This is a genomic window from Priestia sp. FSL P4-0332, from assembly GCF_038005845.1.
Classification (GTDB): Bacteria; Bacillota; Bacilli; order Bacillales; family Bacillaceae_H; genus Priestia.
The window spans coordinates 4,729,809-4,787,479 of the sequence record NZ_JBBOUA010000001.1; the positions used below are offsets into that span (position 1 = coordinate 4,729,809).

Genomic DNA, 57,671 nt, shown 5'->3' on the forward strand with positions numbered 1-57,671 from the left:
TAATTAAATAAATGTGTTATACTAATTATAAATTTCAAACATTAATGAATAAATAATAGCTAAAAAAGGAAGGTAGTGCACATGAGTACTGTTGATATGTCTATCGAATTAAATGGTTTGCTTCAATTAAAAACAACAAAACACCAATTATCTGTTCCACAACTTGTTGAAAAAATTCTAGCTCGACGCGAAGGAACGCTGACTTCTACAGGTGCTGTGTCAGTCGAAACCGGAAAATATACAGGTCGCTCTCCTTTAGATAAATTTATTGTAAGCGATGCTGTGTCTTCAAAAACGGTTGAATGGGGACCTGTCAATCAGCCAATTTCTGCTCAGCGATTCGATGCGCTATACAAAAAAGTCTTAACCCACTTAAAGAAGCAGGATGAACTTTTTGTTTTTAATGGATATGCTGGAGCTGATAAAAAGTATCAGTTACCAATTCAAGTAGTTAATGAATTTGCATGGCATAACCTATTCGCTCAGCAGTTATTCATTCGCCCTTCAGCCGAACAAAAAACAAATGATGATGTGAAGCCGTTTACAATTGTAGCAGCTCCAACGTTCAAAGCTGATCCTGAAACAGACGGGACGAATTCTGAAACCTTCATTATTCTTTCGTTAGAGCGACGCATCGTGCTAATTGGAGGAACTGAATACGCTGGTGAAATGAAAAAATCTATTTTCTCAGTGATGAACTTCTTGCTTCCTCAAAACAATATTCTATCCATGCACTGTTCTGCTAACGTAGGAGAAGAAGGTGACGTTGCATTATTCTTTGGTTTATCTGGAACGGGTAAAACAACGCTTTCTGCTGATGCAAACCGTCGTTTAATCGGAGATGACGAGCACGGTTGGTCAAGCTCTGGTGTATTTAATATTGAAGGAGGATGCTACGCGAAGTGCATTCAGCTTTCCGAAGAAAAAGAACCGCAAATTTTCAATGCAATTCGCTTCGGCGCCGTACTGGAAAATGTAGTGTTAAATCAAAATACGAAAGTAGCAGATTACAATGATAATAGTTTAACAGAGAATACTCGTGCCGCTTATTCAATTGACTCTATTGATAATACGGTATTGCCAAGCGTTGCTGGGCACCCTACAGCTATTGTCTTTTTAACTGCTGATGCCTTCGGCGTCTTGCCTCCAATCAGCAAGCTTACAAAAGAACAAGCGATGTACCATTTTCTGAGCGGATACACTAGTAAGTTAGCTGGAACAGAGCGCGGCGTAACATCGCCACAGGCTACTTTCTCTACATGCTTTGGTGAGCCTTTCTTACCCCTTGCTCCAACAACTTATGCAGAAATGCTAGGAAAGAAAATCGATGAACATAATGTAAATGTATACCTTGTAAATACTGGATGGACCGGCGGTGAATACGGCGTGGGCGAACGAATGAAGTTAAGTTACACTCGAGCTATGGTTCAAGCAGCCCTTGAAGGAGAACTAGCTAATACCGAAACAGTAACAGATGCTATTTTTGGTTTATCGATTCCAACTCATGTTCCGGGAGTTCCTGATGAAGTGCTTCAGCCTTCTAAAGCATGGAACGATGCGACAGCTTATAACCAAAAGGCAACTGAGCTTGCTGCTAAATTCAAAGCTAATTTCAAGCGTTTTAATGATGTAGCATCTGACATTTCAACATTAGGCGGACCTAGAGTCTAATAAAAAACCGATCGTCTATAAGACGATCGGTTTTTTAGTTAGTCGAATGTAATTTTGTCAGTTCATATGTGACAATGGTTTTTTCCTGCTCCATTTCTACCTTACGCACAACAGCAGTTCCAATACATTCTCCATTTTTCGTTTTGTGAATGTTTAATGGAATATCTAACGGATACAAGCGATATCCTTTTTTCTCAATTTGAAAAATGTTATCCGTTACACGCTTTTCGTTGCCTTTTGTCACAATCATTGTATTTAATTCTAGCGGCATCCCCATTTTTTCTCACTCCTCACTGTTATTCTACTTGTTTTCTCTATCGTAGCATATCTTTTATTGCGCTTTCATCCACTTCGTTAACTTCTTCACCGTTTCTCGGTTTTCTTTTGGTGGAAAAGCATGTGGAAAGTTTTCGAAGTACCAGCTGGTAACTTTTTTATTGGACTTCTTTAGTTTAGATTCGAGCTGATAGGAATGATCAATCGACACGTTTTTATCTTCTAAACCATGAATAAGCAAGACCGGCGGCTCGACGAGATGAGCACGATGCAAAGGTGTCCTCCATTCGTATCTTTCAGGATATTTAGAAGGCGTTCCTCCAATCACCCGCTTCATCATTCTTCTTAAATCTTCTCTTTCTTCATATGTCAGCACCATATCCGTGACGCCTCCCCATAACACAAGAGAACGGCTGTCGTTTTTTTCAATGGCTGTGAGTAAAGCCATCACTCCCCCTCTTGAAAACCCAAAAATATGAATGCGGTCATGGTAGACGTTAGGGAGCTGTTTCAGTAAATCGTAAGCAGCAAAAGCATCGTAACGATCATCTCCCGCAAAATCTTCGTTTCCTTCGCCTCCTTGATTTCCCCTATAGAACGGAGCCATCACAATAAAACCTTGAGAAGCAAATTGAATGAGTCGAGCAGGACGAACCGTTCCTACGTTCTTAATACCTCCCCTTAAGTATAAAAAGCCGTCATACATTCCTTTTTCTTTTGGCTCTGCGAGCATTCCTTTAATCTTAAGCCCTTGACATGCATATGTAATCACCCACAGCGCCACGCGAGGGTTTGATGATGGGAAACGCTGTTTATGAAGAATTGTTCCATCTTTCATTTTTTTCCTCCATTCTTTATATAACTAGCCTGCTTTCTCCCGCTAAGGTGTACTTTCAATTGTTGACTACTACTTCGTTGATTTTACACATAGTTATATAGGCACTCACCTTCTTCCACTTCTTTACATACATTATCATAAAATATTTTATTATTTTAAGGAGGTTTGCTTTATGAAACCAATCAAATGGCTTTTTTCTTTGCTTGCTATTATGATTTTACTCATTCCACTAATTAGCTGCAGCAAAACAACATCTGTACAAACGGTTCGTGTTGGCGAAGTAACTCGCTCTATCTTTTATGCTCCCCAGTACGTCGCTATTTCAAAAGGCTTTTTTGAAGAAGAAGGACTAAAGGTAGATTTAAAAACAACGTGGGGCGGAGATAAGACAATGACTTCACTTTTATCTGACGGCATCGACGTCGCTCTAGTCGGCTCGGAAACTTCAATCTACGTATATGCACAGGGGTCTAGTGATCCCGTCATCAACTTTGCACAACTAACCCAAACCGACGGAACATTTCTAGTAGCGCGTAAAAAAGTCAATCACTTCTCATGGGATCAGCTTAAAGGCAAAACGTTTCTTGGTCAACGCAAAGGCGGCATGCCGCAAATGGTAGGGGAATATGTGTTGAAACAGCATAATATTGATCCTAAAAAAGATGTAAAACTCGTTCAAAACATTGATTTTGCTAACGTTGCGAATGCTTTTGCTTCTGGCACTGGAGATTACGTTCAATTATTTGAGCCAACGGCTAGTATTTTAGAGCAACAAGGAAAAGGACATATCGTTGCTTCCTTCGGAAAAGAATCAGGAACAGTTCCTTATACAACATTTATGGCCAAAGAAAGCTATTTAAAAGATAACCCTGAAGCAGCGGCTAAATTTACTCGAGCTATTTACAAAGCACAAAAATGGGTGAATACACATAACACAGATGAAATTGCTGAAGTGGTTGCACCGTATTTTGAAGATACACCTAAAGAAACGCTGAAAACTGTTATTGACCGCTATAAATCCCAAAAATCCTTTGCAACTAACCCTTTATTAGATCAAAAAGAGTGGGATCATTTACAAAAAATCATGGACGAATCTGGAGAACTTCCAAGACACATCGATCACAGCAAGCTAGTCAACACAAAATTCGCAAAAGATGCAATGAGTGAGTAATATGACAAAACTTCACATTCAAGATGTTCAGCATATGTATCTTACGACAAAGTCTGCTACCACTGCACTTGAACATATTAATTTGTCTATTGAAGAAGGAGAATTTGTTTCCTTTCTCGGCCCAAGCGGATGTGGAAAAACGACGCTTCTATCGATTATTGCCGGCTTGATTGAACCATCGTCCGGCTCTGTCACAATAGACGGTGAAAATATCGGAACATCAGTCCCAAACATCGGTTATATGCTTCAACAAGATTATTTGTTTCCGTGGAAAACCATTAAAGAAAATATTTTACTTGGTCTTGAAATTCGCGGCCAGCTAACAGATGAAACAGAGAAGAAAGCTTTGTTACTTCTAAAAGAAATCGGTTTACAAGGCGTAGATAGCCTATATCCGCACCAGTTATCCGGAGGCATGAGACAACGCGTCGCTTTAGTTCGAACACTTGCTATTGACCCCGCTATTTTACTCTTAGACGAACCTTTTTCAGCACTCGATTTTCAAACAAAACTCAAGCTTGAAGAACTTGTCTCCAAAACGCTGATGACCTATCAAAAAACGGCCGTTTTGGTCACGCACGATATCGGCGAAGCCATTGCTATGAGCAGCCGAATCTTTTTATTCTCAGCCAAGCCGGGGAAAATCGCAAAAATATTTACGGTTCCTTCTATTTTACGAACCCTTTCTCCGTTTGAAGCACGCCAGCACCCTGTCTATAACGATTTATTTATGGACATATGGAAGGAGCTTGATCAACTTGAAACCCACTAGCTCCCTAAATACTCTTCACGAAAGCTACCTTCGCAAGGTTCGCGGCGAAAAACGATTAGTACTGAGCGTACAGATGGTCATTTTCTTAGCCTTTTTTAGCTTCTGGGAACTAGCTTCTCGTTTAAAGTGGATTGATCCTTTAATTTTCAGTTCCCCTACTAAAGTATGGCATTTATTTTTAATTAAACTTGCCGACGGCTCGCTAGCAGAACATATTGGTTTTACATTATTTGAAACGGTTCTTGGCTTCATTCTAGGCACATTGCTAGGTATTTTACTTGCAACGGCCCTTTGGTATTCAACTAGGCTTGCAAACATATTAGACCCTTACCTCGTTATTTTAAACGCCATGCCCAAAGTAGCGCTGGGCCCTATTTTAATAGTAGCGATCGGTCCAGGATTTTTCTCAATTTTAACGATGGGAGCGATTATATCCGTTATTATTACATCCATCGTCGTTTACACAGCCTTTAAAGAAGTTGATCCAAACTATATTAAATTACTAAAAAGCTTCGGTGCAACGAAAACCCGCTGTTTTAAAGAAGCAATTCTGCCAGCTTCCATGCCTGCCATTATTTCCACATTTAAAGTAAATGTCGGCTTATCTTGGGTAGGCGTCATCGTAGGAGAATTTTTAGTTTCTTCAAAAGGGCTTGGATATATGATTATTTATGGTTTCCAAGTTTTCAACTTTACTCTTGTTCTTCTCAGCTTATTATTAATTGCCATTTTCGCTACGATTATGTACCAAGGCGTTGCTTATTTAGAAAAGAAATTGATCCGACGCTCATAAAAAATCCCCCCGTACAAACGGGGGGATTTTTATTAATACGATGCTTTTACAAAAATGTTCGCTTTACATATTTCATTACATATTGTAAAACATTATCTTTCATGATGAAGCTGTATGCATCATCTTGTTGAATACCCGAAGGTAGTTCATCAATCATTACTGGACCATCTGTTTCCATGTAGTCTTCTTTTTTAATTACATTTCCAATAGTAGCAAAATAAATGTTTTTAATAATAGTCTTTCCTTTACTTACTACTTTGTACTGACCAATATAAGTTAAAGAAGAGACTTCTCCGCCTGTTTCTTCAAATACTTCTCGAACCGCTGCTTCTTCTGGTACTTCATTGCCTTCTAGTTTTCCTCCGGGAAATTCTAAACCTCGTTTTGAGTGATTCGTTAGCAACCATTGATTTTCATACCTGCATACGACCCAAACATGACGTGGAGTTTTCGAGAATGGATTTTTTTCAAATGATAAAAATACTTGATTATGATATGCATCCTTAAATGTGTACATGGTCGACTCAAACTCCATTTGATTTTTCCCTTATTTTATCATACATTACGGCCATACCTGATAAGAAAAGTATGCTCGTACTTTTTTCTTTGCTTTTTACCCCTTATTCCATTCTATCTGAAGATAAAATATTCATCTGTTTGATATGTGATTTTGTTTCATTGTCTCCCAGCTGATAAAGCATGGTATATATTTCAACTGTCGTTTTATCGTACATATCATTTTGAGAATCATGATGATATTCCAGATATGGAATATGTGATCGCCAAAAGCTCGACCAATCGCTTGAAGCACGCTGATCTAAATACGTTCTCAGCTTCTCCACTTCTTCATCTGTTGCTTCAATTGCATAATTCCAATCTGAAGCAGTATTTGACTGATTGATTTCTCCTGAACTCAGAGATACATAATATTTTTTTGTCATGAAAGATATTCAGCTCCTTCTTTCTAGTGCCAACTTATCTTTCTTATTTGTATCTTATTCTTTTTTTATACACTCTACGATTTAAAGCGGTCTTTTAAAATCGCTATTGCTTTTTTTAACGGCTCTGGAATTGGAATTCCTACAATTCCTGCATTTTCTGTAATTGAAATCATTTCGTTTAAAATATAGAACAAAATAGCTCCATCTCGAATAATATGACCGTTTTCCCAGAATACAGAATCGATAAAGTTTGCTACAGCAATCATGGCAAAAATAAAAATCTTTTTGGCAATTCCTTTAAAACCTACTTTGCTAGATAAACGTTTATTTATAAAAGCTGCAATTGTACCCGTCAAGTAATCCATTGCCACTAATGCTACTAAAGCCATTAGTAAATAGTCCCACTCTCCAAATAAAAAAAAAGCCAGTGAACCTAAACTTGAGATTATCAAGACAGCAAGCTTCTGCATATCCACTTTTTTCACCCTTTCAGCAGTCATAAGCAGTCATATCCCTACAGTATATGCCAGTGAAAAAAAAGTGTTCGTCCATCTTATCATAAAAAAACCTGCGAGTACTCGCAGGTTTTAATTACTTGCCTAGGAATGATTTTAACATCCACGTATGCTTCTCTAAGCTTTGATGAATGGCTAACAGCATGTCTCCTGTTGTTTCGTCGCCCGCTTCACCGGCTGCGTCCATTCCTTCTTTTAATTCAGCAGTTAGCGTATCAAAATCGCTTACTAAAGAAGCAACCATATCTTTAGCCGTTTCGCTTCCATCCGCTTCTTTAATAGAAGAAAGTTCTAACGATTCTTTCATTGTTGCCACAGGTTTTCCTTCTAATGCTAAAAGGCGTTCTGCAAGGTCATCAATAATTGTAGCTGTTTCCGTATACAGCTCTTCAAACTTTTCATGAAGAGTGAAGAATTGTTCACCTTTTACGTACCAGTGAAAGTTATGAAGTTTTATGTACATTACACTAAAATTCGCTACTTGTTTATTAACGATTTCATTTACATTTGCTGCCATGTTTTTCGCTCCTTTGTGAACTCTTTATATAATATAGTTGTACCCTTTTTTAGTTGATTAAAACATTTTTTTCATAAAAAGAGACATTTCCCTTTCTTTAGACTCAGAGAAACTTCTTCATCTTTTTTCAAATAAAATAAGCAGCCCAGTGGACTGCTTATTTTTAGCCAAATACTTTTTCTAAATCTTCTTTGTCCTGTTCTAGCCAGAACTTCATCAAGCGTTTTGCTCCTTCTAAATCGTGAAGTTTCGCTTGACCGCACTGCTTTTCGTTTGCTGCTGGAATTTCAGTAATGTTAATTGCATCTTTTAACGTATCGTCTAACAAGTCAATAATTTCACGTACAGTCGGCTCGCCGCTCACTACTAAGTAGTACCCAGTTTGACATCCCATAGGCGAAATATCAATAATATCAAAGTGATCATATTTTTCTACATGAGTACGAATGTTAAAAGCTAATAAATGCTCTAACGTATGAATAACGTCGGGCTTCATTGCTTGTTTGTTTGGCTGGCAAAAACGAATATCAAATTTATTTACAACGCCGTCGCTTCCCACTTTGTGAACACCGCAGTGTCTTACGTAAGGTGCTTTAACCGCATTATGATCTAGCTCAAAACTTTCTACTGATGGCATAATACCACTCCTTTTTTCTTCTTTCACCTATCATAACATGCAATTCCGATATATTTCATCCATTTAATAACCTTTATTTCTTTTAGTTGCTTTTTATTCCTTCTATCCCTTATAGTATGAGCAAACACGAAAGAAAGAACGTGATAATAAATGATTGCAAAGCTTTTGCTTTTACTTATAAAAGGATATCAAAAAGGAATTTCACCTTTTCTTCCGGCAAGGTGCCGGTTTTACCCTACTTGCTCCCAGTACGGAGTTGAATCCATTAAACGCTTTGGTGCCGTAAAGGGATCTTATTTGACTGTAAAACGCATTTTAAAATGCCACCCGTTCCATCCGGGTGGCATCGATGAAGTACCTGAGAAAAAATCACACTAAGCTTTAGTTGTTTTCGATTGCTTCATACCCATTTACAACAACATCTAGCTTTCCTGTATTTGGATCAATAACTAGCCCATGTACAGGAGTATCTTTTGAAAATAGAGGATGATTACGGATTGTCTCTACACTATGCTGAACAGTCTCTTCTACTGAATCAAAACCCGTTAACCATTGTTTCAAGTCCATAGAATATTCAATGGTATTAATCACTTCATCTGAGATGCCTTTTGCTCTTACTTTCTCTAAAAAAGGTTTCGCCTGAAGTTTACCTGCTCCGCAGTCATGGTGACCAATTACACATACCTCATCAGCTTGTAGCTCGTACACAGCTACTAAAATGCTTCGCATAATACTTCCAAATGGATGTGAAACAAGCGCTCCTGCATTTTTAACGATTTTCACGTCTCCGTTGCGTAAATTTAAAGCGTGTGGAAGCAATTCTACCAATCTTGTGTCCATACACGATAAAATGACCATTTTTTTATCAGGGAATTTGCTTGTTTCGTAAAGTTCATACTTCTTTTCTTCTACAAATTTTTTGTTGAATTCTAAAACATCTTGTAATAAGCTCATTTGCTGTCTTCTCCTTCATAAAAAAAATTCTTTCTTGTATTATAATACTTTTTCCTATAAGATGAAAAGTGTTAAATCGTAATCATTATTATTTACAAACAAGAAAGTAGGTTATAACAGTGAAAAAAATTCCCGTTACCGTTTTAAGCGGATACCTTGGTTCAGGTAAAACAACTCTTTTGAACCATATTTTAAAAAATAAAGAAGGTTTAAAGGTCGCGGTTATTGTCAATGACATGAGCGAAGTAAATATTGATGCAGACTTAGTTAAACAAGGCGGATTTTCTCGAACAGAAGAAAAACTTGTTGAAATGCAAAATGGCTGTATTTGCTGTACGCTTCGAGACGATCTAATGAAAGAGGTAGAACGCCTAGCTGACAATGGTGATATTGATTATATTGTCATTGAATCTTCCGGAATCAGCGAACCTATACCTGTTGCTCAAACATTTACTTATATTGATGAAGAGCTTGGCATTGATTTAACTCAGAAATGTTCGTTAGATACGATGGTCACTGTAGTAGATGCCAATCGCTTTTGGGAAGACTTTTCATCCGGCGAAAGCTTATTAGACCGCAAAGAAGGAACAGATGAAAACGATACAAGAGAAGTGATTGATTTATTAATCGATCAAATTGAATTTGCAAACGTCATTTTGTTAAACAAAGTTGATTTGTTAACAAAAGATGATGCAGATGAGCTGCAGGCTGTTCTTCATAAATTAAACTCAGAAGCCACTGTTATCCAAACAATTAATAGTGAAGTAAGCCTTGAAGCCATACTTCATACCCACTTATTCGACTTTGAAAAAGCTAGTCAAGGAGCCGGATGGATTAAAGAATTAAATGAAGAACACCATACGCCTGAAACGGAAGAGTTCGGTATTTCTTCTTTTGTATACAGAAGGAATCGTCCCCTTCATCCTGAACGCTTTATGAAATGGTTAGAGAACTGGCCGGTTGATATTGTACGCGCAAAGGGATTTTTCTGGCTTGCTTCGCGTAATAATATGGCAGGACTTCTTTCTCAAGCGGGTACGTCCATTATGATTCAAGCAGCGGGTGAATGGATAGCAACTTACGCACCGGAAGAAAGAGAACAAACCTTAAAAGAAGAGCCTGAATTACGAGCAAAATGGGATGAACAATTTGGAGATCGTATTAACGAGCTCGTGTTCATTGGTATTGATATGAACACAGCTGAAATAATTGAAACTTTAGACCGCTGTTTGCTGACAAATGAGGAAATGAATCAAGATTGGGCTACTCTCAAAGATCCCCTTCCTAAGTTTACAGTAAGTGCGTAAATTTTTAGTTTTCAAATCGTAATAATTACGATATAATAACATAGGTCATAAATGGTTACGATACGAACGGAAGGAGCAACATAATGAAATTCAAACCACTTTTAATGGTGCTTGCATTAGGAATCGGAACAGCTCTTGCAGGGTGCAGTTCAAGCAGTGCAAATAACGCATCTGATAATAAAAACAAAAAATTAGAAGTTTATACAACAATCTACCCTTTACAAGACTTTACTGAAAAAATTGGTGGAAAATATGTAGAAGCTAAAAGCATTTTACCAACCGGTGTAGATGCCCACTCATTTGAGCCTACAACAAAAACAATGGTTAAAATCGCCAACGCGGACGCATTCGTTTTCTCAGGAATTGGACTTGAAGGTTTTGCAGATAAAGCACAGTCTACACTTAAAAATGAAGATGTAGCTTTAGTAGAAGCTGCAAAAGGAATTAAATTAGCAAAGAGTTCTGAAGATGATCATGCTCACGAAGACGAACATGCCCATGAAGAAGAGCATAACCACGGAGATACAGACCCTCACGTTTGGCTTGATCCTGTTTTAGCTATTCAATTAGCAGAAAATATTAAAGATGAACTTATTGAATTAAAACCAGATAAAAAAGCAGAGTTTGAAAAGAACTTCCAAGCGTTAAAGACTCACCTTGAAGATGTGGACCAAGAGTTAAAAACAACGATTGGCGACGCACCTCATAAAGAAATTTTAGTATCACATGCAGCCTATGGCTACTGGGAAAAACGATACGGCTTAAAGCAAATTAGCGTAGCGGGTTTATCTCCTACAAATGAGCCGTCTCAAAAACAATTAGAAAACATCGTAAAACAGGCAAAAAAAGACCATATCAAATACTTTATCTTTGACCAAAATTTAAAGCCTAAAGTGTCTACGCTTGTAAAAAATGAAGTGGGAGCTCAAGCTTTAACACTTCATAACTTAGAGTCATTAACAAAAAACGATGTTAAAAATAAAGAAGATTATTTCTCCATTATGCAGCACAACATTGATACGTTGAAAAAAGCATTATATTAATAAAAAAACTAGCCTCCCGGCTAGTTTTTTTATTGTAACTTATATTTTTGCTTAAAGCGTTCTACACGGCCGCCTTTATCAGCAAATTTTTGTTTTCCTGTATAAAATGGATGTGTATCCGAACTGATTTCAACTTTTAAAAGCGGATATGTGTTGCCATCTTCCCATTGAACGGTCTCATTTGATTGTTTTGTAGATCCTGATAAAAATGATGTTCCGCTATTTGTATCCATAAATACAACTTTACGATAGTCTGGATGAATATTTGTTTTCATTAAATATCTCTCCTTTAAAACAATATACACTTATTATAATCGTAATGATTACTATTTTCAAGTTATATGTTTTACCAATTCTGATGCATAAAGCGTGGTAAAAAGTGGACAATAAGGTTTATCAATACTTTACTGGAAAGGTTGAAAAGTGAATGGATCATTTAGTTACTGCACGTTCAATGTTTGGTTTGAACATGGGAGTACATATCATTTTTGCCACTCTTGGCGTCGGCATTCCTCTCATGATTTTATTGGCTGAAATTCTTTACTACAAAACAAAAGATAAAGATTATGAACTTATGGCACAGCGTTGGACAAAAGGAGCTGCTGTCCTGCTTGGAGTCGCCATTCCTACGGGAACGATTGCTGGTGTACAATTAGCGTTGCTTTGGCCGGGTTTTATGGAAATCGTAGGAAAAGTGATGGCTCTTCCCTTTCAAATTGAAATTTATGCTTTCTTTATTGAGGCTCTGTTTCTCTCTATTTACGTATACGCAGCGGACCGTATTTCTCGAAAAATGAGGATTATCAGTCTAATTTTAGTAGCAATAGGCGCTCTTGCCTCTGCCGTTTTAATTACAAACGTGCACGCATTTGAAGGAACACCTGCTGGCTTTCGAATTTTAAATGGCGAAATTGTAAGCGTAGATCCTTGGGCAGCTTTCTTTAATCCGAGTTTCTTTGTAACGTCCGGTCATGTAGCCGTTTCTGCTTATACAACCGGAGGCTTTGTCATTGCTTCAGTCGCTGCCTTTAAAATGCTTCGTGCGCGAAAACATAATCCAAGAGAATATAAATTTCATCATAAAGCATTGATGATGGGATTAGTAATCGGCGGGATTTTTTCTTTTGTAACAGCTTTGAATGGACATGAATCTATGCAAAAAGTATACGAATATCAACCCGAAAAACTTGCAGCAGCTGAAGGTCTATTTGAAACGCAAGATCATGCGCCATTAGCTTTAGGCGGATTTACAGATGAAAAAGAACAGCGAGTCAAGTATGGAATTGAGTTTCCATGGATGCTCAGCTTCTTGTCGGGTAATAGCTTTAATACAGTGATTACTGGACTCAATGACTTCCCTAGGGATTATTGGCCGCCGCTTTTTGTGCATACCTTGTTTAACGGTATGGTCATTATCGGATCGATTTTAATTTTAGTGGCGCTAGTGGGCGTTGTTTGGTACAAGTTTTTAAAGAAGAAAAGCTTCCCTAAAATTTTTATGTGGGCATTTGTCGCAACAGGCCCTCTCGCGATCATGGGCATTGAATTCGGATGGATTTTCGCATGTACAGGAAGACAGCCCTGGGTCATTTACCGCATCATGCGTACATCAGAAGCAGTTACCACTTCTGCTAATTTGCATATTTTATTTTTTTTATTTTTGCTTGTTTATATCGTACTTGTGGCCGCAGTCGCCCTTGTACTGGTGTTTTATTTCAGAAGAAATCCGCTTTCTAAAGAGCTTGCTGCGCAAGCAGATTAAAAAGGATGTGAGAATATGGGTGATTCATTACTAGCAATTACTGTAATATGGGGCTTCATTTTTATCTATGCCGTAATGGGAACGATGGACTTTGGAGCTGGCTTTTGGTCGATGGTATATATTAATCGTACGAAAACAAATGCTACAGATGTAGCAAACAGATATCTATCGCCTACTTGGGAAGTAACCAATGTATTTATCGTTGCGATTGTTGTTGCGCTGTTTAGTTTTTTTCCTCGAGCTACATTTACGCTTGGCACAGTGTTACTAATACCCGGAAGTATCATTTTACTTCTCTTATCTATTCGAAGCGGATTTTTAGTGTTTTCACACTATGCTAGCAGCTTCAAATATCGGAGAGCATTGGTTTATATATCCGGTATATCCGGCGTGTTAATTCCTGCTTTTTTAATCGCTGTACTGCCAGTAAGTCAAGGTGGATTTATTGATATAATTGATGGCACGCAACGATTAAATTTAGCAAAAGTATTTTCAAGTCCGCACGTCTATTCATTTATCGGGTTTGCCATAAGCTCTTCGCTGTTTCTATCGTCTCTGTTATTAGCAGATTACTCGAAGTCATCTGACGAAATGGAAGCTTATGCGGTCTATCGGCGTGATGCGCTCATTACAGGACCTCTTTCCCTGCTAATGGCTATCTTTATTATGATTACAATGCAATCAGAAGCAAGCTGGTTATATGATAAAATGATGCAGTTTAAGCCCCTTCTTTACGGATCTGTAGGTCTATTTGTAGTAGCTGGCATTGCTCTGCTGCTACCTTCTCAAAAAGGAAAAGGCATGCCTCGTTTAGCCGTGGTATCCATTATCCTTCAATATTTCTTAGCAAGTTACGTATACGGACGAAGTCATTTACCTTATGTTGTCTATCCAAACGTAACGATTGAGAATGGATTTACACATCCCGATGCGTTTCATTCTTTATTTATTGTGTATATTGTTGGTTTTGCTATTTTATTTCCTGGATTCTTTTATTTCTGGCGTCTATTTATGAAAGATAATAAAGAATACAGCAAAAAGAAGCCATATTAAAAAACCTGGTCAGCACTTGACCGGGTTTTCTTAAGAAGCAGCAGATTTTGCTACTACTTCAGCAAAACCTTTAGCAAATACCTTACATTTTTCTACATCTTCTCCAAAGGGAGAGAGCTCGATTTTCAAACCGGGAACGGCTATATTTCCGTTACGTCTCTTTATTTTTTCTTCAATTAAATCAACTGCTCCGCAAAAAACATCATATGATGAATCACCTGAGCCAAATACAGCCATCTGCTTTTGACTGAGATCTATATCATCCATTTCATCATAAAGATCTAAAAAATCATCTGGCAGCTCTCCATCTCCCCACGTATAAGCTCCAAAGATAATAGATTCTGCGGATACAAGGTCAGAAGCATCAATGTCATATACTTCTGCTCGTTTCACATGCAATCCATGCTTGACTAATTCTTCTTCAATCAAATCGGCTATCGCTTCTGTGTTACCTGACATACTCGCATAAGCTAGTAAGATTTCCTTCATGTAAATGACGCTCCTTTACACCAGCAGTGTTGGCCGCACATCTCCTTCTTCACAACATTCTTGCTTAAGAGGACAGTTTTCACACTCACTGGATGCATAATTCTTTTGAAAATGTTTTGGTTCCATTAACACACTTTTGACAATATGTAGTTGAAGTATGGCTTTTTGATAATCGTCTGGTGCAATATGATAAGTTGTTGTTTCTCCAGTTAATAATGAATAAAAACGAATTTGTTCAGGAACCTTTTTAAAAGCTTGTTTCGAAAAAACGATAATAAAGTCTTTCATGGCGTTTTTCACTTCTTCATGGTCATCTAGAATGAATTTTGTTACCGTATAAGACTTCTCTGTCCATGCAGCAAAATCAATGGTTAGAGAAAGGTTGCTTTGAATTTCTTCTACATACACGCTGTATTTCTCAAACACAAAAAGCGGTAGTTCCACATGTGCTTTCTCTCCTAAAAACCTTAGTAAATAATCGCTTACTTTAGCTAACACATCGTAATAGTGAACGGGTGATGAAAACATATTTGGCTTTAGGCGCCAATATTTTTCAATAAGCTGTAAAACATAGAGGTTCGAGCGATACTCAACGGGCTTGCTATAGTATGTTTTAATGATTTGATGGACAGTTACTTGAACAAGCTGTTTCCAATCTATAGATGTTTTTTTCAAAAGAAGCTGCTGCTGATAAAATTTGTACGGACATCGAATAAATTGTTCGATGTGGTCGTTAGAGAGTGTCTTTATATGCACTTTTATCGGTTCCACCTATGTCTCACCACCCTAATTGAAATTCATTCTCAATAATAAGTAAAAATTAAATCATGAAATTTGCTCAATCACTTTACGAATAGCACTCCATGAATGTTTGACGAAATAAATCGGTTTTTTTTGTTTTTTTGCTTTCTCTTTAATGACTTTTGCCATATTGTGATTAATAAAATCCGTAATAACTAATACAACCCCAATATGTTCGGGTATTTCTCGCTTCACCATATTGCTTTTACGGCCATCTAAATGAATTACTTCATTAAATCCTTCTCCCGCTAAACGATCTGTAATATGCTTTAACCTGTCTCCTCCTACAACCATAACTGATGACATGTTTGTTCCCTCCCAATTAATTATTCATTTAATGATTTGACAACAACTTGTATTCTTTACTATATACACAGTTTAATTGAGAATGATTCTCTTTGTCAATGTTTAATTGATAAAAATTCTCAATTAAAATGAAAGTCTACCACCTTTCTTATAAGTTAGTTGAATTTTGACCATACTATAGCTATCACATACAAAGGAGGGTTAACGTTGGAACAAAACATTCTTTGTGAAGTAAATAACTGTCACTTTTGGAAAAATGGAAATCACTGCAGCGCAGAAGAAATTTACGTGGTAAGTCATAGCGGAAAACATGCAGCAAGCAGTTATGAAACAGACTGTAAAACGTTCAAGCCAACTGAAGCGTAACCCGCAAAAGGACAGCCTCTGGGTTGTCTTTTTTCTCTCTTCAAGATCATAAAAAAGGAGACTAATATGAAAACTGAACAACTGATTCATTTTTTTAAAGAAGAAGCAATAAAAGCAAATGAACAAACCTTTCCAATCTATGTACAATCGTTTACTCATTTATGGACATATAAATGGGGAACACTTGAAAACATTCCAGAAGAAATTGATGACTTAATTACCACACGTGCATTAGAACTTGGACTTATTCACTTAAAAAAAGCTGACTAATCAATAAGGAAATTAGTCAGCTTTTGTATTTATAGATCATCAAATCCATTCGCATCTGATGCTTTTGTATATTGTCTTGATTTCTGTTCAAAGAAATCCGTTTTCCCTAAATCTACCTCTTGATAAGCAATAATCCAACGAAGAGGATTTTCAATCGGTGCTTCTGGGAAAGCAGCTCGACCGAAGCCTAACTGATTACAGCGTTTATTAGCCATGTATTCAATATACTGCTGCAGTTCTTTCATCGTGATGCCGTCGAATTTTTCTCCGATAACAGATTCCGCCCATTCAATTTCAAGACGAGCTGCCTCTTGGAACGTTTCAACTACAAACGTTTCTAGCTCCTCCGTACGATAAGCTGGATTTTCATTTAGTACTTCCTTGAAAATCTTTTCAAATAACCCAACGTGAAGCTGTTCATCACGATTGATATAGTTAATCATCGTAGATGTCGCCACCATCTTTTGATTTCTCGCAAGATTATAGAAGAAAGCAAATCCGCTATAGAAGAAAAGGCCTTCTAAAATAACATCATATACCATAGACTTCAAAAAGTTTTCAACCGTTGCTTCTTCGCTAAATGCTTTATATCCGTTTGTAATAAAGTCATTTCGAGCGCGAAGCTTTTCGTCTGTGCGCCAGTATTCAAATACTTCATCTTGTTTTCCTTTTGGTACAAGACTTGATAAAACATATGAATACGAATGATTATGAACCACTTCTTGCTGCGCTAAAATAATCATTAGAGCATTAATCGAAGAATCGGTTACATAGTCAGCTACTTTGCTAGCATAATCTGATTGAATACTGTCCAGTAGCGCCAGCAAGCCAATAATTTTTAAAAAGCTCTCTTGTTCGTCAGCCGTTAACTGAGGGAACTGCTTAATATCTTGACCCATATTAATTTCAAACGGCGTCCAGAAGTTAGCTAGCATACGTTTGTATTTAGGGAACGCCCATGAAAATCGGACGTCATCCCAGTTTAGAATATTTGAGCTCTTGCCGTTAATGATTCCTGTCGAACGGTTCGGAGCTGTTTCGTTCATTAATTCTCGTTTTAACATGCTTGTCATCAATTATTCACTCCTTTTAACTATGACAGCTTTCACATTCTTCAATGACTTCACTTGATGTTGAACGTACGTAGTAGGTCGTTTTTAACTTTTCTTTCCATGCCGTCATATGAAGATCCAGCAGCTCTTTTGCTCGGATATCATTTTGCACATATAAGTTGAATGAAATGGATTGATCAATATGGCGCTGTCGCTTGGCGTTTTGCTTAATGCTCCAGTGCTGATCAATTAAATAAACGGACTTATAATACCAGTTTGTTGCTGGTGATAAATCTGGTGCCGTCACCGGGATTTTATAGTTTTTCTTTTCCTCTGAATAAAACTTACGGAAAATCGGATCAATACTTGCAGTAGAACCCGCGATAATAGATGTTGATGAATTAGGTGCTACAGCCATTAAGTAGCCATTTCTTATCCCATTGCTTTGAACTTCGTTACGCAGTTCACTCCACGCTTCGCTTGTGTATTTACGTGTTTCAAAATAAGCGCCTGACTCAAAATCTGAGCCTTTAAATAATGGATATGCACCTTTTTCTTTAGCTAAGTTCATGCTTGCCTGTACGGTTAAGTAAGCAATTTGCTCATATAATTCATCGCAATATGCTACCGCTTCATCTGTTTCCCATGCTATTTTCTTTAAGGCAAGCAAATGGTTCCAACCAAATGTGCCAAGCCCTACTGCGCGGTACTTTTGGTTTGTTAGTTTTGCTTGAAGTACCGGCAAATCATTTAACTCAATAACGTTATCAAGCATGCGTACTTGAATTGGAATTAAACGTTCAAGCACATCTTCAGTTACGGCTCTCGCTAAGTTGATAGAAGAAAGATTACATACAACAAAATCGCCCGGATTCTTTGTAATAATAATTTTTCCGTCTTCCGTAATTTCCTCTGTTACGACCGTTGTGCTTTGGTTTTGCGTAATTTCTGTACATAAGTTGCTGCAGTAGATCATGCCCTCGTGGCGGTTTTGATTAGCTCGGTTAACCGTATCACGATAGAACATATAAGGCGTTCCGGTTTCAAGCTGCGAAAGCATAATGCGCTTGAAGATTTCAATAGCAGGTACTGTTTCTCTTGAAAGCTGTTCATTATTTACACACTCAGCGTAACGAGTGCGGAACGAACCGCTGCCTTCTTCTTCATCATAAAAATCTTCTAACGAGTAGCCCATCAGCGTACGAACTTCGTGAGGATCGAATAAGTGCCAGTCTTCACGTGCCTCTACTTTTTCCATAAACAAATCTGGCAAACATACGCCAGTGAATAAATCATGCGTGCGCTGACGTTCGTCACCATTGTTCAAACGCGCGTCTAAGAATGAAAAGATGTCTTTGTGCCATACGTCTAAATATACGGCAATAGCTCCTTGTCGTTGACCTAGCTGATCGACACTTACAGCCGTATTATTTAGCTGTTTCATCCATGGAATTGTTCCTGATGATACGCCTTTAAAACCTTTTATATCACTTCCTCGGCTTCTAATATGACCGAGGTAGACACCAATTCCGCCTCCATTTTTACTAAGCGTGGCCAAATCTGTATTGCTATCATAAATACCGCGTAAGCTGTCATCAATCGTATCAATAAAGCAGCTAGATAGCTGTCCGTAGCTCTTTCCTGCGTTTGAAAGTGTTGGTGTGGCAACCGTCATATATAGACTAGAAAGCGCCCAGTACGCTTCTTTTACTAATGCTGTTCGATTTTCTTTCTTTTCTTGAGACATCAGCGTCATAGCAATGATAAGAAAACGTTCTTGCGGTAATTCGTATACGCGCTTATCATGTGATGTCGCTAAATAGCGATCTGCTAATGTCAACAATCCAATGTATGTAAATAAACGATCGCGTTCAGGAATAATGACTGAAGCAATTTCATTAATTTCTTCTTCTGTATATGTTTTTAATAGCTGCTTATTATAAATGCCAATTTTTGTTAGTTCTTGAATAAGCTGATAAAACGAACCGTACTTCTCTTTTTTATCGTAACCTCGGTTGTCCGCTGCTTTTCGATATAGTTCGTTTAAGTAGACGTCTGCCGCTACGTACGTCCAATCGGGTTCTTCCATTGAAATACGCTCTAAGGCTGCCAAAATTAGTACGTTTGCAACCTTTTCGTCCGTCATATTTTCCTTTACTGTAACAGTTTGAATAACCTTTTCCTCATACAAAGAAAAATCAAGCTGCGTAAATTCTTTTTTTAAACGTTCAATATATGCAGTTAATTCATGTAGAATTGTAGGCTTTAATGTATTCACCATAAATATGGCTCCTCTCTTCACTTCAAAATAAAAAATCGCTCACCGTACCTCGGTGAGCGAATAGAACGAAGATAGAAGAAGACACTAAGTCTTTTCTCAATCCTCGCTCTACCCTCTCACCTCCCGAAGAAGATAAAACGACATAAAAAAGGCAGGTCTCCTGACTTATGCTTCTTTTTACTTTAAGGCCTTCCCATGATGTTTACTCACAGTGGATCTCCTTATTTCATCAGCATTCACAGTTGCGGGGACAGCTTTGGATTTTCACCAAATTCCCTTTTAAGTCTTTTTATCAGACACCTTTTTCACTGGAAAACACAAAATATAGTATTTTATTATGGATTTCAAAACAACATATTGTGTTATGTTATAAACACATTATATAGGACAACTTAGAAAACTATCAACCTATTTTCAAAAATAATTTTGTTTTTTACGATAAAACTCTTCGACCTTTTTCATCAAACTATTCCATCATAACATGTTTTGACACGCTTGATGGAACAATGTGCTCTTTTTAAAAAATTTGTCCTATTTTTCTACTAAACATTGACAACCTCAATAAAAAAAACCGTTTTTCATAAAAAAACGGTTTTTAATTATTTGTATTCTTTTTCAAATGCTGTGATTGTTTTGATAAACTTTTTATCAATATCGTATCCTATCCCCGGTTTTCCCTTCACCTTTATTACTCCGGCTTCTACCTCTACTTCGGGCTTAATAATATCTTTTTCCCAATAGCGAGACGACGCAGAAATATCACCTGGTATCGTGAAAGAAGGCAGTGTGGCAAGGGCGATATTATGAGCTCGTGAAATCCCTGCTTCTAACATTCCTCCAACCCAAAGTCTTACACCATGCTGGGCGCATAAATCATGAATTTGCTTTGCTACGGACATTCCGCCAACTCGACCGATTTTCACATTGATAATCTTACAGCTTTCTTGTTCAATTGCATGACGTGCATCTTCATAGCTCACAATACTTTCATCTAAGCAAATCGGCGTCTTCATTTGCTTTTGTAACAATCGATGATCAAGGATATCATCAGAACTTAACGGCTGTTCGATCATCATTAAATTCAATTCATCTAGTTTCTTCAATGAATCACTATCGCTTAACGTATAGGCTGAATTGGCATCAGCCATAAGAGGAATGCTTGGAAATTCATCTCGAATTTGTTTCAGTAGCTCATAGTCAGCACCCGGCTTAATTTTCACTTTAAAGCGCTTATAGCCATCTTTCATGTAAGTCTTTATTTGTTCTTTCATTACGGAAATGTCATTTAAGCCAACTACCACTCCAGCTTCTACAGCAGGCCTTACTCCGCCAATTACTTCAGATAACGGCTTATTTTGCCGCTTTGCATACAAATCCCATACAGCACAGTCCAAAGCTGCTTTAGCCATGTTATTTCGCTTTAGAGGTTTGAATAGCTTTTGAACATCCTCTGGTTTTTGAAGCTGCTGATGAAGAAGCGAAGGAATTAAAAAATCGTCTAACATATGAAAACACGTCTGAATCGTTTCTTCCGTATACCAAGGAGATGAAAAAGCAACGACCTCTCCCCACCCTGTAAAACCTTTTTCATCTTCTACTTCCAGCAAAATCAATTCTCGATCCTGCACCGTACCATAGCTTGTTGAAAAAGGAGAAAGAAGCTTCATGTCAATTTTATAAAGATGTACTTTTTTTATAATCATCGATTAACTACCTTTCTGTATGAACGATGATAGCTTCCGGCGTATGATTTTATTAGAAGCCGTTCGCGGCAGCTCCTCTACTCGAACGAAATACTTTGGAAGTTTGTACTTCGCTAAAAATTGTTGCATGTGTAAAGATAATTCTTCATCTGAAACGTCTTCTTTTGTAACGATGCATGCTGCCGGAACTTGTCCCCATTTTTCATCGGCTACTCCCGTTACACCAGCCTCTTTAACAGCAGGGTGCTTCAATAAAATATTTTCAATTTCAGCTGGATATACATTTTCTCCACCTGAAATAATGAGGTCCGAACGTCTGTCTAATACATATAGGAAGCCTTCTTCATCCACTTTCCCGATATCTCCTGTATAGAACCAGCCTTGTTGAAGGGCTTTTTCAGTAGCTTCAGGTTTATTTAAATATCCTTTTGTAACATTTGGACCTTTAACAATGATTTCTCCTGCTTCGCTTGTTTCATTTCCTTTTTCATCTACAATTTTCATTGCACATGGAAATAATGGTTTACCTGCTGATCCCAGTTTTCGCAAACTGTCTTCAGGTGAAAGGGTAACGAACTGTGAAGATGTTTCTGTCATTCCATACGTTTGATAAACAGGAATTTCTTTATTCACACAAGCCTCTAAAATAGTAAGCGGTGCAGGTCCTCCTCCTAAAAGCATGCAGCGAAACGTATGCGGATATTTCCGTTCCCCTAACTCATCAAGCATATTGGATAGCATGGAAGTGACAACCGAAATAATCGTTACCCCTTTGTTTTCAATCGCTTCATTTACTGCTCTTGCTTCAAACCGTTCTTCTAAAATGATTTTCATTCCGTAAAAGACGCTCCGCATTAAAATAGATAAGCCGCTAATATGAAACAAAGGAACCGCTATAAGCCAGCAGTCTTTTTCATTTAATCCTAAATTAAGCGCTGAGCCAACGGAACTCCACCAGTGATTTCCATATGTCTGCAGCACTCCTTTTGGATGACCTGTTGTTCCAGACGTATACATAATGGTGAATGTCTCCTCGAGATTCCACGTTTTTTGAAAACCTGTTTCTGCTTCTGGAGAACTTTTTAAAGCAGGTAAAGTAAGCTGAGTAATGGAACTTTGGAATTCTCTCATTAAAAATGTTTCATCCGCAATAAGCAACGACACGTTTGCATCTGTTAGCTGATAATTAATTTCTTCGTTTGTCAAACGCGTGTTGACGAGCAGCAACCGGGCGCCAATATAAGAAACCGCATGTAAAATCTCAATAAACTCCACTCTATTTTTCATGTATAAAGCAATGGTATCGTCTTGCTTTACACCGTTAAAAGAAAGCTGCTGTGCTACTTTTTGAACACGTTTATGAAGCTCATGAAACGTAAGAGACGTTTGCGGTGTTTCTACCGCCACTCGATTTGGCGTCAAATATGCTCTTTGCATAAGCCCATTGGGAATCGTTTGGCTACTCATGAATTTCTCTCCTTTTTATACTGATTAACTAAATTAAATTGAAAAAACAGCCTGATGATAATCACCAAGCTGTTTCAGCTGTTTAAGGGAAACGTGGGAACTGTTGGAAGTCTGGATTGCGTTTTTCCTTAAATGCATCGCGACCTTCTTTTGCCTCATCGGTTGTGTAATAAAGAAGCGTTGCGTCACCCGCAAATTGCTGGATACCAGCTAAGCCATCCGTATCAGCATTAAATGCTGCTTTTAAGAAACGAAGAGCGGTTGGACTTTTTTCTAACATCTCTTCACACCATTGAATTGTTTCAGCTTCAAGCTGTTCTAATGGAACGACCGTGTTTACTAATCCCATGTCTAGTGCTTCTTGAGCGTTGTACTGACGGCATAAGAACCAGATCTCACGCGCTTTCTTATGACCTACGATGCGAGCTAAGTAACCAGAGCCATATCCTGCATCGAAGCTTCCAACTTTAGGACCTGTTTGTCCAAAGACTGCGTTATCCGCTGCAATTGTTAAGTCACATACAACGTGAAGAACGTGGCCTCCACCAATTGCATAGCCTGATACCATCGCAACAACCGGCTTTGGAATTACACGAATTAAGCGCTGTAAATCTAGAACGTTTAGACGTGGAATTTCATCTTCTCCTACATAGCCGCCGTGGCCGCGAACTTTTTGGTCTCCGCCTGAGCAAAATGCTTTATCTCCAGCACCTGCTAATACAATTACTCCAATACTTGCATCGTCACGAGCATAAGCAAATGCATCGATCAATTCCATTACTGTTTTTGGACGGAATGCATTGTGCACTTCCGGACGGTTAATCGTAATTTTAGCGATTCCGTTATATGTTTCGTATAAAATGTCTTCATACTGACGTGCTGATGTCCATTCAACTGTCATCTTTATTTCCTCCTAATTATGTAGTAGCTAAGAACTCACTTACTATTCTACCAAAAATCTCGGGTTGTTCCACGTGAATTGCATGGCCTGTCCCTAAAATAATTCTAGAAGTAGCATTTGGTATTAATGTTTGCATTTCTTTGGAAATTAAACAAAACTTTTGATCTACTTCTCCTGTAATAAGCAAAACCGGCATCAACAGATTGTCCAGCTTCTCCCAAAGTGACGGCTGGACTCCTGTTCCCATTCCTTTCAAACTGTTGGAAAGGCCGGTTTCTGTATGCGAAAGTCTTTCTTTACGCACCGCTTCTTGAACATGGCTAGGCAATTGCTTTTGAGAACTAAAAAGAGGGATTCCCTCCCAAAAGTTTACAAATTCTTCAATACCATTTTTCATAATGCGGCTCGCCAGCTGTTCATCTTTTTCTTTTCTTAGCTTTTGTTCTTCTCGCGTTTTTAAACCAGGCGATGCGCTTTCTAATACCAACTTTTTCACAAGGTGTGGATATCGCTGAGCAAATGAAAGAGCAAGCCTTCCTCCCATCGAATATCCAATTACATTCACCTGTGATAGAGATAGCTGTTGAAGAAGCTCATGCAGTGCTTCAACAACTGCTTCCATTGAATATGGTTTGATTTCTTTCGGAGCTGCTGATTGGCCATGACCAATAATATCAACAGCAATCACCTGATAGTCTTTAACGAATTTCTTCATAAAGGTACGCCAAGTTTGAGAAGAACCGGTAAAGCCGTGAAGCAGAAGCAGCGGCTCTCCTTTTCCCTCGGTGTGCACATAGTAAGATACACCATTTAATTGATACATCATTGCTTATTCCTCACCGTTTGACAAATTTATTTCCCCGGAAACAAGTTTCCACAAACTGCGATGAGTCTCTACATTTTCTGTACGAGTTGTACGAATCTCTACAACATGCAACCCGCCTTTTACGAAAGCATGGTTCATTGCATGTCGAAATTCTTCCCAGCTGCTTGCTGAAGAAAATGTGCCATCATACAAACGCGTGGCATGCTCAAAATTTAATCCAGTTGGCGTACCAAATAAAAATTCAAAGTGCTTTTCTTGTTTTGACTGCGGTAAAAATGAAAAAATTCCTCCGCCGTCATTGTTAACTAGCACAACGGTTAAATTCAAATTATGCATTTTAGCTGCCAGCAGACCATTTAAATCGTGATAAAACGATAGGTCACCAATAAATAAAACGGTGTGATCGTAAGCCGTGCTTACGCCTAGAGCAGACGAAACTACACCATCAATTCCATTTGCTCCCCGATTTACAAAGAGTGGAATATCTTTTTCCGTATTTAAGAAGAAAGAATCAATATCTCGAACAGGCATTGAATTTCCAGCAAACAAAGCCGTGCCTTCAGGTACTACATCAACAATTTCTTGAACTACTTGTCCTTCGAACCATTCCTGGCCAGAAGTTAATGTTCTCAAAGCCTGTGCAGTTTGAGCATTAATCTTTTTCCACAGCCTCAGCCATGAAGTAGACTCCTCTTGATTCGCTGAAAGACGCTTGATCAGTTCTTCACAAAATAATGTATCATCGGCTTCAATCATCACTGTTGAACGCAAAGTAGGATCTCTCCAGCCTTTACCTTGGTCAACTACAAACATTTCTGTCGGCTCGTGTGCTTTCAAAAATTGCAATAGCGGTTTCGATACCGGCATCGCGCCAAAACGAATGACAACTTCCGGGTGAAAACGCTCATCAACCTTATCACTTTTTAAAAATGTATCATATGTCTCTATTACATTTTCTTTTGAATGCTTGCCGCTTCTTAATTGTGATAACGGATCTGCAAGGACCGGAAAGCTTAAAGATTCAGCTAAACGGCATACGCTGTCTACTGCTTTTAAAGACATTTGGTCTCCGCATATAATAAGTCCTTTTGTTGTTCCCTTTAAGCGCTTCGCAATTTCTTCGAATCCTTTTTCAGATAGAGATGCTTCTCCATGAATAGCAGCCACATATGATTTACCGCGTTTCCCTTGACTCCATAAATGTTCAATAGACAAATCTGGTACAATCGGTTCACGTAAAGGTACGTTAATGTGTACAGGACCGCTCGGTATAGCTTGAGCTGTATGAACAGCCCTTGAAGCTACTGTTCGAATATAACGATTCATATCTGCACTTTCTTCTGGTAAAGCTGTATCTACAAACCACTTCGCATATTGACCGAAAAGATGATTCTGATTAATGGCCTGCGGGGCACCTATATCCCTTAACTCATGCGGCCGATCCGCTGTGATAACTACTAAAGGAATGCGTGAGTAGTGAGCTTCAATTACTGCAGGATAATAATTCGCTGCAGCTGTTCCAGATGTACATACAAGCACCACTGGTTTTTTCTTTGCTTTTGCTATTCCTAGAGCAAAAAAGCCGGCGGAACGTTCATCAATATTTAAGTACACATGAATATCAGGGTGTTCAGCCATGAGCATCGCAATAGGCGTTGAACGTGACCCTGGACTGACCACTACTTCTTCAACATTTGCTTCTACTAATTCATCCACGAATGACGCAATATACGTTGTTAATGATTTAATGTGTTCCACGCATAATCCCTCCTAAAGCTGAAAGCATCGGGTTGAATTTAATTCTTGTTTCTTCATATTCACTTTCAGGCGTAGAATCTGCTACAATTCCACAGCCCGCAAATAAAACGGCTTCTTTCTGCTGAATAACAGCGGAGCGGATTCCTACTATAAATTCACCGTTTCCGTTGATATCCATCCACCCTAAAGGAGCTGCATACCACCCTCGGTCAAAGGATTCTAGCTGTCGAATAATAGGCAAGGCCTCCTGTTGAGGATATCCTCCTAGCGCTGGTGTTGGATGGAGCTTTTGAATAAATGAAAATAGCGTTACATCTTCCTTTATACGCCCTTTAACAGGTGTATACAAATGTTGAATATGCTTTGTTTTATATAAACTTGGCGTACTTGGAATTTCTACTTCATAACAATAAGAATTCATCGCTTCTTTAATCATATGAACAACAACATCGTGTTCAATTAAGTTCTTGGGATCTTGAAGCAATTCCTCACCTAGTTCGTGATCTTCCTGCCTTGTCTTTCCTCTTGGAATCGAACCCGCTAAACAAGTGGAAAACACATAATCTCCTTGTTTTTGCACTAGCCTTTCTGGGGAAGCGCCGATAAAATGCTGATGCTCTCCCTCTAAAATATATGTGTAGCTAGTTGGCTGTTCCTTTAACAGACGCTGAAGCACGTATTCAGTAGAAATATCTTCATTAAATTTTACTTTTAATTGACGAGCAAGAACCACTTTCTCTATAGCCTGTTGCTTAATTAAAGTAGTAGCTCTTTCAACATTTCCTTTAAATTTCTCTACCCCAATTTCCCCTTTTTCCAACAGCAAAGGTGAAATATGAGATTCCCCGTCGTACTCTTCACAAAGAACAAGCTTTTGGACCTCTTCGAAATAATTGATGTGCTTTTTAACAGAATCTTGTCCTTTAACCATCATATTAACGGTAAGGTATCCTTCTTTGTCTACCTGAGTATATAACACAGTTGGAATCATAAATTTTGAACTCGGGAAATCACTCCAATAGTTTTCTCGATACTGATTTGGGTCAAATGAAAATCCTCCAAATAAAAGAGGACCTGTCCCATCCGGGAAAATTTGGTTATTTTTATAAAAGTCTTCTTTTATAAAGCGCTTCCATTCATTTTCAATGTGGAAATAACGTTCTTTTGCCGCATTGGTGCAAATAGTATGCGCATATCCTAATCCAACAAATGTATAATAACTGTTGGGATCTTTCCAAAAAAAGCGTTCTTTATAAAACTGGTCATGTCCGTTCGCATAAAAAATAAGGGGGTCAATAGGTCTTACTTTTTTCACTAAACTGACCAATTTTGGCTGATTTTCATTTTTTGCACACTCAATCGCATCTTTAATGTATTCTTGTACTAACTGTTCGGTCGTTGCAATCACACTACGTCCCCCCGTTCATCTTTTTTCTTAAGTCTGTAACTAACTTATTATAAACTTTCAGTTCAAAAAAATCTAGCATCGCGATTCGCCAGAAAAAATTAATTTCGCTTGTCTAAATTATGCGTTTTTATTAAATGAATCAAAAATCTTTATGATCTATTTAGTACTCCTTAAACCTCGAGAACGTTATTTTTATCATACCCTTTTCTATAACCTTTAACTTTCTTTAATTTTCCACTCCTTTTCTCTCTTAGCTTCATGAATACCCCAAATACTCCTAATATGAATCGTGTTTTTTTGAATTTTTAACACATACTACAAAAGCACAATAAATTTTTAAGGGGGAGCTTCATGACACTTTCAAAACAAGAAATCAGTCAGTTAAAACAAAATTTACAGCAGCAGCAGGCTGATATTCAATCGCACTTTGACCAAAATGATCATTTTGGTCTAACTCGAAGCGACGCTCACGATGCTGTAGGAGAACTTTCAAGCTACGATAACCACCCTGGTGACACAGCCACGGAAACATACGAGCGTGAAAAAGACCTTGCACTAAATGAACATGCAAAACAAGAGCTACATGAAATAGAAGAAGCACTTCAGGCAATCGCTCACAGCACGTATGGAACATGCAAAGTATGCGGAGCAGATATCTCGTTTGAAAGACTTCAGGCTGTACCGACTACTTTATACTGTAGAGAACATAGCCCATCACAGGATATTCCAAAGCACAGACCTGTAGAAGAAAATGTTCTCCATCACCCATTTGGTCAATACGACTATGACGATACCGAAACGACAGGATATGACGCAGAAGATTCTTGGCAAGACGTTGCGCGTTACGGGACGTCTGAATCTCCTTCTGATTTTATAGAAGATACGTCTAACTATAGTGAAACCTATATTGAGGCAGATGAAGCCATCGGGTACGTTGAAGATTATGAAAACTTTGCCGCTACCGATTTATATGGACAGCCTCTTCCTATTTACCCTTCAAAAGAGCATGAGCGATACGAAAATGCACTGGATGAAGAAGGTACGATGACCATATTTGGAGATTTACCGGCCTATGAGAAAGATCCATACACTGAAAAGGAGTAGTTCTTCATACTACTCTTTTTTCTATTTTTAGTAGGAGCAATGGGAGATGATATCGAATGAATAGGAGATTAGAATTAATAATGAGGTGAAAATGATGAATGCACATGAAATTGATTATAAATTGTATGGAGATGACATGCAGTTTGTTGAAATTGAATTAGATCCTTCAGAAAGTGTTATAGCAGAAGCTGGAGGAATGATGATGATGGAAGATGATATTGAGATGGAAACCATTTTTGGTGACGGTTCTTCCTCCAACAGCAGCGGGCTTTTTAATAAACTAAAAGGAGCTGGGAAACGCGTATTAACTGGTGAAAGTTTATTTATGACGGTATATACAAATAACGGATATCACAAACGAAAAGTATCTTTCGCTTCACCATTTCCAGGTAAGATTATTCCTGTCGATTTAGAGCAGCTCGATCATAAAATCATTTGTCAAAAAAGCTCCTTTTTATGCGCTGCCAAAGGCGTATCCGTTGGCATTGATTTTCAAAAAAAACTAGGAACGGGCTTCTTTGGCGGTGAAGGTTTTATTATGCAAAAATTAGAAGGTAATGGCTTGGCATTTTTGCATGCAGGCGGCACCATTCATAAAAGACAGCTGCAGCCGGGTGAACGCCTTCGTGTGGATACTGGATGTTTAGTGGCCATGACCCGTGATGTAAACTACAACATCGAATATGTAGGGAAAATTAAAACAGCTCTGTTTGGAGGAGAAGGCATGTTTTTTGCTACTCTGTCAGGACCGGGAACAGTTTGGATTCAATCTCTTCCTTTTAGCCGACTAGCCGATCGCGTTTTATCAAGTGCAGTTTCGCCAACGGGAGGTAAAGGTGAAGGCAGTATCCTTGGTTCTTTAGGTGATTTCTTAAACGGTGACAACAGATAAAATAAAAAAGGTGTAGTCTTTGACTACACCTTTTTTATTTATTGATTTAATAAATTTTTAGTGGAGTGAATTCCCCAAATATCAGATGCATATTCCTCAATCGTTCGATCACTCGAAAAAAAGCCGGAATGTGCAATGTTCGTCGCACTCATTTGAAGCCATTTATTTTCATTTCTATAAGCTTCGTTTACTTTTTGCTGTGCCGTAACGTATGAGTCAAAGTCACGGAGCACATAGTATTCATCATTTTGCATTAATAATGAATCATATATAGGCTCGAATAAGTCATATGTGTCAGGCAGGAAGCCGTTTGTAAGCCGCTCGAGCACTTGTCGAATCCGCTTATCATGATGGTAATAATCATAGGCACGGTATCCTCCATTTTGCTGATAGCTCAACACTTCTTCGGCTTTTAATCCAAAAATAAAGACATTATCTTTTCCTACTGCCTCGCTAATTTCGACGTTCGCTCCGTCCATGGTGCCAAGAGTTAACGCTCCGTTCATCATGAATTTCATATTTCCCGTTCCCGAAGCTTCTTTGCTGGCGGTTGAAATCTGTTCACTGACATCCGCTGCAGGAAAGATATACTCAGCAAGTGACACTCGATAGTTTTCTAAAAAAACGACTTTTAAGAACGGTGATGTTTGTGGATCATGATTGACAACATCAGCTACAGAATTAATTAGCTTGATGACTTTTTTTGCATAATAATAGCCGGGAGAAGCTTTTGCACCAAAAATAAATGTACGAGGAACGATTTGAAAATTAGGGTCTTCTTTTAATCGATTGTACAAATACATAATGTGCAGCACATTTAAAAGCTGTCTTTTATAAGCATGAAGCCTTTTAACCTGTACATCAAAAATAGAATTAGAATCTATTTTAATTCCCGTTTGCTCTTGAATAATATCCGCAAGCAGCTTTTTACGCTGTTGTTTTACTGTTTTTAGTCCTTGTAAAAAGCTTGGATCTTTCACATACTCTTGGAGCTTTATAAGAGAATGCGGCTGTTTAATCCATTTATCTCCTATCACCTCGGTAATAAGGGAGGAAAGCTGCGGGTTAGCTTTTAACAACCAGCGCCGGTGGGTAATTCCATTCGTTTTATTGTTAAATTTAGCAGGATAAAACTGATAAAAATCTTTCATTTCTCGTTCTTTTAAAATATCAGTATGAATCTTTGCCACGCCGTTTACTTTATAACTTCCCACAATTGCTAAATGAGCCATCTTTACTAACCCGTGCGCTAAAATAGCCATATTTTCAATTCGCTGCCAGTCACCTGGATATGATTCCCATAATTCTTTACAAAAACGCTCATTAATTTCTTCAATAATCATATACACGCGTGGAAGCAAGGGTTGAAATAAATCAATCGGCCATTTCTCAAGGGCTTCAGAAAGAGTCGTATGATTTGTGTATGATATGGTATTGGACGTAATATGCCATGCATCTTCCCATTCCATTTTTTCTTCATCCAGTAAAATTCTCATTAGCTCAGGAATCGCAAGTACAGGATGCGTATCGTTAATATGAATGGCTACTTTTTCGTGAAAGTTTGTAAGTGTTTGATAGGTATTTCGATGTGCTCTGATAATACTTTGTAAGCTAGCTGACACAAGAAAATATTGCTGTTTCAATCTTAATATTTTACCATCTTCATGTGTATCATCCGGATATAAAAATTCTGATACAGCCTCTGTTTGACGCTTATACTCCATCACATCTTTATGTACTGGAAATGATGAAGGCTCCGCATTCCAAAGGCGAAGTGTATTCACAGTATCTGTTTTATACCCGATAACCGGGATGTCATAAGGAACAGCAGAGACGGGTTCTCCTTTTACATGACGAAAAGAGAATTTTCCGTCTTCCTGTACCATTTCAACTTCGCCCCAAAAGTTCACTTCTATGGCTTGATCTAATTTGCGTACTTCCCATGAATTCCCATGCCTTAACCACTGTTCTGGGAGCTCAATTTGAAAGCCGTTTACAATCTTTTGATCAAACAAACCGTGTTTATAGCGAATTCCATAACCGTGGCCTGGAAGATTAAGTGAAGCAAGAGAATCTAAAAAACAAGCAGCAAGCCTGCCTAATCCACCGTTCCCTAATCCTGCGTCTACTTCTATTTCCTCAATATTTTCAAGTGAAATATTCAGATCACTTAATCCTTCTTTTACAACTTCCCGAATTCCTAAGTTCAACAGATTTTGACCCAATAGTCTGCCTAATAAAAATTCGATAGAAAGATAATACACTTGCTTTGTATGTGAAGACCTATGAATTTCATTGGTTGAAATCCAATCGCTGCTAATATACTCTCGCACCATATTGCCTAATGTATGATAGTGATCTTGAACAGTAGATTCTTTAAAGCTCTTTCCATATGTCATTTCCAGCTTTTTTAAAAAAGCCTCTTGAAAGCTTTTTTTATCAGAGAACAATCTGCTCACCCTTTCACGATGGAGTAGATGTCAAATTTGAATACAATTGATTATATTTAAATGCCGATTGTCCCCAGCTATAATCCTGACTCATAGCATCCATCATTAATTTTTTCCATACATCTTTCTGGTGATAAAATGAAACAGCTCTTTCTAACGTATGAAGCATGTCGTGAGCATTATAATTCTTAAAAGAGAAGCCATTTCCCTCTCCCCTATATTCATTATAAGCTTTGACCGTGTCATTCAGGCCGCCCGTTTCACGCACGACTGGAATGGTTCCATATTTTAAGGCTATTAATTGTCCGAGTCCGCAAGGCTCAAAACGGGAAGGCATTAAAAATAAATCCGTACCGGCATAAACTTTATGAGCAAGTTCCTCATTAAAACCAATAATGGCTTTTACTTGTTGGGGGTACGTATCTTCCATCTCACGGAAAAACTGCTCAAACTCGTGTTCTCCAGTTCCTAAAATAACAATTTGGGCTCCTAAGTTAACCGTCTCATGGAAAACGTGCTTAACTAAATCCAGCCCCTTCTGCTGAGTTAACCTTGTAACCATCGAAATAATTGGAACATCCTTATTTTCTTCTAATTCAAGATAGCGCTGGAGCTCTTTTTTATTTTTATATTTTCCTTCAATCTCTTCTACCGAATAAGGATAAGATATAAGCTGATCTGCGTCTGGACTATAAGCTTCTTCATCGATTCCATTTACAATCCCAATTAAATCTTGATTTCGCTGACGCAATAATCCATCTAAACTTTCTCCGTAATATGGCATTTGAATTTCATCTCGATATGTAGGACTTACCGTGGTAATTTTATCAGCTGATACAAGCGCAGCTTTCATAAAATTAATATTCCCATAAAACTCGAGCTGGCTTGTAGTAAAATAATAATCATTTAAATTTAATAACTCATATAAATTGCTCTTAGGGAAAATTCCTTGGAATTGCAAGTTATGAATCGTAAAGACCGTCTGAATATGATCATACATATCATAATTAGCACGAAGTAAAAATGGAATCATAGCCGTATGCCAGTCGTGACAATGAATAATATCAGGCTCATTCTCTAAAAATGGGATAGCTTCAAGCACGGCTCTGCTGAAAAAAGCAAATCGTTCAGCGTCATCGTAGTGCCCATATAAGCTATCTCTTTTAAAATAATATTCATTATCAATGAAAATATATTTAACGCCATCCATCGTTAACGATTCAATTCCGCAGTACTGTCTTCTCCACCCAACCTGCACATGAATAACTTTTTCAAGCACCATTTCATCTTGATAATGTTGAGGAATCGTTCCGTACTTTGGCATGACTACACATACGTTCGTTCCTAACTTTTTTAATTCTTTAGGCAGGGCACCAGCTACGTCTGCTAATCCTCCTGTTTTAATAAAAGGTACACATTCTGATACAGCAAATAATACATTCACGACTTCATCAACGCTCCTTGAGTTGTTCCTTTAGCAATGACTCTAGGTAGACCTGACTCACCTAGCAACGTTTCATTACTTCCTATTTTCACATCTTTGTCTAAAACAACATTTTCTAATACACTATTTTCTAAAATAACGCCTTTTTGCATCACAATGCTATTCTTAACGACCGTACCTTTTCCAATTTTAACACCTCGGAAGATAATACTATTTTCCACATGCCCTTCAATCACGCACCCGTTTGCGATCATTGAGTTTTTCACAACCGCTTTTTTTGCGTAACGAGTAGGCGGTTCATCTTTTACTTTAGTGAAAACAGGACGTTCGTTGATAAATAGCTGCTTCCAAACATCTGGAGATAAAATTTCCATACTTGTTTTATAGTAGGCATCTAAGCTAGAAATCTCAGCCGTATATCCATGGTGCTCATACTTTTCTACACGATGAGATTGTGCCATATATCGAACCATTTCTTTAATCGTATAAAAATCATGGGATTCATTTTGCAAAATATTAACTAGAATAGATTTATTAATAATATACATATTAAGCGGTTTATCACCCTGCTTCATTTCAGTAATATCTGCATTTGAAGCAATATGACGTTGCAGCACGTGCTCAAAGTCAACTGTACATATCGTATAACTATTCGCAATTAATACGTATTCCTGCTTACTTCTTAAGAAATAATCAATATGATAACGGAACTGCGTGAATAGTGATGGACTTTCTAAGTGTAAATCACTTGTCATAGGAGGGAAGATAAACAATCCATCTCGCTTCCGATCCAAATCCCACTCTTTTCCTGAACCTATATGATCCATCAATGCGCGATAGCGATCACGAGGAAAAATGGCAACGCTCGAAATTCCAGAGTTCACCATATTAGAAAGCGTAAAATCGATTAATCGATAGCGTCCTGCAAAAGGAATGGCAGCAATCGATCTATAAAAGGTTAAAGGCTGCAGCGCTGTTGTGTTTGTACAAGCATCAATAATACCAAGCATTTGATTATTCAATGTCGTTCATCCTCTCTGTTCGTTAAATGCATTTAGCAACTGATTCAATCAATTCTTGAGTAACAAGAATTACTTCTTCGCTTCCTTTGGTCGGTCGAATAATAGTACCGTCTGGAACTTCAATGTCCGATGGAACAATTGCGTTTTCAATATATACGTTAGAACCTATCTTTGCAGTAGGCATGACAACCGTTTTCTTGATCTCAGAACCTGAGCCGATTTGTACACCTGGAAATAACACGGACTGCTCTACGTTTCCTTCAACAACGCACCCTTCATTTACTAATGACTCCACCACGCAGGCGTTTGGCGCGATATATTGAGGAGGCTGATTAGGGTTAACAGAGTATACTTTCCATGAAGAGTCAAATAAATTAAGCTCGTCTTTATCACATAACAAATCCATATTCGCTTCCCACAAGCTTTTTACAGTTCCTACATCTTTCCAATAACCTTGGAATGGGTATGCAATTAGCTTTTTCTTTTCATCTAGTAAAAGCGGAATAACATCTTTACCAAAATCATGGCTTGAATATGGATTGCGTGCATCCATTTCTAAATATTCTTTTAAAATACTCCATTTAAAAATATAAATCCCCATGGAAGCTAGATTGTTTTTAGGACGCTGAGGCTTTTCATCGAACTCCATTACGTCTAGGTCACTATTTGTATTTAAAATACCAAAACGGCTCGCTTCCTCCCAAGGTACTTCAACAACAGAAATCGTTACGTCTGCTTCTTTGTTTATATGATAATCAAGCATATTTTCATAGTTCATTTTATAAATGTGATCACCTGATAGAATCAGTACGTACTCAGGATCATATTGTGTTAAATAGTTTAAATTTTCATAAATAGCACTAGCCGTCCCTTTATACCACTTTACTCCATCTGACTCCGCGTATGGAGGCAATACCGTGACGCCACCATTCCGTCGGTCCAAATCCCAAGCGCTTCCAATTCCAATGTATGAATTGAGAACTAGCGGTTGGTATTGTGTTAACACACCTACTGTTTCAATACCTGAATTTGTACAATTACTTAAAGCAAAATCAATAATTCGATACTTACCACCAAATGGTACAGCTGGCTTTGCTAGATTTTTTGTAAGTGAACTTAGCCGACTACCTTTTCCTCCTGCCAATAACATCGCTACGCATTTCTTTTTTAACATGTTGTTTTCTCTCCCCTCGTTTTCTCTTTGCTCGTAGTATACTAATGCCAAACGGCGGAATATTCATTTCAATGCAAAAAGGTTGGCCGTGAAACGATTCACCCACTGATTTTAATGCCTTTTTATTTACAATGCCTGAACCGCCGTACACTTCGTCATCACTGTTAATAACTTCAATGTACTCTGTCTCAACTGGAACTCCAACTTTGTAAGAATGATATGGATGCTCAGAAAAATTGCTAACAACTATAAAAATCTCCTGATTTTCTTTCGACTTACGAATAAAAGAGAAAATTTGTTGATGATGGTTGTTAACATCAATCCATTCAAATCCATCTGGATTATGGTCTAATTCATATAAAGGCTTGCTTCTCTTATAAATCTTGATGAGATCTTTCATATATCCGTTAAGATTGCGATGCATGTCAAAGTCATAAAGCATCCAATCCAACTCCTCTAAATCTTTCCACTCATCAAATTGCCCAAACTCTCCGCCCATAAATAAAAGCTTTTTCCCAGGGTGTGCAAAGAAATATCCATATAGCAGTCGAAGCTGTGCAAACTTGCGCCAGTAATCACCTGGCATTTTATTAAGTAATGATTTTTTCCCATGTACGACTTCATCATGAGAAAGCGGCAAAATAAAGTTTTCGTTAAACGCATACATTAGTGAAAAGGTCATTTTATCGTGAAGATAGGGACGTCTTTCCACGCCAGCTTCCATGTATGTTAAAACGTCATTCATCCATCCCATGTTCCACTTATAATTAAAGCCTAAACCGCCCTCATACGTAGGTGCTGTAACAAGCGGCCAGTCCGTTGAATCTTCTGCCATCATTAATATCGTTTCATCAGATTCAAAAACAGCTTCGTTCAACTTTTTCAAGAAGCTGACAGCTCCATCATTCACTGCTTTTCCAGAAGAATTTTGCCAATAAAGCATATTAGCTACAGCATCTACTCGAAATCCATCTATATGGAAGTACTCCAACCAAAACAAAGCGTTCGAAATCAGAAAACTTTGTACTTCAGGCTTTCCTAAATCGAAATTAGCTGTTCCCCAAACGTAGTTTTCACGATCGGGTTCTTGTTTGTATTCATAAGTAGGTTCTCCATCGAACATATACAGACCATGTTCATCCTTACAAAAATGCCCGGGTACCCAGTCTAAAAGAACCCCTATATTGTTTTGATGACACTCATCTATAAAGTTCATCAACTCTTTAGGTGTACCGTATCGACTGGTAGCAGAATAGTATCCAATTCCTTGATATCCCCAGGATCGGTCGAGCGGATGCTCAATGACTGGTAATAACTCAATATGTGTAAAACCTTGTTCAGCAATATAAGGAATAAGCTCCTGTGCTAATTCACTGTATGTATAAAGGCTGCCATCTTCATGAGTCCTCCAAGACCCTGCATGCAGCTCGTAAATACACAGTGGTCTTTCATATATATTTTGCTGTTTTTTCTTTCTACGCCAATATTGGTCGTTCCATTTGTAGCCATCCAATGAGTAAACAATAGACGCAGTGTTTGGACGCACTTCACTGAAGAAAGCGTATGGATCTGCTTTTAATTTTTTTTGATTGCTTTGTGTGATGATTTCATATTTATAAATAGTCCCTTGTTCTAATTCAGGGATAAATGTCATCCAAATACCTTCTTCATTAACTTTAACCATTGAATGTTGAAAACCGTTCCATTTATTAAAATCACCTACAACGCTTACACCCTTTGCATGAGGTGCCCACACGCAAAATCGTACGCCTTCAATTCCTTCTACCGTTACCTGATGCGCACCGAAAATAGAGTAACTGCGAAATAAGTTTCCTTCGTGATACAAATGAACATCAAATTCAGTAGGCTGAACCGCTAGATTCACTTTTGCCACCCCTTTAACTTCAAACATAATATACGCACATAATATACGCTTCTTACCACTCATTCCCTTTTACAGTAAAAACATAAACCTTTTCTACAAATATAATAGAATAAATGTTCTTTTAAATTACTCTTTATCCCATACTCTTCATACTTTATTACTTTATGAATAATTCCATATGATATAGGGAAAATCCTGCTTAAAACTTACTTTTTATTCTGAAAATTCATGGTAATTATTCCTAACTATTATTTCTGTTTACTTAATCTTTAAAAAAGCGCAAATAAAAAAGGTTTGCATGTATGCAAACCTTTTTGAGATGACCCGTACGGGATTCGAACCCGTGTTACCGCCGTGAAAGGGCGGTGTCTTAACCGCTTGACCAACGGGCCATATTTAAATTTAAAACGACTGGCGGAGAAGGAGGGATTTGAACCCTCGCGCCGCTTACACGACCTACACCCTTAGCAGGGGCGCCTCTTCAGCCACTTGAGTACTTCTCCATATGGCTCCACAGGTAGGACTCGAACCTACGACCGATCGGTTAACAGCCGATAGCTCTACCACTGAGCTACTGTGGAATATGGTGGGCCTAAGTGGACTCGAACCACCGACCTCACGCTTATCAGGCGTGCGCTCTAACCAGCTGAGCTATAGGCCCTTCATTTGGAGCGGGTGATGAGAATCGAACTCACGACATCAGCTTGGAAGGCTGAGGTTTTACCACTAAACTACACCCGCGTTACTTAAGATGGGGCGACTGATGGGAATCGAACCCACGAATGCCGGAACCACAATCCGGTGCGTTAACCACTTCGCCACAATCGCCGTCTTAAAATGGTGGCTCGGGACGGAATCGAACCGCCGACACAAGGATTTTCAGTCCTTTGCTCTACCAACTGAGCTACCGAGCCAAACAAAATGGCGGTCCCGACGGGAATCGAACCCGCGATCTCCTGCGTGACAGGCAGGCATGTTAACCGCTACACCACGGGACCACTTTGGTTGCGGGGACAGGATTTGAACCTGCGACCTTCGGGTTATGAGCCCGACGAGCTACCGAACTGCTCCACCCCGCGATGATATGAATATGATATAAATAAATGGCGGAGGAAGAGGGATTCGAACCCCCGCGGGCTTTAACACCCCTGTCGGTTTTCAAGACCGATCCCTTCAGCCGGACTTGGGTATTCCTCCGTATATTTATAACAAATGTAACTTATATGGTAGCGGCGGAGGGAGTCGAACCCACGACCTCACGGGTATGAACCGTACGCTCTAGCCAGCTGAGCTACACCGCCATATTATTCGTTACAATTATTCAGTTTAATTGGTGGAGCCTAGCGGGATCGAACCGCTGACCTCCTGCGTGCAAGGCAGGCGCTCTCCCAGCTGAGCTAAGGCCCCTTAAATGGTCGGGAAGACAGGATTCGAACCTGCGACCCCTTGGTCCCAAACCAAGTGCTCTACCAAGCTGAGCTACTTCCCGTTTATGGCGCGCCCGAGAGGAGTCGAACCCCTAACCTTTTGATCCGTAGTCAAACGCTCTATCCAATTGAGCTACGGGCGCTTATTAAAATGGTGCCGAGGGCCGGACTTGAACCGGCACGGTAGTCACCTACCGCAGGATTTTAAGTCCTGTGTGTCTGCCAATTCCACCACCCCGGCAGGACTTATATATGTGGAGCGGAAGACGAGGTTCGAACTCGCGACCCCCACCTTGGCAAGGTGGTGTTCTACCACTGAACTACTTCCGCGCATATATGAAATTAATGAAAGATGCGGGTGAAGGGACTTGAACCCCCACGTCGTAAGACACTAGATCCTAAGTCTAGCGCGTCTGCCAATTCCGCCACACCCGCGTGTGAATATAAATGGTGAGCCATGAAGGACTCGAACCTTCGACCCTCTGATTAAAAGTCAGATGCTCTACCAACTGAGCTAATGGCTCGAAAAAAATGGTGCCGGCAAGAGGACTTGAACCCCCAACCTACTGATTACAAGTCAGTTGCTCTACCAATTGAGCTACACCGGCGTGCAATCTCTGACTTAAATAGTCGATGGTGGAGGATGACGGGATCGAACCGCCGACCCCCTGCTTGTAAGGCAGGTGCTCTCCCAGCTGAGCTAATCCTCCGATATATAAGCCTGGCAACGTCCTACTCTCACAGGGACAAAGTCCCAACTACCATTGGCGCTAAAGAGCTTAACTTCCGTGTTCGGTATGGGAACGGGTGTGACCTCTTCGCTATCGCCACCAGACATATTATATTATACACTATTTTATAAAGAAAGCAATACTTTTTTTCGAAAGATTTATTCTTTCAAAACTAGATAACAGCTTGCTGAGTAAAGCTTACGCTTTTAAAGTTTGGTTAAGTCCTCGATCGATTAGTATCAGTCAGCTACACATGTCGCCACGCTTCCACCTCTGACCTATCAACCTGATCATCTTTCAGGGATCTTACTAGCTTGCGCTATGGGAAATCTCATCTTGAGGGGGGCTTCATGCTTAGATGCTTTCAGCACTTATCCCGTCCACACATAGCTACCCAGCGATGCCTTTGGCAAGACAACTGGTACACCAGCGGTGTGTCCATCCCGGTCCTCTCGTACTAAGGACAGCTCCTCTCAAATTTCCTACGCCCACGACGGATAGGGACCGAACTGTCTCACGACGTTCTGAACCCAGCTCGCGTACCGCTTTAATGGGCGAACAGCCCAACCCTTGGGACCGACTACAGCCCCAGGATGCGATGAGCCGACATCGAGGTGCCAAACCTCCCCGTCGATGTGGACTCTTGGGGGAGATAAGCCTGTTATCCCCGGGGTAGCTTTTATCCGTTGAGCGATGGCCCTTCCATGCGGAACCACCGGATCACTAAGCCCGACTTTCGTCCCTGCTCGACTTGTAGGTCTCGCAGTCAAGCTCCCTTGTGCCTTTACACTCTACGAATGATTTCCAACCATTCTGAGGGAACCTTTGGGCGCCTCCGTTACATTTTAGGAGGCGACCGCCCCAGTCAAACTGCCCACCTGACACTGTCTCCCGGCCCGATCAGGGCCGCGGGTTAGAATTTCAATACAGCCAGGGTAGTATCCCACCGACGCCTCCACCGAAGCTAGCGCTCCGGCTTCTCAGGCTCCTACCTATCCTGTACAAGCTGTACCAAAATTCAATATCAGGCTACAGTAAAGCTCCACGGGGTCTTTCCGTCCTGTCGCGGGTAACCTGCATCTTCACAGGTACTATAATTTCACCGAGTCTCTCGTTGAGACAGTGCCCAGATCGTTACGCCTTTCGTGCGGGTCGGAACTTACCCGACAAGGAATTTCGCTACCTTAGGACCGTTATAGTTACGGCCGCCGTTTACTGGGGCTTCGATTCAGAGCTTCTCCCAAAGGATAACCCCTCCTCTTAACCTTCCAGCACCGGGCAGGCGTCAGCCCCTATACTTCGCCTTGCGGCTTCGCAGAGACCTGTGTTTTTGCTAAACAGTCGCCTGGGCCTATTCACTGCGGCTCTCTCGGGCTATACACCCTACCAGAGCACCCCTTCTCCCGAAGTTACGGGGTCATTTTGCCGAGTTCCTTAACGAGAGTTCTCTCGATCACCTTAGGATTCTCTCCTCGCCTACCTGTGTCGGTTTGCGGTACGGGCACCTCCCGCCTCGCTAGAGGCTTTTCTTGGCAGTGTGGAATCAGGAACTTCGGTACTATAATTCCCTCGTCATCACAGCTCAGCCTTTATGATGAGCGGATTTGCCTACTCATCAGCCTAACTGCTTGAACGCGCATATCCAGCAGCGCGCTTACCCTATCCTACTGCGTCCCCCCATTACTCAAACGGCGGGGAGGTGGTACAGGAATATCAACCTGTTGGCCATCGCCTACGCTTTTCAGCCTCGGCTTAGGTCCCGACTAACCCTGAGCGGACGAGCCTTCCTCAGGAAACCTTAGGCATTCGGTGGACAAGATTCTCACTTGTCTTTCGCTACTCATACCGGCATTCTCACTTCTAAGCGCTCCACCAGTCCTTACGGTCTGACTTCACTGCACTTAGAACGCTCTCCTACCACTGACATCAAAGATGTCAATCCACAGCTTCGGTGATACGTTTAGCCCCGGTACATTTTCGGCGCAGAGTCACTCGACCAGTGAGCTATTACGCACTCTTTAAATGGTGGCTGCTTCTAAGCCAACATCCTGGTTGTCTAAGCAACTCCACATCCTTTTCCACTTAACGTATACTTGGGGACCTTAGCTGGTGGTCTGGGCTGTTTCCCTTTTGACTACGGATCTTATCACTCGCAGTCTGACTCCCATGGATAAGTCTTTGGCATTCGGAGTTTGACTGAATTCGGTAACCCGTTGGGGGCCCCTAGTCCAATCAGTGCTCTACCTCCAAGACTCTCACAACATGAGGCTAGCCCTAAAGCTATTTCGGAGAGAACCAGCTATCTCCAGGTTCGATTGGAATTTCTCCGCTACCCACACCTCATCCCCGCACTTTTCAACGTGCGTGGGTTCGGGCCTCCATTCAGTGTTACCTGAACTTCACCCTGGACATGGGTAGATCACCTGGTTTCGGGTCTACAACCACATACTAAACGCCCTATTCAGACTCGCTTTCGCTACGGCTCCGCCTTATCAGCTTAACCTTGCATGGGATCGTAACTCGCCGGTTCATTCTACAAAAGGCACGCCATCACCCGTTAACGGGCTCTGACTACTTGTAGGCACACGGTTTCAGGATCTCTTTCACTCCCCTTCCGGGGTGCTTTTCACCTTTCCCTCACGGTACTGGTTCACTATCGGTCACTAGGTAGTATTTAGCCTTGGGAGATGGTCCTCCCAGCTTCCGACGGAATTTCACGTGTTCCGCCGTACTCAGGATCCACTCAAGAGGGAACGAAGTTTCAACTACAGGGTTGTTACCTTCTTCGACGGACCTTTCCAGGTCGCTTCATTTACTTCGTTCCTTTGTAACTCCGTATAGAGTGTCCTACAACCCCAAGAGGCAAGCCTCTTGGTTTGGGCTAATTCCGTTTCGCTCGCCGCTACTCAGGAAATCGCATTTGCTTTCTCTTCCTCCGGGTACTTAGATGTTTCAGTTCCCCGGGTCTGCCTTCAATATCCTATGTATTCAGATAAAGATACTGTTCCATTACGAACAGTGGGTTTCCCCATTCGGAAATCTCCGGATCAAAGCTCACTTACAGCTCCCCGAAGCATATCGGTGTTAGTCCCGTCCTTCATCGGCTCCTAGTGCCAAGGCATTCACCGTGCGCCCTTTCTAACTTAACCATTAGCGAATAAATGGTACAACATATTGTTGTGTTATTTATTGGTTTGATTAAAGAAAAGTTTCACTTTTCCTCAGCAATTACTGTTATCTAGTTTTCAAAGAACAATCGCAACCAAAATTCTTCTTATCTAATAAGAAGAAAGTAGTGTGCTTTCTATAATTGAGAGATTGAACTCTCAAAACTGAACAAAGTGTCAAAACGTACGTCATGTAAAAATCCTTAGAAAGGAGGTGATCCAGCCGCACCTTCCGATACGGCTACCTTGTTACGACTTCACCCCAATCATCTGTCCCACCTTAGGCGGCTAGCTCCTTACGGTTACTCCACCGACTTCGGGTGTTACAAACTCTCGTGGTGTGACGGGCGGTGTGTACAAGGCCCGGGAACGTATTCACCGCGGCATGCTGATCCGCGATTACTAGCGATTCCAGCTTCATGTAGGCGAGTTGCAGCCTACAATCCGAACTGAGAATGGTTTTATGGGATTGGCTTGACCTCGCGGTCTTGCAGCCCTTTGTACCATCCATTGTAGCACGTGTGTAGCCCAGGTCATAAGGGGCATGATGATTTGACGTCATCCCCACCTTCCTCCGGTTTGTCACCGGCAGTCACCTTAGAGTGCCCAACTAAATGCTGGCAACTAAGATCAAGGGTTGCGCTCGTTGCGGGACTTAACCCAACATCTCACGACACGAGCTGACGACAACCATGCACCACCTGTCACTCTGTCCCCCGAAGGGGAACGCTCTATCTCTAGAGTTGTCAGAGGATGTCAAGACCTGGTAAGGTTCTTCGCGTTGCTTCGAATTAAACCACATGCTCCACCGCTTGTGCGGGCCCCCGTCAATTCCTTTGAGTTTCAGTCTTGCGACCGTACTCCCCAGGCGGAGTGCTTAATGCGTTAGCTGCAGCACTAAAGGGCGGAAACCCTCTAACACTTAGCACTCATCGTTTACGGCGTGGACTACCAGGGTATCTAATCCTGTTTGCTCCCCACGCTTTCGCGCCTCAGCGTCAGTTACAGACCAAAAAGCCGCCTTCGCCACTGGTGTTCCTCCACATCTCTACGCATTTCACCGCTACACGTGGAATTCCGCTTTTCTCTTCTGCACTCAAGTTCCCCAGTTTCCAATGACCCTCCACGGTTGAGCCGTGGGCTTTCACATCAGACTTAAGAAACCGCCTGCGCGCGCTTTACGCCCAATAATTCCGGATAACGCTTGCCACCTACGTATTACCGCGGCTGCTGGCACGTAGTTAGCCGTGGCTTTCTGGTTAGGTACCGTCAAGGTACGAGCAGTTACTCTCGTACTTGTTCTTCCCTAACAACAGAGTTTTACGACCCGAAAGCCTTCATCACTCACGCGGCGTTGCTCCGTCAGACTTTCGTCCATTGCGGAAGATTCCCTACTGCTGCCTCCCGTAGGAGTCTGGGCCGTGTCTCAGTCCCAGTGTGGCCGATCACCCTCTCAGGTCGGCTATGCATCGTTGCCTTGGTGAGCCGTTACCTCACCAACTAGCTAATGCACCGCGGGCCCATCTGTAAGTGATAGCCGAAACCATCTTTCAATCATCTCCCATGAAGGAGAAGATCCTATCCGGTATTAGCTTCGGTTTCCCGAAGTTATCCCAGTCTTACAGGCAGGTTGCCCACGTGTTACTCACCCGTCCGCCGCTAACGTCATAGAAGCAAGCTTCTAATCAGTTCGCTCGACTTGCATGTATTAGGCACGCCGCCAGCGTTCATCCTGAGCCAGGATCAAACTCTCCGAAGAAATGTTTGACTTGCTCATTTAAAAAATAAAAATTAACGTTGACGTTTGTCGCTTTGTTCAGTTTTCAAAGTTCAACCGCCGCTCTTAAGCGACTTTACTATCATAACAAGTTGAAACCTAGTTGTCAACAAGTTTTTTTATTTGTTTATCACTTCGATGTTTGCTTTAGCAGTTCATCTTAGCGACATTTAATAATATACCACGCCTTCTTTTATTGTGCAATAGTTTTTCGATATATTTTTAAAAACTATTTTCTTGCAAACGAAACGTTAGCCAATTAATAGATACTAGCATATCTAGAGCCATACTAGCATAATGTCTATTAAATCCTTATCCGCCAAGGAGGCGTTCACTTGGATACCTTAATTGCAGCTGCACTCTATTTGTCCTTTTGTATGTCTATTCTCTTAATTTCACTTGCTTATTGGGAATCAATTCAAATGTCTAATAAAGAAGGCAAAGTCAACGGCCTTTCATTTATTTCACTTTCAACATTCAGCATGATTTTTTGTTTGTTTACTTCATATTTTTATACCATTCTTTATTAACATGCGTTGTCTTCTTATAACAGGGAGACATTTCTTTATTTTATTACAATATTCGCATTCCGTATACTTACTTGTTGAAATCAATGTGATAAATCTAGTTCCTTCCCTTTCCTATATGCAGTGTAAAGTGAAGGAATTTGTCGAATGATTTTTTGGAACACTTCCTTTAAATTTGATAAACTACTTTTAGAAAACGCTTTCATATATACTTTAACATTATTCAAGGAGGAAACCAAATGAAACCATTGCTTGAATTAACGGTTGGAGAACTTTTAAAAGAAAGTACAAAAAAGTTTGGGCATCAAGAAGCGGTTATCTACTCTGAACAAAATATTCGCTATACGTACGCGGAATTTTATCAAGAAACCTCTCGAGTTGCAAAGGCACTTCTAGCCACCGGTCTCAAAAAAGGCGACCATATCGCTATCTGGGCTACCAATGTGCCGGAATGGTTACTTCTTCAATTCGCAGCAGCTAGAATAGGCGCTGTTTTGGTTACCCTTAATACAAGTTATCAATCCTCTGAATTAGAGTATGTATTGAGTCATTCTGATACAACAGCGCTATTTTTCATTGATGAATTTAAAAGCACTTCTTATACGTCTATTATCACCAGTATTGAACATAATCTTTCCAAACTAAAACATCTTATAAACTTAAGTGGATCAAGCGAACATACATCTTGGAACGAGTTTTTAATGAGTAGCTTAATGGTATCGGATGAGGTTCTCGATAAGCATGAACAATCCCTACATATCCATGATGTTATCAATATGCAATATACTTCCGGAACAACAGGTTTTCCAAAAGGAGTTATGCTCAGTCACCATAATATAGTAAATAACGGCTTTTTAGTTGCTCAGTCTATGAAACTGACTAACGAAGACCGCTTATGCATCCCAGTTCCTTTCTTTCATTGCTTCGGATGTGTGCTGGGTGTTCTAGCATGCGTATCTGTAGGTGCTACTATGCTACCGATTATTGAATTTCAACCTGCCTCTGTTTTACGCACCGTAGAGAACGAAAAATGTACAGCTCTTCACGGTGTACCAACTATGTTTATTGCGGAATTAAATACGTTTGACTTTCATCAATATGATTTATCTACTCTTCGCACAGGAATCATGGCTGGTTCTAATTGTCCAGCAGAAGTAATGAAACGAGTCATACATGACATGGGCATCAATGAAATTACGATCGCCTATGGTCAAACCGAAACATCTCCTGTAATCACCCAAACAACCCCAACTGATTCTATCGAGCGGCGAGTACAAACGGTTGGCAAAGTTCATAATCATGTACAGATTCAAATTATTAATCCAGTTACAGGTAAACCAGCTTCTTTCGGAGAACAAGGAGAACTTTGTGCAAAGGGATATTTAACAATGAAAGGATATTACAAAATGCCGGAAGAAACAGAAAAAACAATTGTAGAAGGTTGGCTACATACAGGAGATTTAGCTACCATCGATAAAGATGGCTATGTAAAAATTACAGGACGTCTAAAAGATATGATTATTAGAGGCGGAGAAAATATTTACCCAAGAGAAATTGAAGAGTTTTTATATAGAATACCCGAGGTAGAAGATGTGCAAATTGTCGGTATTCCTGATCCAAAGTATGGAGAACGAGTTGCTGCATGCATTAAACTCAAGCAACATTCTTTTCTTACCGCTCAAGAAATCAAAGACTTTTGCAAAGGTAAGCTTGCTCATTTCAAAATTCCGGAACATATTTATTTTATAGACGACTTTCCCATGACGGCATCCGGCAAGATTCAAAAATATAAATTAAAAGAAAAGATCGTAGCGCTTTATAAATAATCAGATTTTTTTGAATTCCACCTGTCATTATGAAGAAAAGTTTACTATACTGATACATATCTGTTTTTCTTCTTTCATACAGATATAAACAACAATGTTTATTGAAATAGGTGAAAATAATGGAAAATGAAATGTTGCTCAAATTAGGTATTTCCGCTGTACTTGGTCTTATTATTGGAATTGAAAGGGAACTAAAACGAAAGCCTGTTGGTTTAAAAACATCTCTCGTAATTTCCATTATTAGCTGTTTACTCACGATTGTTTCGATTGAGTCTTCTCAAATCTTTAATAAAGGTGATCACATCACAATGGACCCGCTTCGTCTGGCCGCTCAAATTGTTTCTGGAATTGGTTTTTTAGGGGCCGGTGTCATTTTACGAAAAGAAAATGACAGCATCTCAGGGCTTACAACAGCGGCTATTATCTGGGGAGCAGCAGGTATAGGCATTGCTGTAGGTGCAGGGTTTTATCCTGAAGCTATTACCGGAGTTGTACTGCTCATCATCAGCGTTGAACTTCTTCCCTTCCTTATTACTATTTTGGGGCCTAGGCAACTGCGCGAGAAAGAGCTTATTCTTCAACTCAAGCTGGCGGATAAGCACAATATCTTTGATACAACTAATAGCATTAGAGAAAAGAATATTACAATTAAAAATATTCGAATCAAAGATTTAGACACCAATGAATTGTATATACGAATGAAAGTGTCAGTTAATAACCAGCGCCCTACTACAGAAGTGTATTACGAAATTCAAAAAATCAGCGGTATTCGAAGCATTGAAGTTGAAAATGTATAAATAAAAAACGGCCAATTGGCCGTTTTTTATTTATATTTTTCAATCTGCTGTAAAAATTCCCGCTGTTTTACTAGAGACAGCCGGTATTGATCATTGATAATTTCTGTTAATAACTCATGTTTACGGCTCTTTGACACATTCAATCTGTGGATAAGAACTCTGCATTCATACAAAAACTGTGTATACTGTGTGTAACTCTCATCATAATTTGAGGATAAGTCTTCTTTGATTCGTTTTGTCAACAAAGGACTAGCGCCATCTGTGGATATTGCTAGCGATAATCTCCCTCTAGAAAACTGTGCAGGAATCTGAATATTTCCATCGGAAAAACTGCTGGCCATATTAACCAACTGATCATTTTTAATATGCTGCTTAACAAACTTATTCACAGCTTGATCATTTGTAGCCACAACAATTAAAAAGACATTAAGTAAGTCTTCTTCTCCTACTTTTTTTCTTTTTACACGCAGCTGATCTTTAGCTTCCCACTCATTTATTTCGGCTGAAACAGTTGGAGCAACCACTGTAATGGCTGCTCCTTCTTGTAAAAAACCTTTAATTCTACGAGTTGCGATTGTCCCCCCCCCAACTACTAAGACCGAACGCCCCTTTAAATCAAGCATAACGGTATACATCGTATTGATTTCCTTTGCTCGATAATAACGTTTTTACTTGGTGACTTAAAATGTGTGCAAGTCCATCATGATAACCTAGGTAGTTGGCTAAGATAAACTGCTGGGCATCTGTTGATAGCTGCTCCAATTCTTCCTTAATTTCGTTCATTAAAATACCGGTAAACAAAAGGTACGGAAGAACGAATACTTGCTTATACGAAGTTCGTTTAGCAAGGTGCAGGCCTTCTTTTAAATTAGGAGAAGCTGCAGCTAAATAGCATGTGCTCACTTCTTTAAAAGCACCTTTCCCTTTTAGCAGTTGAGCTATTTCGTTAAAATCTTTTTTTACAGCAGGATCACTGCTTCCTCTGCCGACCAACAATACCATCGAATCTTCATGCTTATCCACATTGGTTTCCTTGATTCTCTCTACCAAGATATCAACAATTCGTTCGTCTACGCCGAACGGTTCTCCGTACAGCACTTCTACCTGGGGATAACGTTCATATACTTTGTGTATTTCTTCGGGTATATCATGCTTTGCATGCGCAGCTGTTAATAACAGAAGAGGCACAATTGCAATACGAGTAGCACCTTGTTCAATACATGCTTCAAATCCTTGTTCAATAGTGGGGGAAGCTAGTTCTAGGAAACAAACTTCTTGAATCGGTACATCTAGATTTTTTTTACATCTTTCAATAAAAGCAACTGCCTGATCAGCGCCTTCTTTTACGCGGCTGCCATGGCAAACATATAAAACTGCATCCATATAATCAACCTCTTTAGTAAGCTTCTTGTGCAAACGAATAGTAATGCTGTCCAGTCTTCTCAAACCAATTTAATCGGTCATGAAAATTCACAACTTCACCAACGATAATCATACTTGGATTTTCAATTTGTTCTTCTTTAACAATATCAACAATTGTACCAAGAGTTCCAGTTACAGTGCGCTGGTCCGCACATGTTCCCCAGTGAATCAATGCAATTGGCGTAGCTGAAGTTTTTCCGTGTTTCATTAACTGTTGGCAAATGTACGGTAAGTTCCGCACCCCCATATAAATTGCAAGAGTATCTACACCTTTGGCTAGGCTATCCCATTTGATTGCATCATGCTCGCTATCTTTACGATGACCTGCTACAAAAGCAAAGCTTGCGCTGTATTCCCGGTGAGTGACAGGGATTCCTGCATAAGCAGCGGCTGCGATGCCTGATGTAATTCCTGGAACAATTTCAAATGAAATGCCCTGCTGCACGAGAGCTTCTGCTTCTTCCCCTCCGCGTCCGAAAACAAATGGATCTCCGCCTTTTAAGCGCGTTACAATTTTTCCTTTTTTAGCGAATTTCACTAAAAAGTTGTTAATTGTTTCTTGCTTGAGGGTATGATAGTTCGGAAGCTTTCCGCAGTAAATGATATCTGCATCACTTTTAGCATACTCCAGCAGGTCCTTATTCACTAAACGATCATATAAGATAACATCTGCTTGCTGAATTGCTTTCAACCCTTTTAATGTAATTAAATCTGGATCTCCCGGTCCTGCACCGACTAGATATACTTTCCCCATGAATGCCTTTCACCCTTCCATCATTTCCACGTCTCCGCAGCGCTCCCACATTTTAATTTGAATTAGAACAGCGGACAAAGTCCGCTGTCATTTAGATAAATTTTCGGTTAGCTAAATATTCAATAACAGTTTGTACACATTCTTCTACAGACTGTGTGCTTGTATTAATTGTTAATTCAGGGTTAGCCGGTGACTCATACGGAGAATCAATTCCTGTAAAATCACGAATTTCTCCGCTTCTTGCTTTTTTGTAAAGGCCTTTTGGATCTCTTTTTTCACATTCTTCTAACGGACACTCCACGTATACTTCCAAAAATTCATTCCCCTCTAAGATCTCACGCACTTGAGCGCGGTCCTCTTGGAATGGAGAGATAAATGCTGTGAGTACCACTTGACCGCTGTCTACAAACAGTTTAGAAACCTCACCGATACGGCGAATATTTTCTGTACGATCTTCAGCAGAAAACCCTAGATTCTTATTTAAGCCGAAACGAACATTGTCACCATCTAATACATAGTTGCGAATATTTTTATCAAAAAGCGCTTTTGCCACTGCGTTTGCTACGGTAGATTTACCTGAACCCGAAAGACCTGTAAACCATAATACAAAACTGTGATGATTATTTTGCTCGCGTCTTTCCTCTTTTGTAATTCCAGCATCATGCCACGTAATGTTTGTTGATTTGTTCACTTCAACCGCTCCTTATTTTGAAGATACTTTTTGTTTTGCTAATCCTTTAATTAACACTTCAATTACTTCTTTACGGCTGAATGTGCTTGGTGGCACTTCTCCGTTACGAAGCATTTCACGTACCTTTGTTCCAGATAGAATCATATGATCTTCTTTGCTGTGAGGGCATGTTTTCGTTGATGCCATCGCTTCACACTTCTTGCAATAGAAGCTGTGTTCAAAGAATAAAGGTGTAATTCCTAATTCATCTGCTGTAAAGTTACTGAAGATTTTTTGTGCGTCATATGTTCCATAGTAGTCACCAACACCAGCGTGGTCACGGCCTACAATGAAATGTGTGCATCCAAAGTTTTTTCGAACCATTGCATGGAAAATAGCTTCTCTAGGTCCAGCATAGCGCATCGCAGCAGGGAAAACTGCTAAAGCTACACGATCGCTAGGATAATAGTTCTCTAAAAGTACTTCATAACTTTCCATACGGATATCTGCTGGGATATCATCTGACTTTGTTTCTCCTACAAGTGGATTTAAAAACAGGCCGTCTACAATTTCTAATGCCGTTTTTTGAATATATTCGTGCGCACGGTGAACAGGGTTACGAGTTTGGAATCCAACAACTGTTTTCCAACCGCGTTCTTCAAATGCTGCTCTTGTTTCAGTAGGATCTAGGTAATACTTTTCAAAACGCGTTTTAGGTGTACGTTCTACAAGTACGATTGGACCTGCTACATATACATTTGGGCGCTCCATCATTTTTTTCACGCCAGGATGAGCAAGTTCTGCCGTGCGGTACACGTTCTCCGCTTCTTTTTCTTTATTTGGCGTATATACTTCAGAAACTTCTAAAACACCATACGTTACGCCGTTTTGAACAAGTTTTACTTTGTCACCAATGTTTAATTCTTTAGCTTGCTCTTCTGTTACAGGAAGAGTGATAGGAATACTCCATACTGTTCCATCTGCTAAACGCATATTTTCAACAACTGATTGATAATCTTTTTCTCCTAAAAATCCTGTAATTGGGCTGTAAGCACCAATTCCAATTAGTTCTAAATCACTTAGGGCCATGTTATCTACTTCGATTTCTTTTGTTAATGACGTGTAGTCATATGTTGGTTGATATAAATTAATTAATTCTCCACCGTGTGCTTGAATTGTTGTCATTTTGTAAAATCCTCCTTAAATAATTAACACAATATAATAAAAAGCACTTGAATCACGCAGTCATTTTTTCTTTTTCCGACTGCAAGCTTGCTCTTTTTCTTCTAGTCGCTCTAGCTAAGCTTAAAACACCTGCTGTGGCAATACATCCGCTAGCTAGCACCACAAATGAATATAAGTCGCTTTCAAGTACTAATTTCACAAGAACATATGAGATTACGAGTGAAAATACAGGGGATACCACCCAAACCTTTAACATTTGAATGACCACTTCGCGCTGTTCTTTCGTGAATCCCGTTTTCGCTGCTCCTATTCCAATAATAGAAGACGTAGTGACCTGTGTAAGCGGTACTGGCAAACCAAACAGTGAAGCGACTGTGACAAGAGAAGCACCAGTACCCGAGATAATGCACCCTTCTCCTACAGAATAGCGAGTAATTTTTTTCCCGTTTGTTTCAATAACCCGGCCTCCTAGTAAAAGAGCTCCGAGCGCCACTGCCAATCCTCCTGCTATGACACCCGTTGTGGCATCCATTAATCCAGCTCCTACTAGAGGACCGACAGCATTTGCCACGTTATTCATTCCAGCTGAGAAGGCTTCAAAGAATCCCGTCGCTATAACTAAAATCGTTAAAACTCTTTTCCACTTTCCCTCTGCTTCTTTTTTATGCGCTCTGCGTTTTATCACTTTTCCAATCAAAAAAGCAATGACAAATGAAACTAGCGGAACAATAATCCAAAAAGACATGACAACTAAAAGTTTTTCCACATACAGAGATTGATAAGCTACGCCTACTCCAACAACTGAACCAACCGTTACTTCACTTGTTGATAGAGGAATACCAATTAAATTCGCGAAAAAGAGTGACAGCGTTGCAGCAGCCAGAATGATAATAACTAATTCTACTGACAGCAATTTTTCAGGTATGATACCTGAACTGATGGTTTTTACCACCTCACCGCCTCCGATAATGGCTCCGAGCACAATACCTACAGCACAGATGAACAGGGCTACTCTTCGCTTTTTAATCGCACCGGAGCCGTATGAAACGCCCATAGCTGCTGCTGCACCGCTTGCCCCAATATTCATTGCAAAAAAAAGCGCAATGATAAAGGCAACATATAAAAGCATCATTTATTCAGCTCTTTCGTATTTAAGATTCGTGTAATCCGCATTCAACTTTTTGTGTACCTGCCCATCTTCCTGAACGTAAATCGTCTACATTGTAGGCAGGTGCGGTACAGGGTTCACAGCCGATACTTGGGTAGCCTTGATCATGAAGTTTGTTATATGGCAAATCATGCTTATACACATAGCGCCAAATTTCCTTCCAAGACCAATGAATTAACGGACAAACTTTCACCTTCTTGAATTTCTCATCCTTATTAAAGTAATTCGTGCTGGCACGAGACTCAGACTGCTCGCGTCTCAAACCAGAAATCCACGCATCATAAGGAGCAAGAGATTCTCTTAATGGAATGATTTTTCGAATTTGACAGCATAAGTTAGGCTGACTCTTCCAAAGCTCATCTCCATGTTTTTCAGCTTGTTCTGCAAGAGTTAAATCCGGTTTTTTCATATGAATACGTAAATCAGGGAAGCGTTCTTTAATTGCATCAATCACTTCATATGTTTCTTTAAAATGAACGCCTGTATCTAAAAAGACAATTTCAGCATCTTTTTTCACTTTTGAAATTAAATCAATTAACACGATCCCTTCGATCCCAAAGCTTGATGCATAGATAATTGAATCTCCGTAGGTATCATACGCCCACTGCAATGCTGAAAGGGCTCCTTTTGTTTCATCTTCACTGTCGAACTCTGGAAACGTATCACTCCAGTTTTCGTACGTATATAAGTCTGCCATTTTCTTCACTCCAATTCTTAGTTATCCGCGTTATCCAATAAAAAAAGACGGTTTTACCCACTAGAATTGGATAAAACCGCCTCTAGTGTGTCTAGTCAGCGAAACTATTTAATTCTTACTTTGCTTCGACATGCCCAAAGATTTGTTTTAAGTCGGGGATTACAGTCATTGGTGTCCCTCCTCAAATTATCGCTTGCGCTATATCAAAATAAAAAGTCTTCCATATTGAAAGACTGGGTAGGCAATAAATTTTCACCTTATCTTTCAAAATGATACACACTTTGCTGGAATTAGCACCTTGCTAAGCAGGTTGCCGGGGTTCAGCGGGCCAGATCCCTCCACCACTCTTGATAAGCATTTTTTAAAAATTTTAGCATATTTAGAATATTTGTCAACATTAAAAATCATATATCCGATAAGAAAACTATACTTTAAATTCACAGAAATATCTATACTTTTATTTAAAACAACATATGTAAATTTAAACCAAATGTGAACATATCAGTTTATAAAACGCTTTCTTTTTTCTCCAACTTTTTATATTCTCTTGCTAAATAAAACATAAAACCTTTCTATAAAATTAATAAGGGATTTATAAGCTTTACGGATAATTCACCCACATTAGCACACATTACAGATAACACTGACTGACAGATAGGAGCTATATAAAATGGAGAGACAACCTTTTCAATTAGACGATACAATTAAAAATAATGTGCGAACATATTTACAGCAGATTTCAACTGAAGCCTCTAATTTAATTAAACATTTAGACACGAGTGATCATTGTATACTATGTGATTTTGAGGAGATGCGAAAGTTATTTCAAGATGTTCAAGCTACGGCTGCCTCTTATTACTTGCGTCATTACTTATCGCCTTATACATTTGAATATGCTGCTCTGTCCTTAGCTATTCATAACCTTTCTGAGAAACGTCACGGCGCTCTAATTGTCATTGAACGGGAACAAAATGTAGACCCTCTTATTCAAAAAGGAATGCCTATTCAAGCTCCTGTCAGCGCTACGCTAGTTGAGACGCTGTTCTATCCAGGGACACCCTTACATGACGGAGCCGTCCTAATTAGAAATAATCAGCTTATCTCAGCTGCTAATGTTTTACCTCTCTCGTCTATTATTTCAACGACCAAAAAAATGGGAACACGTCACCGTGCAGCCATTGGAATGTCGGAAAAATCGGATGCATTAATTTTAGTTGTCTCTGAAGAAACAGGCAAAATTTCGTTTGCACTTGATGGAAGCCTCTACCCTATTCACTCCAGCAAAAATATGATTTAAGAGCCCTTTCCTGATAAGCAGCCCTATATTGACTTCTATATCCTTTCTCTTTAATATATTTCATAGTTTTTACATACTATAGATACGGGTGATGCATATGACAATTTTAAAATTTGAACATGTAGGCGTTCAAGTAAAGGATATAGAAGAATCTATTGAGTTCTATACGCAAAAAGTGGGATTAGAGCTCATCGAAAAACTACCACATACCGATCCGTCTTTGAAGCTAGCTTTTCTAGGTTTAGAAGGCAATGTAATTGTAGAGTTAATTCAAGGGTATAACTCAAGCTTACCTAACGAAGGTAAAGTTCATCATTTTGCGCTGGCAGTAGACGGAATTGAAGAGGAGTTTGAGCGTTTAAAATCAGCAGGCGTTTCATTTGTGGAAGAAAACATTGTAACTTTGCCAAATGGAGCAAGATACTTATTTTTCTACGGTCCAGACAAAGAATGGATTGAATATTACGAAGTAAAAAGATAAAGATATCTTATACCTTCAGTGAAAAATGGTCATACTGTGGCTATGACTAATCACTGGAGGTTTTTTTATGATGGAATGGCTATTATTTCGACTTTTTCGTCGTTCTATTTTAGTGCGGCTTCTTTTTATTATCGGCTGCCTTGTTCTGCTTTTCGGCATGCTTATACATTTCCTAGAGCCGCAAACGTTTGGGAATGTGTTTGAAGGAATTTGGTGGGTTATTATTACAATCTCTACTATAGGGTACGGTGATTTTGCTCCGACCACTACGATTGGAAGGATAGCTGCAATTATTTTAGTCCTGATCGGAACGGGATTTATTACCACTTATTTTGTTACGCTTTCTAAAATTGCTGTTTCCGCTGAGAGCGCTTATTTGGAAGGAAATTTAAAATTTTATGGAAAAGATCACTTCATCGTTGTTGGGTGGAATGAGCGCGCCAAACTCGTGTTAGAGTCTTATCGCGACGCATTTCATAAAGAAGACATTGTTCTTATCGACGACTCTCTGACTAAAAATCCCATGATTTGTGATCGCGTTCATTTTATTAAAGGAAGTCCCTCTCATTATGAAGTATTAGAACTTGCCAACGCTCGGTACGCAAAAAAAGTGCTGATTACTGCCGATCAGCATAAGACAGAAGAATATGCAGACATGAATACTATTGTTACGTTAGTCGCGCTGCAAGGATTGAACCCTTCTATTTACAGCATCGTTGAACTGTTAACAAAAAAGCATATTCAAAATGCACAAAACTTGGGGGTGAATGAAATGATTAAAACAAACGAGTTGATTAGTCAAGTCATGTACGAACATATTTTTGTGAAAAAATCAGAGAGTTTAAAAAAAGAATAGTTCCTTCAATTACTGAAGCAGCGCATCTTCTGCCTCTCTAATTAGCTCTTCTCCTAAGCTGATATACTTTTCTGGAAATGAAGCGTCTGCGTCTTGGGGTTCTGCAAACTGATTAAATGAAGCACTCACATTTCCATTGTGAACATCGTCATCTAGACCAATTTGATATTTATGTGAAAGTAAAAATGGCGTGCCAATCTGTACGGTTGTTCCTTTAGAATCCAGTTCTCCATTCGTAGCTGTAAACGGGATACGTAAAAACTGATAGCCGACTTCATCATTCATCTTATAGTCGAATGAACCATGGTCATAATCCCAATTCCCTCCAATGTTATACCCAAGCGGCTTAAGCGTTTTTTCTAATTCGTAAAGCTTGAATAATGTGCCCTCTAATCTTGAAGATAATTCAATCATGTTATCCCTCCTCTGTTTTAACATGTCCTCTTTCCAGCGTTTTATCCTTTATCTCAAAAGCAAAAAAAAGGTTGAGACATAACTAAATGAATCCAACCTAAAGACGAACAAACTGGATAAAGTAGCTCGTATAAATCGCTTGTGACACCGTGATGTCCGTGCAAGGCTTCGCTTTTCGCGGGCAGGCGCTGAGCCTCCTCGTCGCTTGCGCTTTTCCCCGCAGGAGTCTTCGCCTTGCCCTCCAATCAACTGCTAGAAGGACCTAAACAGATGAAACTATATTCACCATAACAAAAAAAACGAACCACTAATCAAACATGTTGATCAATGGTTCGTTTTCCACTTGGGCTAAAATACTTTTGTACCGCCCTCTTTTTACTTACTTCAAACGCTTTTCTAATTCTGCTTTTTTCTCTTCAAAACCAGGTTTTCCAAGAAGAGCAAACATATTTACTTTGTATGCTTCTACTCCCGGCTGATCGAATGGGTTTACGCCTAATAAATAGCCGCTGATTGCACATGCTTTTTCGAAGAAATATACAACATATCCGAACGTATACTCATCTAGCGCAGGGATGTTCACAACTAAGTTTGGAACGCCTCCATCTGTGTGAGCAAGCATTGTA

Annotated in this window: 53 protein-coding genes, 20 tRNA genes, 3 rRNA genes and 2 riboswitches (1 of these 78 only partly in view); of the genes, 19 read left to right on the plus strand and 57 right to left on the minus strand. The window is 39.6% G+C overall.

Going from position 1 to position 57,671, the window contains the following annotated elements; translation table 11 throughout:
- Positions 1-81 precede the first annotated feature (81 nt).
- On the plus strand, positions 82-1,671 hold the full coding sequence (pckA, locus tag MKY06_RS24750) for a phosphoenolpyruvate carboxykinase (ATP) (RefSeq protein WP_028411848.1): 1,590 nt from the start codon (positions 82-84) through the stop codon (positions 1,669-1,671).
- A gap of 34 nt (positions 1,672-1,705) precedes the next feature.
- Here pckA and MKY06_RS24755 read toward each other — a convergent pair whose 3' ends face one another.
- Positions 1,706-1,948: a DUF2584 domain-containing protein gene (locus MKY06_RS24755; protein WP_013059538.1), complete on the minus strand. Its 243-nt coding sequence runs from the start codon at positions 1,946-1,948 to the stop codon at positions 1,706-1,708.
- A 54-nt stretch (positions 1,949-2,002) separates the two neighbouring features.
- On the minus strand, positions 2,003-2,785 hold the full coding sequence (locus MKY06_RS24760) for an alpha/beta hydrolase family protein (RefSeq protein WP_013059539.1): 783 nt from the start codon (positions 2,783-2,785) through the stop codon (positions 2,003-2,005).
- Between the two features lie 172 nt (positions 2,786-2,957).
- On the opposite strand from MKY06_RS24760, the gene MKY06_RS24765 reads away from it, so the two are divergent.
- From MKY06_RS24765 to MKY06_RS24775, 3 genes are read left to right on the plus strand one after another with little or no spacing between them, the layout of a single operon-like run.
- Entirely contained in the window at positions 2,958-3,956 is a 999-nt protein-coding gene (locus MKY06_RS24765) for an ABC transporter substrate-binding protein (protein WP_013059540.1), read from the plus strand.
- Between the two features lies 1 nt (position 3,957).
- Positions 3,958-4,728, plus strand: a complete 771-nt coding sequence (locus tag MKY06_RS24770; RefSeq protein ID WP_025601484.1) for an ABC transporter ATP-binding protein — start codon at positions 3,958-3,960, stop codon at positions 4,726-4,728.
- Entirely contained in the window at positions 4,715-5,521 is an 807-nt protein-coding gene (locus MKY06_RS24775) for an ABC transporter permease (protein WP_025601482.1), read from the plus strand. Before MKY06_RS24770 ends, MKY06_RS24775 begins: the two co-directional genes overlap by 14 nt.
- Positions 5,522-5,567: 46 nt before the next feature.
- Here the strand turns inward: MKY06_RS24775 and ytkD are convergent, their stop codons facing one another.
- From ytkD to MKY06_RS24800, 5 genes are all read right to left on the minus strand, one after another.
- Complete coding sequence (ytkD, locus tag MKY06_RS24780) at positions 5,568-6,038, minus strand: RNA deprotection pyrophosphohydrolase (protein ID WP_013059543.1); 471 nt, start codon at positions 6,036-6,038, stop codon at positions 5,568-5,570.
- A 103-nt stretch (positions 6,039-6,141) separates the two neighbouring features.
- Positions 6,142-6,462, minus strand: a complete 321-nt coding sequence (locus MKY06_RS24785; protein WP_013059544.1) for a hypothetical protein — start codon at positions 6,460-6,462, stop codon at positions 6,142-6,144.
- A 74-nt stretch (positions 6,463-6,536) separates the two neighbouring features.
- Positions 6,537-6,962, minus strand: a complete 426-nt coding sequence (locus MKY06_RS24790) for a phage holin family protein (RefSeq protein ID WP_013059545.1) — start codon at positions 6,960-6,962, stop codon at positions 6,537-6,539.
- A gap of 91 nt (positions 6,963-7,053) precedes the next feature.
- Entirely contained in the window at positions 7,054-7,494 is a 441-nt protein-coding gene (locus MKY06_RS24795; RefSeq protein ID WP_013059546.1) for a Dps family protein, read from the minus strand.
- Positions 7,495-7,657: 163 nt separating this feature from the next.
- Positions 7,658-8,131 carry an S-ribosylhomocysteine lyase gene (locus tag MKY06_RS24800; RefSeq protein WP_013059547.1) on the minus strand — a complete coding sequence of 158 codons (474 nt, stop codon included), beginning with the start codon at positions 8,129-8,131 and terminating at the stop codon, positions 7,658-7,660.
- 150 nt (positions 8,132-8,281) lie between these two features.
- On the opposite strand from MKY06_RS24800, the gene yidD reads away from it, so the two are divergent.
- Positions 8,282-8,509 carry a membrane protein insertion efficiency factor YidD gene (gene yidD / locus MKY06_RS24805; protein ID WP_013059548.1) on the plus strand — a complete coding sequence of 76 codons (228 nt, stop codon included), beginning with the start codon at positions 8,282-8,284 and terminating at the stop codon, positions 8,507-8,509.
- Positions 8,510-8,512: 3 nt separating this feature from the next.
- On the opposite strand, the gene MKY06_RS24810 is transcribed toward yidD, so the two are convergent.
- Positions 8,513-9,085 (minus strand): beta-class carbonic anhydrase, encoded by a 573-nt coding sequence (locus MKY06_RS24810; RefSeq protein ID WP_098602591.1) that lies wholly within the window; start codon positions 9,083-9,085, stop codon positions 8,513-8,515.
- Between the two features lie 119 nt (positions 9,086-9,204).
- On the opposite strand from MKY06_RS24810, the gene MKY06_RS24815 reads away from it, so the two are divergent.
- Both MKY06_RS24815 and MKY06_RS24820 read left to right on the plus strand, forming a co-directional pair.
- Positions 9,205-10,392: a GTP-binding protein gene (locus MKY06_RS24815; RefSeq protein ID WP_025601462.1), complete on the plus strand. Its 1,188-nt coding sequence runs from the start codon at positions 9,205-9,207 to the stop codon at positions 10,390-10,392.
- Between the two features lie 83 nt (positions 10,393-10,475).
- Entirely contained in the window at positions 10,476-11,435 is a 960-nt protein-coding gene (locus tag MKY06_RS24820; protein ID WP_098602592.1) for a metal ABC transporter substrate-binding protein, read from the plus strand.
- Positions 11,436-11,464: 29 nt separating this feature from the next.
- Here MKY06_RS24820 and MKY06_RS24825 read toward each other — a convergent pair whose 3' ends face one another.
- Complete coding sequence (locus MKY06_RS24825) at positions 11,465-11,710, minus strand: type B 50S ribosomal protein L31 (RefSeq protein WP_013059552.1); 246 nt, start codon at positions 11,708-11,710, stop codon at positions 11,465-11,467.
- A 152-nt stretch (positions 11,711-11,862) separates the two neighbouring features.
- Between MKY06_RS24825 and MKY06_RS24830 the strand changes: the two genes are divergently transcribed.
- On the plus strand, positions 11,863-13,197 hold the full coding sequence (locus MKY06_RS24830; protein ID WP_013059553.1) for a cytochrome ubiquinol oxidase subunit I: 1,335 nt from the start codon (positions 11,863-11,865) through the stop codon (positions 13,195-13,197).
- Positions 13,198-13,212: 15 nt separating this feature from the next.
- Positions 13,213-14,250 carry a cytochrome d ubiquinol oxidase subunit II gene (locus MKY06_RS24835; RefSeq protein WP_013059554.1) on the plus strand — a complete coding sequence of 346 codons (1,038 nt, stop codon included), beginning with the start codon at positions 13,213-13,215 and terminating at the stop codon, positions 14,248-14,250.
- 30 nt (positions 14,251-14,280) lie between these two features.
- On the opposite strand, the gene MKY06_RS24840 is transcribed toward MKY06_RS24835, so the two are convergent.
- Genes MKY06_RS24840 through MKY06_RS24850 form a run of 3 tightly spaced genes read right to left on the minus strand, consistent with a single transcriptional unit; the run spans position 14,281 to position 15,846 of the window.
- Positions 14,281-14,739 carry a flavodoxin gene (locus MKY06_RS24840; RefSeq protein ID WP_025601458.1) on the minus strand — a complete coding sequence of 153 codons (459 nt, stop codon included), beginning with the start codon at positions 14,737-14,739 and terminating at the stop codon, positions 14,281-14,283.
- Positions 14,740-14,754: 15 nt separating this feature from the next.
- Positions 14,755-15,510, minus strand: a complete 756-nt coding sequence (locus MKY06_RS24845; protein WP_223268961.1) for a hypothetical protein — start codon at positions 15,508-15,510, stop codon at positions 14,755-14,757.
- 54 nt (positions 15,511-15,564) lie between these two features.
- Positions 15,565-15,846, minus strand: a complete 282-nt coding sequence (locus tag MKY06_RS24850; protein ID WP_025601454.1) for a DUF2325 domain-containing protein — start codon at positions 15,844-15,846, stop codon at positions 15,565-15,567.
- A gap of 207 nt (positions 15,847-16,053) precedes the next feature.
- Here MKY06_RS24850 and MKY06_RS24855 point away from each other — a divergent pair, with 207 nt between their 5' ends.
- Together MKY06_RS24855 and MKY06_RS24860 are read left to right on the plus strand one after the other, a co-directional pair.
- A complete protein-coding gene (locus MKY06_RS24855) occupies positions 16,054-16,212 on the plus strand; it encodes a DUF1540 domain-containing protein (protein WP_013059558.1) in 159 nt (52 codons plus the stop codon).
- Positions 16,213-16,278: 66 nt separating this feature from the next.
- On the plus strand, positions 16,279-16,482 hold the full coding sequence (locus MKY06_RS24860) for a hypothetical protein (protein ID WP_013059559.1): 204 nt from the start codon (positions 16,279-16,281) through the stop codon (positions 16,480-16,482).
- Positions 16,483-16,511: 29 nt separating this feature from the next.
- On the opposite strand, the gene MKY06_RS24865 is transcribed toward MKY06_RS24860, so the two are convergent.
- From MKY06_RS24865 to MKY06_RS24900, 8 genes are all read right to left on the minus strand, one after another.
- A complete protein-coding gene (locus MKY06_RS24865) occupies positions 16,512-17,555 on the minus strand; it encodes a ribonucleotide-diphosphate reductase subunit beta (RefSeq protein WP_013059560.1) in 1,044 nt (347 codons plus the stop codon).
- Between the two features lie 16 nt (positions 17,556-17,571).
- Positions 17,572-19,815, minus strand: a complete 2,244-nt coding sequence (locus tag MKY06_RS24870; RefSeq protein WP_016765778.1) for a ribonucleoside-diphosphate reductase subunit alpha — start codon at positions 19,813-19,815, stop codon at positions 17,572-17,574.
- A 133-nt stretch (positions 19,816-19,948) separates the two neighbouring features.
- Positions 19,949-20,134: riboswitch (cobalamin riboswitch) on the minus strand.
- Between the two features lie 280 nt (positions 20,135-20,414).
- A complete protein-coding gene (gene menC, locus MKY06_RS24875; protein WP_029319911.1) occupies positions 20,415-21,518 on the minus strand; it encodes an o-succinylbenzoate synthase in 1,104 nt (367 codons plus the stop codon).
- Between the two features lie 3 nt (positions 21,519-21,521).
- Positions 21,522-22,985 (minus strand): o-succinylbenzoate--CoA ligase, encoded by a 1,464-nt coding sequence (locus MKY06_RS24880; RefSeq protein WP_098279031.1) that lies wholly within the window; start codon positions 22,983-22,985, stop codon positions 21,522-21,524.
- Between the two features lie 82 nt (positions 22,986-23,067).
- A complete protein-coding gene (menB, locus tag MKY06_RS24885) occupies positions 23,068-23,886 on the minus strand; it encodes a 1,4-dihydroxy-2-naphthoyl-CoA synthase (protein WP_013059564.1) in 819 nt (272 codons plus the stop codon).
- 16 nt (positions 23,887-23,902) lie between these two features.
- Entirely contained in the window at positions 23,903-24,712 is an 810-nt protein-coding gene (gene menH, locus MKY06_RS24890; RefSeq protein ID WP_289920136.1) for a 2-succinyl-6-hydroxy-2,4-cyclohexadiene-1-carboxylate synthase, read from the minus strand.
- A 3-nt stretch (positions 24,713-24,715) separates the two neighbouring features.
- A complete protein-coding gene (gene menD / locus MKY06_RS24895) occupies positions 24,716-26,470 on the minus strand; it encodes a 2-succinyl-5-enolpyruvyl-6-hydroxy-3-cyclohexene-1-carboxylic-acid synthase (protein ID WP_218215379.1) in 1,755 nt (584 codons plus the stop codon).
- Positions 26,457-27,878, minus strand: coding sequence for an isochorismate synthase (locus tag MKY06_RS24900; protein WP_098279030.1), 1,422 nt, complete (start codon positions 27,876-27,878; stop codon positions 26,457-26,459). Before MKY06_RS24900 ends, menD begins: the two co-directional genes overlap by 14 nt.
- Positions 27,879-28,229: 351 nt before the next feature.
- Here MKY06_RS24900 and MKY06_RS24905 point away from each other — a divergent pair, with 351 nt between their 5' ends.
- Both MKY06_RS24905 and MKY06_RS24910 read left to right on the plus strand, forming a co-directional pair.
- Positions 28,230-28,982 (plus strand): TraR/DksA C4-type zinc finger protein, encoded by a 753-nt coding sequence (locus MKY06_RS24905; protein WP_013059568.1) that lies wholly within the window; start codon positions 28,230-28,232, stop codon positions 28,980-28,982.
- Positions 28,983-29,076: 94 nt separating this feature from the next.
- Positions 29,077-29,874 carry a TIGR00266 family protein gene (locus MKY06_RS24910; RefSeq protein ID WP_013059569.1) on the plus strand — a complete coding sequence of 266 codons (798 nt, stop codon included), beginning with the start codon at positions 29,077-29,079 and terminating at the stop codon, positions 29,872-29,874.
- 38 nt (positions 29,875-29,912) lie between these two features.
- On the opposite strand, the gene MKY06_RS24915 is transcribed toward MKY06_RS24910, so the two are convergent.
- The 28 genes from MKY06_RS24915 to MKY06_RS25050 all read right to left on the minus strand — a co-directional run bounded on the left by MKY06_RS24915 (position 29,913) and on the right by MKY06_RS25050 (position 44,933).
- Positions 29,913-32,324 carry a glycogen/starch/alpha-glucan phosphorylase gene (locus MKY06_RS24915; protein ID WP_025601709.1) on the minus strand — a complete coding sequence of 804 codons (2,412 nt, stop codon included), beginning with the start codon at positions 32,322-32,324 and terminating at the stop codon, positions 29,913-29,915.
- Positions 32,325-32,337: 13 nt separating this feature from the next.
- A complete protein-coding gene (gene glgA, locus MKY06_RS24920) occupies positions 32,338-33,768 on the minus strand; it encodes a glycogen synthase GlgA (RefSeq protein ID WP_013059571.1) in 1,431 nt (476 codons plus the stop codon).
- The gene (locus tag MKY06_RS24925) at positions 33,765-34,790 is read right to left on the minus strand and encodes a glucose-1-phosphate adenylyltransferase family protein (RefSeq protein WP_025601712.1); all 1,026 of its coding nucleotides are present in this window, start codon (positions 34,788-34,790) and stop codon (positions 33,765-33,767) included. Before MKY06_RS24925 ends, glgA begins: the two co-directional genes overlap by 4 nt.
- A gap of 22 nt (positions 34,791-34,812) precedes the next feature.
- Complete coding sequence (locus MKY06_RS24930) at positions 34,813-35,964, minus strand: glucose-1-phosphate adenylyltransferase (protein ID WP_025601713.1); 1,152 nt, start codon at positions 35,962-35,964, stop codon at positions 34,813-34,815.
- Entirely contained in the window at positions 35,915-37,876 is a 1,962-nt protein-coding gene (gene glgB, locus MKY06_RS24935) for a 1,4-alpha-glucan branching protein GlgB (RefSeq protein WP_035438693.1), read from the minus strand. The genes MKY06_RS24930 and glgB overlap by 50 nt, the downstream gene beginning before the upstream one ends.
- A gap of 293 nt (positions 37,877-38,169) precedes the next feature.
- Positions 38,170-38,241, minus strand: a tRNA-Glu gene (locus tag MKY06_RS24940).
- A 20-nt stretch (positions 38,242-38,261) separates the two neighbouring features.
- Positions 38,262-38,352: transfer RNA gene (locus tag MKY06_RS24945), tRNA-Ser, on the minus strand.
- 3 nt (positions 38,353-38,355) lie between these two features.
- Positions 38,356-38,430, minus strand: a tRNA-Asn gene (locus MKY06_RS24950).
- A gap of 3 nt (positions 38,431-38,433) precedes the next feature.
- Positions 38,434-38,510, minus strand: a tRNA-Ile gene (locus MKY06_RS24955).
- A 6-nt stretch (positions 38,511-38,516) separates the two neighbouring features.
- Positions 38,517-38,590, minus strand: a tRNA-Gly gene (locus MKY06_RS24960).
- A gap of 11 nt (positions 38,591-38,601) precedes the next feature.
- Positions 38,602-38,677: transfer RNA gene (locus MKY06_RS24965), tRNA-His, on the minus strand.
- A 10-nt stretch (positions 38,678-38,687) separates the two neighbouring features.
- Positions 38,688-38,763: transfer RNA gene (locus tag MKY06_RS24970), tRNA-Phe, on the minus strand.
- An 8-nt stretch (positions 38,764-38,771) separates the two neighbouring features.
- A tRNA-Asp gene (locus MKY06_RS24975) sits at positions 38,772-38,847 on the minus strand.
- Positions 38,848-38,851: 4 nt separating this feature from the next.
- Positions 38,852-38,928 (minus strand) — tRNA-Met (locus MKY06_RS24980).
- Positions 38,929-38,953: 25 nt separating this feature from the next.
- A tRNA-Ser gene (locus MKY06_RS24985) sits at positions 38,954-39,046 on the minus strand.
- A gap of 27 nt (positions 39,047-39,073) precedes the next feature.
- Positions 39,074-39,150: transfer RNA gene (locus MKY06_RS24990), tRNA-Met, on the minus strand.
- A gap of 30 nt (positions 39,151-39,180) precedes the next feature.
- Positions 39,181-39,256: transfer RNA gene (locus MKY06_RS24995), tRNA-Ala, on the minus strand.
- A gap of 5 nt (positions 39,257-39,261) precedes the next feature.
- A tRNA-Pro gene (locus MKY06_RS25000) sits at positions 39,262-39,338 on the minus strand.
- A 4-nt stretch (positions 39,339-39,342) separates the two neighbouring features.
- Positions 39,343-39,419 (minus strand) — tRNA-Arg (locus tag MKY06_RS25005).
- Positions 39,420-39,428: 9 nt separating this feature from the next.
- Positions 39,429-39,517, minus strand: a tRNA-Leu gene (locus tag MKY06_RS25010).
- Between the two features lie 14 nt (positions 39,518-39,531).
- Positions 39,532-39,606 (minus strand) — tRNA-Gly (locus MKY06_RS25015).
- A gap of 23 nt (positions 39,607-39,629) precedes the next feature.
- Positions 39,630-39,711, minus strand: a tRNA-Leu gene (locus MKY06_RS25020).
- A 13-nt stretch (positions 39,712-39,724) separates the two neighbouring features.
- A tRNA-Lys gene (locus MKY06_RS25025) sits at positions 39,725-39,800 on the minus strand.
- A gap of 8 nt (positions 39,801-39,808) precedes the next feature.
- Positions 39,809-39,884: transfer RNA gene (locus MKY06_RS25030), tRNA-Thr, on the minus strand.
- Between the two features lie 26 nt (positions 39,885-39,910).
- A tRNA-Val gene (locus MKY06_RS25035) sits at positions 39,911-39,986 on the minus strand.
- 9 nt (positions 39,987-39,995) lie between these two features.
- Positions 39,996-40,111: ribosomal RNA gene (gene rrf, locus MKY06_RS25040) — 5S ribosomal RNA — on the minus strand.
- 109 nt (positions 40,112-40,220) lie between these two features.
- Positions 40,221-43,156: ribosomal RNA gene (locus tag MKY06_RS25045) — 23S ribosomal RNA — on the minus strand.
- 225 nt (positions 43,157-43,381) lie between these two features.
- Positions 43,382-44,933: ribosomal RNA gene (locus MKY06_RS25050) — 16S ribosomal RNA — on the minus strand.
- Together the 16S, 23S and 5S rRNA genes with 20 tRNA genes alongside form the textbook arrangement of a ribosomal RNA operon.
- A 353-nt stretch (positions 44,934-45,286) precedes the next feature.
- Here MKY06_RS25050 and MKY06_RS25055 point away from each other — a divergent pair.
- The 3 genes from MKY06_RS25055 to MKY06_RS25065 all read left to right on the plus strand — a co-directional run bounded on the left by MKY06_RS25055 (position 45,287) and on the right by MKY06_RS25065 (position 48,101).
- The gene (locus MKY06_RS25055) at positions 45,287-45,481 is read left to right on the plus strand and encodes a hypothetical protein (RefSeq protein ID WP_013059575.1); all 195 of its coding nucleotides are present in this window, start codon (positions 45,287-45,289) and stop codon (positions 45,479-45,481) included.
- 236 nt (positions 45,482-45,717) lie between these two features.
- A complete protein-coding gene (locus tag MKY06_RS25060; RefSeq protein ID WP_025601290.1) occupies positions 45,718-47,304 on the plus strand; it encodes an AMP-binding protein in 1,587 nt (528 codons plus the stop codon).
- 119 nt (positions 47,305-47,423) lie between these two features.
- Positions 47,424-48,101 (plus strand): MgtC/SapB family protein, encoded by a 678-nt coding sequence (locus MKY06_RS25065; protein ID WP_013059577.1) that lies wholly within the window; start codon positions 47,424-47,426, stop codon positions 48,099-48,101.
- Between the two features lie 26 nt (positions 48,102-48,127).
- Here MKY06_RS25065 and MKY06_RS25070 read toward each other — a convergent pair whose 3' ends face one another.
- The 7 genes from MKY06_RS25070 to MKY06_RS25100 form a co-directional block, all read right to left on the minus strand.
- The gene (locus MKY06_RS25070) at positions 48,128-48,736 is read right to left on the minus strand and encodes an NAD(P)-binding protein (protein ID WP_013059578.1); all 609 of its coding nucleotides are present in this window, start codon (positions 48,734-48,736) and stop codon (positions 48,128-48,130) included.
- Positions 48,717-49,484, minus strand: a complete 768-nt coding sequence (locus MKY06_RS25075; RefSeq protein WP_013059579.1) for a sirohydrochlorin chelatase — start codon at positions 49,482-49,484, stop codon at positions 48,717-48,719. The genes MKY06_RS25070 and MKY06_RS25075 overlap by 20 nt, the downstream gene beginning before the upstream one ends.
- A 13-nt stretch (positions 49,485-49,497) precedes the next feature.
- On the minus strand, positions 49,498-50,277 hold the full coding sequence (cobA, locus tag MKY06_RS25080) for a uroporphyrinogen-III C-methyltransferase (RefSeq protein ID WP_013059580.1): 780 nt from the start codon (positions 50,275-50,277) through the stop codon (positions 49,498-49,500).
- 91 nt (positions 50,278-50,368) lie between these two features.
- On the minus strand, positions 50,369-50,968 hold the full coding sequence (gene cysC / locus MKY06_RS25085; protein ID WP_013059581.1) for an adenylyl-sulfate kinase: 600 nt from the start codon (positions 50,966-50,968) through the stop codon (positions 50,369-50,371).
- 12 nt (positions 50,969-50,980) lie between these two features.
- On the minus strand, positions 50,981-52,132 hold the full coding sequence (sat, locus tag MKY06_RS25090) for a sulfate adenylyltransferase (protein WP_013059582.1): 1,152 nt from the start codon (positions 52,130-52,132) through the stop codon (positions 50,981-50,983).
- 52 nt (positions 52,133-52,184) lie between these two features.
- Positions 52,185-53,264 (minus strand): inorganic phosphate transporter, encoded by a 1,080-nt coding sequence (locus tag MKY06_RS25095; RefSeq protein ID WP_013059583.1) that lies wholly within the window; start codon positions 53,262-53,264, stop codon positions 52,185-52,187.
- 19 nt (positions 53,265-53,283) lie between these two features.
- Positions 53,284-53,997, minus strand: coding sequence for a phosphoadenylyl-sulfate reductase (locus MKY06_RS25100; protein WP_025601286.1), 714 nt, complete (start codon positions 53,995-53,997; stop codon positions 53,284-53,286).
- A gap of 254 nt (positions 53,998-54,251) precedes the next feature.
- A riboswitch (SAM riboswitch) is annotated at positions 54,252-54,354 on the minus strand.
- 313 nt (positions 54,355-54,667) lie between these two features.
- On the opposite strand from MKY06_RS25100, the gene cdaS reads away from it, so the two are divergent.
- The 3 genes from cdaS (at position 54,668) to MKY06_RS25115 (ending at position 56,631) form a co-directional block, all read left to right on the plus strand.
- Positions 54,668-55,294 carry a sporulation-specific diadenylate cyclase CdaS gene (gene cdaS / locus MKY06_RS25105; RefSeq protein ID WP_025601284.1) on the plus strand — a complete coding sequence of 209 codons (627 nt, stop codon included), beginning with the start codon at positions 54,668-54,670 and terminating at the stop codon, positions 55,292-55,294.
- 97 nt (positions 55,295-55,391) lie between these two features.
- Complete coding sequence (locus MKY06_RS25110) at positions 55,392-55,775, plus strand: VOC family protein (protein WP_013059586.1); 384 nt, start codon at positions 55,392-55,394, stop codon at positions 55,773-55,775.
- Positions 55,776-55,842: 67 nt separating this feature from the next.
- On the plus strand, positions 55,843-56,631 hold the full coding sequence (locus MKY06_RS25115; protein WP_025601282.1) for a potassium channel family protein: 789 nt from the start codon (positions 55,843-55,845) through the stop codon (positions 56,629-56,631).
- A 9-nt stretch (positions 56,632-56,640) separates the two neighbouring features.
- On the opposite strand, the gene MKY06_RS25120 is transcribed toward MKY06_RS25115, so the two are convergent.
- Positions 56,641-57,045, minus strand: coding sequence for a YugN-like family protein (locus MKY06_RS25120; RefSeq protein WP_016765797.1), 405 nt, complete (start codon positions 57,043-57,045; stop codon positions 56,641-56,643).
- 379 nt (positions 57,046-57,424) lie between these two features.
- Positions 57,425-57,671 carry the 3' end of a glucose-6-phosphate isomerase gene (locus MKY06_RS25125; RefSeq protein WP_013059589.1) on the minus strand. The gene runs 1,103 nt beyond the window's last position, so the window shows 247 of its 1,350 coding nt (coding positions 1,104-1,350); the start codon falls outside the window, past its right edge — the gene reads right to left on this strand; the stop codon is at positions 57,425-57,427.

Bases quoted from the DNA above. Each gene is read 5' to 3' on its own strand.
- pckA (WP_028411848.1), top strand. From the start codon at position 82: ATGAGTACTGTTGATATGTCTATCGAATTAAATGGTTTGCTTCAATTA.
- MKY06_RS24755 (WP_013059538.1), bottom strand. From the start codon at position 1,948: ATGGGGATGCCGCTAGAATTAAATACAATGATTGTGACAAAAGGCAAC.
- MKY06_RS24760 (WP_013059539.1), bottom strand. From the start codon at position 2,785: ATGAAAGATGGAACAATTCTTCATAAACAGCGTTTCCCATCATCAAAC.
- MKY06_RS24765 (WP_013059540.1), top strand. From the start codon at position 2,958: ATGAAACCAATCAAATGGCTTTTTTCTTTGCTTGCTATTATGATTTTA.
- MKY06_RS24770 (WP_025601484.1), top strand. From the start codon at position 3,958: ATGACAAAACTTCACATTCAAGATGTTCAGCATATGTATCTTACGACA.
- ytkD (WP_013059543.1), bottom strand. From the start codon at position 6,038: ATGTACACATTTAAGGATGCATATCATAATCAAGTATTTTTATCATTT.
- MKY06_RS24785 (WP_013059544.1), bottom strand. From the start codon at position 6,462: ATGACAAAAAAATATTATGTATCTCTGAGTTCAGGAGAAATCAATCAG.
- MKY06_RS24790 (WP_013059545.1), bottom strand. From the start codon at position 6,962: ATGACTGCTGAAAGGGTGAAAAAAGTGGATATGCAGAAGCTTGCTGTC.
- MKY06_RS24795 (WP_013059546.1), bottom strand. From the start codon at position 7,494: ATGGCAGCAAATGTAAATGAAATCGTTAATAAACAAGTAGCGAATTTT.
- MKY06_RS24800 (WP_013059547.1), bottom strand. From the start codon at position 8,131: ATGCCATCAGTAGAAAGTTTTGAGCTAGATCATAATGCGGTTAAAGCA.
- yidD (WP_013059548.1), top strand. From the start codon at position 8,282: ATGATTGCAAAGCTTTTGCTTTTACTTATAAAAGGATATCAAAAAGGA.
- MKY06_RS24810 (WP_098602591.1), bottom strand. From the start codon at position 9,085: ATGAGCTTATTACAAGATGTTTTAGAATTCAACAAAAAATTTGTAGAA.
- MKY06_RS24820 (WP_098602592.1), top strand. From the start codon at position 10,476: ATGAAATTCAAACCACTTTTAATGGTGCTTGCATTAGGAATCGGAACA.
- MKY06_RS24825 (WP_013059552.1), bottom strand. From the start codon at position 11,710: ATGAAAACAAATATTCATCCAGACTATCGTAAAGTTGTATTTATGGAT.
- MKY06_RS24830 (WP_013059553.1), top strand. From the start codon at position 11,863: ATGGATCATTTAGTTACTGCACGTTCAATGTTTGGTTTGAACATGGGA.
- MKY06_RS24835 (WP_013059554.1), top strand. From the start codon at position 13,213: ATGGGTGATTCATTACTAGCAATTACTGTAATATGGGGCTTCATTTTT.
- MKY06_RS24840 (WP_025601458.1), bottom strand. From the start codon at position 14,739: ATGAAGGAAATCTTACTAGCTTATGCGAGTATGTCAGGTAACACAGAA.
- MKY06_RS24850 (WP_025601454.1), bottom strand. From the start codon at position 15,846: ATGTCATCAGTTATGGTTGTAGGAGGAGACAGGTTAAAGCATATTACA.
- MKY06_RS24860 (WP_013059559.1), top strand. From the start codon at position 16,279: ATGAAAACTGAACAACTGATTCATTTTTTTAAAGAAGAAGCAATAAAA.
- MKY06_RS24865 (WP_013059560.1), bottom strand. From the start codon at position 17,555: ATGACAAGCATGTTAAAACGAGAATTAATGAACGAAACAGCTCCGAAC.
- MKY06_RS24870 (WP_016765778.1), bottom strand. From the start codon at position 19,815: ATGGTGAATACATTAAAGCCTACAATTCTACATGAATTAACTGCATAT.
- menC (WP_029319911.1), bottom strand. From the start codon at position 21,518: ATGATTATAAAAAAAGTACATCTTTATAAAATTGACATGAAGCTTCTT.
- MKY06_RS24880 (WP_098279031.1), bottom strand. From the start codon at position 22,985: ATGAGTAGCCAAACGATTCCCAATGGGCTTATGCAAAGAGCATATTTG.
- menB (WP_013059564.1), bottom strand. From the start codon at position 23,886: ATGACAGTTGAATGGACATCAGCACGTCAGTATGAAGACATTTTATAC.
- menH (WP_289920136.1), bottom strand. From the start codon at position 24,712: ATGATGTATCAATTAAATGGTGTATCTTACTATGTGCACACCGAGGGA.
- MKY06_RS24905 (WP_013059568.1), top strand. From the start codon at position 28,230: ATGACACTTTCAAAACAAGAAATCAGTCAGTTAAAACAAAATTTACAG.
- MKY06_RS24910 (WP_013059569.1), top strand. From the start codon at position 29,077: ATGAATGCACATGAAATTGATTATAAATTGTATGGAGATGACATGCAG.
- MKY06_RS24930 (WP_025601713.1), bottom strand. From the start codon at position 35,964: ATGTTAAAAAAGAAATGCGTAGCGATGTTATTGGCAGGAGGAAAAGGT.
- glgB (WP_035438693.1), bottom strand. From the start codon at position 37,876: ATGTTTGAAGTTAAAGGGGTGGCAAAAGTGAATCTAGCGGTTCAGCCT.
- MKY06_RS25060 (WP_025601290.1), top strand. From the start codon at position 45,718: ATGAAACCATTGCTTGAATTAACGGTTGGAGAACTTTTAAAAGAAAGT.
- MKY06_RS25065 (WP_013059577.1), top strand. From the start codon at position 47,424: ATGGAAAATGAAATGTTGCTCAAATTAGGTATTTCCGCTGTACTTGGT.
- MKY06_RS25070 (WP_013059578.1), bottom strand. From the start codon at position 48,736: ATGTATACCGTTATGCTTGATTTAAAGGGGCGTTCGGTCTTAGTAGTT.
- MKY06_RS25075 (WP_013059579.1), bottom strand. From the start codon at position 49,484: ATGGATGCAGTTTTATATGTTTGCCATGGCAGCCGCGTAAAAGAAGGC.
- cobA (WP_013059580.1), bottom strand. From the start codon at position 50,277: ATGGGGAAAGTATATCTAGTCGGTGCAGGACCGGGAGATCCAGATTTA.
- sat (WP_013059582.1), bottom strand. From the start codon at position 52,132: ATGACAACAATTCAAGCACACGGTGGAGAATTAATTAATTTATATCAA.
- MKY06_RS25095 (WP_013059583.1), bottom strand. From the start codon at position 53,264: ATGATGCTTTTATATGTTGCCTTTATCATTGCGCTTTTTTTTGCAATG.
- MKY06_RS25100 (WP_025601286.1), bottom strand. From the start codon at position 53,997: ATGGCAGACTTATATACGTACGAAAACTGGAGTGATACGTTTCCAGAG.
- cdaS (WP_025601284.1), top strand. From the start codon at position 54,668: ATGGAGAGACAACCTTTTCAATTAGACGATACAATTAAAAATAATGTG.
- MKY06_RS25110 (WP_013059586.1), top strand. From the start codon at position 55,392: ATGACAATTTTAAAATTTGAACATGTAGGCGTTCAAGTAAAGGATATA.
- MKY06_RS25115 (WP_025601282.1), top strand. From the start codon at position 55,843: ATGATGGAATGGCTATTATTTCGACTTTTTCGTCGTTCTATTTTAGTG.
- MKY06_RS25120 (WP_016765797.1), bottom strand. From the start codon at position 57,045: ATGATTGAATTATCTTCAAGATTAGAGGGCACATTATTCAAGCTTTAC.